Annotated in this window: 60 protein-coding genes and 1 pseudogene (2 of these 61 cut by a window edge); 46 read left to right on the top strand and 15 right to left on the bottom strand. The window is 38.6% G+C overall.

What is annotated here, in order from left to right; all coding sequences use genetic code 11:
* The 6 genes from AC2TFD_RS28065 to AC2TFD_RS28040 form a co-directional block, all read left to right on the top strand.
* On the top strand, positions 1–101 hold the 3' end of the coding sequence (locus AC2TFD_RS28065) for a histidinol phosphate phosphatase domain-containing protein (protein ID WP_484674437.1). The gene continues 898 nt to the left of window position 1, outside the view; the window shows 101 of its 999 coding nt (coding positions 899–999); the start codon falls outside the window, past its left edge; its stop codon occupies positions 99–101.
* A 146-nt stretch (positions 102–247) separates the two neighbouring features.
* Positions 248–682: an MgtC/SapB family protein gene (locus tag AC2TFD_RS28060; RefSeq protein WP_484676374.1), complete on the top strand. Its 435-nt coding sequence runs from the start codon at positions 248–250 to the stop codon at positions 680–682.
* A gap of 135 nt (positions 683–817) precedes the next feature.
* Entirely contained in the window at positions 818–2,203 is a 1,386-nt protein-coding gene (locus tag AC2TFD_RS28055; protein ID WP_484674436.1) for a leucyl aminopeptidase family protein, read from the top strand.
* Positions 2,204–2,319: 116 nt separating this feature from the next.
* The gene (locus AC2TFD_RS28050) at positions 2,320–3,777 is read left to right on the top strand and encodes a CehA/McbA family metallohydrolase (protein ID WP_484674435.1); all 1,458 of its coding nucleotides are present in this window, start codon (positions 2,320–2,322) and stop codon (positions 3,775–3,777) included.
* A gap of 28 nt (positions 3,778–3,805) precedes the next feature.
* Positions 3,806–4,492: an HAD family hydrolase gene (locus AC2TFD_RS28045; RefSeq protein ID WP_484674434.1), complete on the top strand. Its 687-nt coding sequence runs from the start codon at positions 3,806–3,808 to the stop codon at positions 4,490–4,492.
* A gap of 133 nt (positions 4,493–4,625) precedes the next feature.
* A complete protein-coding gene (locus tag AC2TFD_RS28040) occupies positions 4,626–4,985 on the top strand; it encodes a DMT family transporter (protein ID WP_484674433.1) in 360 nt (119 codons plus the stop codon).
* A gap of 151 nt (positions 4,986–5,136) precedes the next feature.
* Here AC2TFD_RS28040 and AC2TFD_RS28035 read toward each other — a convergent pair whose 3' ends face one another.
* Positions 5,137–5,919, bottom strand: a complete 783-nt coding sequence (locus AC2TFD_RS28035) for a histidinol-phosphatase HisJ family protein (RefSeq protein ID WP_484676373.1) — start codon at positions 5,917–5,919, stop codon at positions 5,137–5,139.
* Between the two features lie 631 nt (positions 5,920–6,550).
* Between AC2TFD_RS28035 and yidA the strand changes: the two genes are divergently transcribed.
* From yidA to AC2TFD_RS27995, 8 genes are all read left to right on the top strand, one after another.
* Positions 6,551–7,363 (top strand): sugar-phosphatase, encoded by an 813-nt coding sequence (yidA, locus tag AC2TFD_RS28030; RefSeq protein WP_335511988.1) that lies wholly within the window; start codon positions 6,551–6,553, stop codon positions 7,361–7,363.
* Positions 7,364–7,509: 146 nt separating this feature from the next.
* A complete protein-coding gene (locus tag AC2TFD_RS28025) occupies positions 7,510–7,881 on the top strand; it encodes an aminoacyl-tRNA hydrolase (RefSeq protein WP_484674432.1) in 372 nt (123 codons plus the stop codon).
* A gap of 103 nt (positions 7,882–7,984) precedes the next feature.
* Positions 7,985–9,196 carry an ATP-binding protein gene (locus AC2TFD_RS28020; RefSeq protein ID WP_484674431.1) on the top strand — a complete coding sequence of 404 codons (1,212 nt, stop codon included), beginning with the start codon at positions 7,985–7,987 and terminating at the stop codon, positions 9,194–9,196.
* A 277-nt stretch (positions 9,197–9,473) separates the two neighbouring features.
* Positions 9,474–10,487 carry a bifunctional metallophosphatase/5'-nucleotidase gene (locus AC2TFD_RS28015; protein ID WP_484674430.1) on the top strand — a complete coding sequence of 338 codons (1,014 nt, stop codon included), beginning with the start codon at positions 9,474–9,476 and terminating at the stop codon, positions 10,485–10,487.
* A 326-nt stretch (positions 10,488–10,813) separates the two neighbouring features.
* A complete protein-coding gene (locus AC2TFD_RS28010) occupies positions 10,814–11,395 on the top strand; it encodes a hypothetical protein (protein WP_484674429.1) in 582 nt (193 codons plus the stop codon).
* Positions 11,396–11,660: 265 nt separating this feature from the next.
* Positions 11,661–11,795: a hypothetical protein gene (locus AC2TFD_RS28005; RefSeq protein ID WP_484674428.1), complete on the top strand. Its 135-nt coding sequence runs from the start codon at positions 11,661–11,663 to the stop codon at positions 11,793–11,795.
* Between the two features lie 12 nt (positions 11,796–11,807).
* The gene (locus AC2TFD_RS28000) at positions 11,808–12,071 is read left to right on the top strand and encodes a hypothetical protein (protein ID WP_484674427.1); all 264 of its coding nucleotides are present in this window, start codon (positions 11,808–11,810) and stop codon (positions 12,069–12,071) included.
* 292 nt (positions 12,072–12,363) lie between these two features.
* Positions 12,364–13,008 carry a hypothetical protein gene (locus AC2TFD_RS27995; RefSeq protein WP_484674426.1) on the top strand — a complete coding sequence of 215 codons (645 nt, stop codon included), beginning with the start codon at positions 12,364–12,366 and terminating at the stop codon, positions 13,006–13,008.
* Positions 13,009–13,263: 255 nt separating this feature from the next.
* Here the strand turns inward: AC2TFD_RS27995 and AC2TFD_RS27990 are convergent, their stop codons facing one another.
* The 3 genes from AC2TFD_RS27990 to AC2TFD_RS27980 form a co-directional block, all read right to left on the bottom strand.
* Positions 13,264–13,674 carry a spore coat protein gene (locus tag AC2TFD_RS27990; RefSeq protein ID WP_484674425.1) on the bottom strand — a complete coding sequence of 137 codons (411 nt, stop codon included), beginning with the start codon at positions 13,672–13,674 and terminating at the stop codon, positions 13,264–13,266.
* A gap of 691 nt (positions 13,675–14,365) precedes the next feature.
* Positions 14,366–15,646, bottom strand: coding sequence for a LysM peptidoglycan-binding domain-containing protein (locus AC2TFD_RS27985; protein ID WP_484674424.1), 1,281 nt, complete (start codon positions 15,644–15,646; stop codon positions 14,366–14,368).
* 286 nt (positions 15,647–15,932) lie between these two features.
* A complete protein-coding gene (locus AC2TFD_RS27980; RefSeq protein WP_484674423.1) occupies positions 15,933–17,306 on the bottom strand; it encodes a sigma-54 interaction domain-containing protein in 1,374 nt (457 codons plus the stop codon).
* A gap of 231 nt (positions 17,307–17,537) precedes the next feature.
* On the opposite strand from AC2TFD_RS27980, the gene AC2TFD_RS27975 reads away from it, so the two are divergent.
* The 9 genes from AC2TFD_RS27975 (at position 17,538) to AC2TFD_RS27935 (ending at position 28,220) form a co-directional block, all read left to right on the top strand.
* A complete protein-coding gene (locus AC2TFD_RS27975; protein ID WP_484674422.1) occupies positions 17,538–18,578 on the top strand; it encodes an NAD(P)/FAD-dependent oxidoreductase in 1,041 nt (346 codons plus the stop codon).
* Positions 18,579–18,631: 53 nt separating this feature from the next.
* Positions 18,632–19,717: an aromatic ring-hydroxylating oxygenase subunit alpha gene (locus AC2TFD_RS27970; protein ID WP_484674421.1), complete on the top strand. Its 1,086-nt coding sequence runs from the start codon at positions 18,632–18,634 to the stop codon at positions 19,715–19,717.
* Complete coding sequence (locus AC2TFD_RS27965; RefSeq protein ID WP_484674420.1) at positions 19,710–21,161, top strand: aldehyde dehydrogenase family protein; 1,452 nt, start codon at positions 19,710–19,712, stop codon at positions 21,159–21,161. The genes AC2TFD_RS27970 and AC2TFD_RS27965 overlap by 8 nt, the downstream gene beginning before the upstream one ends.
* Positions 21,162–21,182: 21 nt before the next feature.
* The gene (locus tag AC2TFD_RS27960; RefSeq protein ID WP_484674419.1) at positions 21,183–22,265 is read left to right on the top strand and encodes a tartrate dehydrogenase; all 1,083 of its coding nucleotides are present in this window, start codon (positions 21,183–21,185) and stop codon (positions 22,263–22,265) included.
* Between the two features lie 185 nt (positions 22,266–22,450).
* Positions 22,451–23,989 carry a BCCT family transporter gene (locus tag AC2TFD_RS27955; protein ID WP_484674418.1) on the top strand — a complete coding sequence of 513 codons (1,539 nt, stop codon included), beginning with the start codon at positions 22,451–22,453 and terminating at the stop codon, positions 23,987–23,989.
* Positions 23,990–24,281: 292 nt separating this feature from the next.
* Complete coding sequence (locus AC2TFD_RS27950) at positions 24,282–24,719, top strand: CBS domain-containing protein (RefSeq protein WP_484674417.1); 438 nt, start codon at positions 24,282–24,284, stop codon at positions 24,717–24,719.
* A 61-nt stretch (positions 24,720–24,780) separates the two neighbouring features.
* Positions 24,781–25,080, top strand: a complete 300-nt coding sequence (locus AC2TFD_RS27945) for an MTH1187 family thiamine-binding protein (RefSeq protein ID WP_484674416.1) — start codon at positions 24,781–24,783, stop codon at positions 25,078–25,080.
* A gap of 39 nt (positions 25,081–25,119) precedes the next feature.
* Positions 25,120–25,635: a type 1 glutamine amidotransferase domain-containing protein gene (locus AC2TFD_RS27940; protein WP_484674415.1), complete on the top strand. Its 516-nt coding sequence runs from the start codon at positions 25,120–25,122 to the stop codon at positions 25,633–25,635.
* A gap of 440 nt (positions 25,636–26,075) precedes the next feature.
* The gene (locus AC2TFD_RS27935; protein WP_484674414.1) at positions 26,076–28,220 is read left to right on the top strand and encodes a sensor domain-containing protein; all 2,145 of its coding nucleotides are present in this window, start codon (positions 26,076–26,078) and stop codon (positions 28,218–28,220) included.
* Between the two features lie 424 nt (positions 28,221–28,644).
* Here AC2TFD_RS27935 and AC2TFD_RS27930 read toward each other — a convergent pair whose 3' ends face one another.
* The 5 genes from AC2TFD_RS27930 to AC2TFD_RS27910 form a co-directional block, all read right to left on the bottom strand.
* A complete protein-coding gene (locus AC2TFD_RS27930) occupies positions 28,645–29,112 on the bottom strand; it encodes a VOC family protein (RefSeq protein WP_484674413.1) in 468 nt (155 codons plus the stop codon).
* Between the two features lie 874 nt (positions 29,113–29,986).
* Positions 29,987–31,450, bottom strand: a complete 1,464-nt coding sequence (locus AC2TFD_RS27925; protein WP_335512049.1) for a S8 family serine peptidase — start codon at positions 31,448–31,450, stop codon at positions 29,987–29,989.
* Between the two features lie 537 nt (positions 31,451–31,987).
* Entirely contained in the window at positions 31,988–32,863 is an 876-nt protein-coding gene (locus AC2TFD_RS27920; RefSeq protein WP_335512051.1) for a sulfite exporter TauE/SafE family protein, read from the bottom strand.
* Between the two features lie 242 nt (positions 32,864–33,105).
* Positions 33,106–33,447, bottom strand: a complete 342-nt coding sequence (locus AC2TFD_RS27915; protein ID WP_484676372.1) for a GNAT family N-acetyltransferase — start codon at positions 33,445–33,447, stop codon at positions 33,106–33,108.
* Between the two features lie 212 nt (positions 33,448–33,659).
* Positions 33,660–33,845, bottom strand: a complete 186-nt coding sequence (locus AC2TFD_RS27910) for a hypothetical protein (RefSeq protein WP_484674412.1) — start codon at positions 33,843–33,845, stop codon at positions 33,660–33,662.
* 434 nt (positions 33,846–34,279) lie between these two features.
* Between AC2TFD_RS27910 and AC2TFD_RS27905 the strand changes: the two genes are divergently transcribed.
* The 7 genes from AC2TFD_RS27905 (at position 34,280) to AC2TFD_RS27875 (ending at position 40,077) form a co-directional block, all read left to right on the top strand.
* Entirely contained in the window at positions 34,280–35,347 is a 1,068-nt protein-coding gene (locus AC2TFD_RS27905) for a hypothetical protein (RefSeq protein WP_484674411.1), read from the top strand.
* Positions 35,334–36,080 (top strand): hypothetical protein, encoded by a 747-nt coding sequence (locus AC2TFD_RS27900; protein ID WP_484674410.1) that lies wholly within the window; start codon positions 35,334–35,336, stop codon positions 36,078–36,080. Before AC2TFD_RS27905 ends, AC2TFD_RS27900 begins: the two co-directional genes overlap by 14 nt.
* Positions 36,081–36,271: 191 nt before the next feature.
* The gene (locus tag AC2TFD_RS27895; RefSeq protein ID WP_335514109.1) at positions 36,272–36,865 is read left to right on the top strand and encodes a DedA family protein; all 594 of its coding nucleotides are present in this window, start codon (positions 36,272–36,274) and stop codon (positions 36,863–36,865) included.
* Between the two features lie 284 nt (positions 36,866–37,149).
* Positions 37,150–37,530, top strand: coding sequence for an IS607 family transposase (locus tag AC2TFD_RS27890; protein WP_484676371.1), 381 nt, complete (start codon positions 37,150–37,152; stop codon positions 37,528–37,530).
* 191 nt (positions 37,531–37,721) lie between these two features.
* On the top strand, positions 37,722–38,888 hold the full coding sequence (locus AC2TFD_RS27885; protein WP_484674409.1) for an RNA-guided endonuclease InsQ/TnpB family protein: 1,167 nt from the start codon (positions 37,722–37,724) through the stop codon (positions 38,886–38,888).
* A gap of 180 nt (positions 38,889–39,068) precedes the next feature.
* Complete coding sequence (locus AC2TFD_RS27880; RefSeq protein WP_335514107.1) at positions 39,069–39,551, top strand: LURP-one-related/scramblase family protein; 483 nt, start codon at positions 39,069–39,071, stop codon at positions 39,549–39,551.
* Positions 39,552–39,828: 277 nt separating this feature from the next.
* Positions 39,829–40,077: a YjcZ family sporulation protein gene (locus tag AC2TFD_RS27875; RefSeq protein WP_335514105.1), complete on the top strand. Its 249-nt coding sequence runs from the start codon at positions 39,829–39,831 to the stop codon at positions 40,075–40,077.
* 160 nt (positions 40,078–40,237) lie between these two features.
* Here AC2TFD_RS27875 and AC2TFD_RS27870 read toward each other — a convergent pair whose 3' ends face one another.
* On the bottom strand, positions 40,238–40,513 hold the full coding sequence (locus tag AC2TFD_RS27870; protein WP_335514104.1) for a hypothetical protein: 276 nt from the start codon (positions 40,511–40,513) through the stop codon (positions 40,238–40,240).
* A 262-nt stretch (positions 40,514–40,775) separates the two neighbouring features.
* Here AC2TFD_RS27870 and AC2TFD_RS27865 point away from each other — a divergent pair.
* The 11 genes and pseudogenes from AC2TFD_RS27865 (at position 40,776) to AC2TFD_RS27815 (ending at position 51,702) form a co-directional block, all read left to right on the top strand.
* A pseudogene (locus tag AC2TFD_RS27865) lies at positions 40,776–41,257 on the top strand (DUF2975 domain-containing protein).
* Between the two features lie 9 nt (positions 41,258–41,266).
* A complete protein-coding gene (locus tag AC2TFD_RS27860) occupies positions 41,267–41,479 on the top strand; it encodes a helix-turn-helix domain-containing protein (protein WP_484674408.1) in 213 nt (70 codons plus the stop codon).
* Positions 41,480–41,519: 40 nt separating this feature from the next.
* Positions 41,520–42,452 carry an ABC transporter ATP-binding protein gene (locus tag AC2TFD_RS27855; protein WP_484674407.1) on the top strand — a complete coding sequence of 311 codons (933 nt, stop codon included), beginning with the start codon at positions 41,520–41,522 and terminating at the stop codon, positions 42,450–42,452.
* On the top strand, positions 42,445–43,389 hold the full coding sequence (locus AC2TFD_RS27850; protein WP_484674406.1) for an ABC transporter permease: 945 nt from the start codon (positions 42,445–42,447) through the stop codon (positions 43,387–43,389). The genes AC2TFD_RS27855 and AC2TFD_RS27850 overlap by 8 nt, the downstream gene beginning before the upstream one ends.
* 610 nt (positions 43,390–43,999) lie before the next feature.
* On the top strand, positions 44,000–44,194 hold the full coding sequence (locus AC2TFD_RS27845) for a hypothetical protein (RefSeq protein ID WP_335569194.1): 195 nt from the start codon (positions 44,000–44,002) through the stop codon (positions 44,192–44,194).
* 32 nt (positions 44,195–44,226) lie between these two features.
* A complete protein-coding gene (locus tag AC2TFD_RS27840) occupies positions 44,227–45,051 on the top strand; it encodes an aldo/keto reductase (RefSeq protein ID WP_484674405.1) in 825 nt (274 codons plus the stop codon).
* Between the two features lie 259 nt (positions 45,052–45,310).
* Complete coding sequence (gene nagA / locus AC2TFD_RS27835) at positions 45,311–46,486, top strand: N-acetylglucosamine-6-phosphate deacetylase (protein ID WP_484674404.1); 1,176 nt, start codon at positions 45,311–45,313, stop codon at positions 46,484–46,486.
* A 422-nt stretch (positions 46,487–46,908) separates the two neighbouring features.
* Positions 46,909–47,871, top strand: a complete 963-nt coding sequence (locus AC2TFD_RS27830) for an XdhC family protein (protein WP_484674403.1) — start codon at positions 46,909–46,911, stop codon at positions 47,869–47,871.
* Between the two features lie 188 nt (positions 47,872–48,059).
* Entirely contained in the window at positions 48,060–50,378 is a 2,319-nt protein-coding gene (locus AC2TFD_RS27825; RefSeq protein ID WP_484674402.1) for a xanthine dehydrogenase family protein molybdopterin-binding subunit, read from the top strand.
* Positions 50,378–51,214 carry an FAD binding domain-containing protein gene (locus AC2TFD_RS27820; protein WP_484674401.1) on the top strand — a complete coding sequence of 279 codons (837 nt, stop codon included), beginning with the start codon at positions 50,378–50,380 and terminating at the stop codon, positions 51,212–51,214. The genes AC2TFD_RS27825 and AC2TFD_RS27820 overlap by 1 nt, the downstream gene beginning before the upstream one ends.
* On the top strand, positions 51,214–51,702 hold the full coding sequence (locus AC2TFD_RS27815; RefSeq protein ID WP_335509664.1) for a (2Fe-2S)-binding protein: 489 nt from the start codon (positions 51,214–51,216) through the stop codon (positions 51,700–51,702). Before AC2TFD_RS27820 ends, AC2TFD_RS27815 begins: the two co-directional genes overlap by 1 nt.
* 146 nt (positions 51,703–51,848) lie before the next feature.
* On the opposite strand, the gene AC2TFD_RS27810 is transcribed toward AC2TFD_RS27815, so the two are convergent.
* A complete protein-coding gene (locus AC2TFD_RS27810; RefSeq protein WP_335509666.1) occupies positions 51,849–52,292 on the bottom strand; it encodes a hypothetical protein in 444 nt (147 codons plus the stop codon).
* 302 nt (positions 52,293–52,594) lie between these two features.
* On the opposite strand from AC2TFD_RS27810, the gene AC2TFD_RS27805 reads away from it, so the two are divergent.
* Genes AC2TFD_RS27805 through AC2TFD_RS27795 form a run of 3 tightly spaced genes read left to right on the top strand, consistent with a single transcriptional unit; the run spans position 52,595 to position 53,567 of the window.
* Positions 52,595–52,849 (top strand): spore germination protein, encoded by a 255-nt coding sequence (locus AC2TFD_RS27805; protein WP_335509668.1) that lies wholly within the window; start codon positions 52,595–52,597, stop codon positions 52,847–52,849.
* A gap of 22 nt (positions 52,850–52,871) precedes the next feature.
* Positions 52,872–53,114 (top strand): spore germination protein, encoded by a 243-nt coding sequence (locus AC2TFD_RS27800; RefSeq protein WP_335509670.1) that lies wholly within the window; start codon positions 52,872–52,874, stop codon positions 53,112–53,114.
* A gap of 21 nt (positions 53,115–53,135) precedes the next feature.
* Positions 53,136–53,567, top strand: coding sequence for an Hsp20/alpha crystallin family protein (locus tag AC2TFD_RS27795; RefSeq protein ID WP_335509672.1), 432 nt, complete (start codon positions 53,136–53,138; stop codon positions 53,565–53,567).
* Between the two features lie 94 nt (positions 53,568–53,661).
* Here the strand turns inward: AC2TFD_RS27795 and AC2TFD_RS27790 are convergent, their stop codons facing one another.
* The 3 genes from AC2TFD_RS27790 to AC2TFD_RS27780 all read right to left on the bottom strand — a co-directional run bounded on the left by AC2TFD_RS27790 (position 53,662) and on the right by AC2TFD_RS27780 (position 55,687).
* Positions 53,662–53,916: a hypothetical protein gene (locus AC2TFD_RS27790; protein ID WP_484674400.1), complete on the bottom strand. Its 255-nt coding sequence runs from the start codon at positions 53,914–53,916 to the stop codon at positions 53,662–53,664.
* 444 nt (positions 53,917–54,360) lie between these two features.
* Complete coding sequence (locus AC2TFD_RS27785; protein WP_484674399.1) at positions 54,361–54,858, bottom strand: hypothetical protein; 498 nt, start codon at positions 54,856–54,858, stop codon at positions 54,361–54,363.
* 244 nt (positions 54,859–55,102) lie between these two features.
* The gene (locus tag AC2TFD_RS27780) at positions 55,103–55,687 is read right to left on the bottom strand and encodes an undecaprenyl-diphosphatase (protein ID WP_484674398.1); all 585 of its coding nucleotides are present in this window, start codon (positions 55,685–55,687) and stop codon (positions 55,103–55,105) included.
* Between the two features lie 351 nt (positions 55,688–56,038).
* Between AC2TFD_RS27780 and AC2TFD_RS27775 the strand changes: the two genes are divergently transcribed.
* Together AC2TFD_RS27775 and AC2TFD_RS27770 are read left to right on the top strand one after the other, a co-directional pair.
* Positions 56,039–56,443 (top strand): CBO0543 family protein, encoded by a 405-nt coding sequence (locus AC2TFD_RS27775; protein WP_484674397.1) that lies wholly within the window; start codon positions 56,039–56,041, stop codon positions 56,441–56,443.
* A 167-nt stretch (positions 56,444–56,610) separates the two neighbouring features.
* Positions 56,611–57,294, top strand: coding sequence for a hypothetical protein (locus tag AC2TFD_RS27770; protein ID WP_484674396.1), 684 nt, complete (start codon positions 56,611–56,613; stop codon positions 57,292–57,294).
* Positions 57,295–57,385: 91 nt separating this feature from the next.
* Here AC2TFD_RS27770 and AC2TFD_RS27765 read toward each other — a convergent pair whose 3' ends face one another.
* Positions 57,386–57,671, bottom strand: the 3' portion of a protein-coding gene (locus tag AC2TFD_RS27765; protein WP_484674395.1) for a hypothetical protein. Its footprint extends 206 nt past the window's final position; 286 of the gene's 492 nt are visible here — the last part of the coding sequence; the start codon falls outside the window, past its right edge; it ends in the stop codon at positions 57,386–57,388.

Raw genomic sequence — 57,671 nt, 5'->3', positions numbered from 1 at the left:
GGGCATATGTCGACCTCAACACAGAAACCCTCTTAGCAAAAGGAGCGGTCAAAGTCGCAACCTATGAAAAGCGGCAGCGGATTTTGAAACCTTTGGGATGATGGGTGACAGGCACCACTAGGATACATGGAAAAGCAATTTTATTAAAGGGGGTACAGAAGTGGATTACTTTGGAATCTTTTATGAAGAACATTTACTAAAAAATATTGAGATCTATTTGCGGCTTGTCATTAGTGCCCTTCTTGGCATGTTTATCGGCTGGGATCGCAGTGCAAAGAATAAACCGGCGGGGCTGAAAACTTTCACCTACGTCTCTGTATCCTGTACTTTAATAACGATTATTTCTATTTATAGTGCCGAGGCCTTTGGCGGTTCCAATGTTAATAATCGAATGGATCCAATGCGTCTTACGGCTCAAATCGTTTCGGGACTGGGCTTTTTAGGTGCAGGACTTATCTTAAAGGATGGTTTACGAGTTAAAGGACTAACCTCTGCGGCCATGGTGTTTTTTGCGGGTGGTGTAGGAATCGGCATCGGGTCCGGCTTCTACGGTATTGTTTTTGCAGCCGTATTCATTACCTTCGTATTTACCAAAATCAGTCAAGTGATAGAAGACAAGCATAGTAAAGAAGATAAGTACGATAAAGAAGTCATAAGTACGAAAAAGAAACAGCATGGGTGACCATGGGGACGGTTCTGGTGGTTTTTGATTATGGGCGAAAAAGGTTGACCTTGTGAGATTCGGGAATAATCAAGTAAGGATTTTGTCTTCGAATAGCGGATATCATGATGATCGTTAGTAAGGGGGGAAAAATAAATGTCAATTCAAGCTACAATTAATTTTTCAAATGATTCACGAATTCAAACTAGTAAACATGTGAAACAATTTATTGAAAATAGTCCAGCTGGATTTCAATTATTGATGCTTGATGGTGAGCTAATTGTTGCCGTAAAGGAAATGAAGGAAGAGCAGCAGACGTATGAAGAACTTCGTATGATCGCTGGAGCAATTGCCCGTGAATTGAGTGGTCGTAAAGTGGAGAAAGCTGTTATCCATCATGACGTCTTTAAAAAGGAGCTGCGAAAATTACAAACAGGAGCAGCCATTACGGCCTTTGTCGAAGGCTGGCAACTAGGATCATATAAGTTTGATACATATCAATCAAAGAAAAATTCTTTTAAAACGATATTGCAAGTGGATGGCGGAGCTGAAGTCAGTCCATTTATTGAATTGGGTAAAATTCGTGCAGAAGCGACAGCATATTCTCGTGATTTAATGAATGAACTCCCGAATGTCCTGAATCCGGAAACATTCCCCATGATGATAAAAGAGGAATTTACTAATTCAAATGTTAAGGTGAATGTTTTTAATAAAGAAATGCTAGAAAAAATGGAAATGAATGGCGTGTTAACGGTCGGCCGCGGCAGTAAATATAAGCCTTCCTTTGTTGAACTTGAGTACCATGGCGATGATTCAAAACCTCTTATTGCTCTCGTTGGAAAAGGTGTAACCTTTGATACGGGGGGGATTAGTTTGAAAATCGTGAAGGATTTAAGTAATATGCGTATGGATATGGGTGGAGCAGCAGCTGTTGTTGGGGCCATAAAGCTTTTAGATTCCTTAAAAGCGAAAGTAAATGTAGTTGGTTTGATTCCAATCGTTGAAAACACACCTGATAATACATCTGTCATACCGGGTGAAATTATCCGTTACAAAAATGGTTCTACGGTTCAAGTCGGTAACACAGATGCGGAGGGTCGATTAATATTGGCGGATGGTCTGATTCGCGCCGGTGAATGGAATGCCGAATACGTCGTGAATATTGCGACATTAACAGGGTCAATCGGCATTGCACTTGGTTCAAAAATGGCCGGCGTTTTCGGTGATGAGCAACTTTCTTTTAAAATGAAGGAGATCGGTCAAGAAAATGGCGACTTCATTTGGCCTATGCCATTAGTGGATGCATATGAAAGCTATTTAAAAAGTGATTATGCAGACTTTTGCAATATTAGTACGAAAACAGAGGCAGGGTCGATAACAGCAGGTTTATTCCTTCGCCGCTTTGTACCAAAATATTGTCGCTGGTTGCATGTTGACATGGCAGGTGTTACGGAGAGTGAAGAAACAGGCTATTACCCAAAATCGGCAACTGGCTTTGGTGTTCGACTGTTAGCTGATTTCGTTACCCAAGTGTCCGAGTAGTGCCAAGGGGACGGTTCTTATGGCTTTGTTATTGACCATTGAACCAATTATTAATAATGTGGGGTCATCCCCGCTTACAAAGGTCAAAGGATAGAACTTATAGGGGAGTGGGGATGTTGTCTAAACAAATTGAAAAGTCAACGATTGAGTTAGTTGTGATACATGATGAAAATAATTTTTTACTAAACAAAGGCATGACGTTTAACGTACCAAAGGATGTCACTTCTATTTCCATTGAAGTTAATATCGATCAGCCGATGTGGTTTTCTTATATGGTCTATGATGGGCAAAAGGAATTAAGAGCACAGTTTTTAAAGGGGAATGCTCCACAGCCGGTTGTGATTCATAAAGAAAGGGGAAAAACTTCGCCGTATACGATCTCTGGTCCCATCCTTCCAAGGGAGTGGACATTAGATGTATCGATTGAAAAAATTGAGGGGCGAGTATACCGCAGTGATTTGTGCACATGTATAATATCCTTTAATGAAGAAACGAATAATGTGTCAGACTCCCTTTCTTGGCAGGACCCTCGATCAGCGGCATTTTATTTAAAGAACTTTCAAGCTGACAAAGTGTTTAATGAAAGTAAAAGATGGTATAAAGGTGATTTTCATACCCATTGCATCTATTCAGATGGGAAAATGACAAGAGAAGAGAATATGGTTAGTGCAGCAAATCAGAAATTAGATTTTTACGTTGCAACCGATCATAATGTCCTGCCAACTTCCTGGTTTGACGAGACAGATATATTAGTCATTCCTGGGGTTGAAGTGTCTGCACTATTAGGCCATTGTAATCTTATTTCAGTGAACAAGTCCCCTTATAGTAATCAAAGATTAAGAGATATGTATACAGAAGAAGGAATGAATCGGATATTAGAAGATAACTATGGTCATTCCATTGTTTCTATTAATCATCCATTTTTAACGGAATGGAAATGGAAGTTCACTGAAACGCCTTTAGAGATCATTGATACGCTGGAGATTTGTAATGATCCTACGTATTCTTACAATGAAAACGCAACGGAATGGGCATTGATTGCCTGGAACCATTTATTAAACGATGGTTATCAAATAACGGGTATCGGCGGTTCAGACTCTCATATGAAACCAACGGAAACCTACGAAGACAGCAAGGAGCCATCATTAATTGGCGACCCGGGCACGTTTGTTTATTGTGATGGGTTATCAGCTAATCAAGTTGTAAATGGGTTAAAAAAGGGAAATGTTACAGTGTCAAGAGGAGAACGAATTCAGTTCCAAATCGATGATCTCATTTCTGGCGATTATTGTGGTTTAGTTGAAGGAATGGCAAAAGCCTCTGTAAGTACGGATGAAGCCATCTACTTTGAATGGGTAGTAGATGGAGAAGTAGTGACACGAGAAAAAGGAAATACGTCGGAGTATACGTTCCGTTATCAGGATGATACCTACCATTGGATACGGGTAGATGTGCGATATGAAGATGGCCGTTTTTATGGTTTTGCAAATCCGATTTTCTTCGGTAGGAAGGAGCCATCCTTAACTAAATGGGGCCAGGTATTAGATTTAATGAAGGAGATTGTCAATGATTAAAGGGATTTTATTCGATTAAGATGGTACCTTGATAGAATTTAATTCTTTTTGGGTCGAGTCTGCGTATGCGATGATTGATTCTATTGTCAATGAATATTCAAAAGATAATCGAATCGAAAAAAGCCTGGAAATTGCTCACTTAATCGGACTTGATGGGAATGATGTGAAAGAAGATGCCCTGCTGGCTGCCTATACATCTGAAGATTTAGCTAACGTCATTTCCCATTCGTTGCAAGTAGAGAAACATTTGATTCACAAAAGGATTAATGATTTTTTTTATGAAGAAGTTGTTAACAGAAGTGATCAAATGAAGGCTGTCGGTAACTTAGTTCTTTTATTTAAGAAATTAAAGGGACTCCATTTTAGAATTGGAGTTGTCACAGCTGACAATTTGAATGTTACCCAATCCACCTTAAAGAAATTAGGGATTAACGAATATGTAGATTTTATCGCAACCGCCGATACCTATAAGAAAAAGCCAAATGTCGAAGCGATGCAGATATTCTGTGATAAATACAATCTTCAAAGGAATGAAGTAATTCATATTGGTGATACCATGGTGGATATGGAATTCGCTAAACATGGATTACTTGGAGTTGGTGTGCTCTCGGGAGTAAGTTCAGAGGCGACACTAAGAAAATTCACACCTTATGTTATTGAGACCGTTGAACATTTATTTGACCGTGAAGGAAGATTTCTTTTTGAAGGAAAATAGTTTTGACTAATCATATCGAATAGGGTGTTGTTATAAAACTGTTTGTTCTATTTTTTGGAACAAGCAGTTTTTGACTTTTAGTATTATAATTGTTTGGTATGAATCTGGCAGGAATACAGGAGGCACGTAAATAATGGCTTATCTATTTTTATCCCTTGCAATCATTTTCGAGCTGATTGGCACCTCGATGCTTAAAGCTTCTGAGGGATTTTCTAAGATCCTCCCAAGTCTTGGGGTTATTTTAGGTTTTGGCTTTGCTTTTTTCTTTTTGTCTTTATCACTGAAGGTTATTCCTTTAAATATGGCTTATGCTATCTGGTCTGGGGTAGGTACTGTAGCAACTGTGATGATATCGGTATTGATTTGGAAAGAAAAGGTCTCTTTTGGCAGCCTTGTCGGAATTATATTGATTGTCGTGGGTGTGGTTATATTGCATCTCTTTAGCCCTGGTCATAGTGAAACTGCTAAACAGGTTTATGAGGAGACCATGTGATTCCTTCGTCCATCTTTGCCCTTTTGCCCTCGCTATAACAAAAGGGCAGCTATTTTTGCAGAAAAACCGTCTTATGTTTTGAAAACTTCGTACCGCCCTGCTTTCAACCTAAACTAGTGAAAATATGGGATTGATTATATAGATTGTTCCATTAGAAAACTTTTACCGCTATCGGATTTCTTTTCTCAAACTTATAAATATAGTTAAATCCACACGCTTTGGCAAGAGCGTAGGCGTCCGCAAGATTTGCTCCTACATCCTTAGCGGTGTGAGAGTCCGAACCAACCGTTAAAATTTCTCCGCCTAACTCTTTATACAGCTGGAGGATTTCAATTGAGGGTAACGTCTGTTTTAATCCTGTTCGAAGTCCGGATGTATTAATCTCCATTCCTATATTTCTATCAATAGCTTTTTTTACAATTTGCTCGATGATTTCTTGATGTTCTTGAAAATTATATAGACCGTATTCTTTATAGGCATAGCGTTTCATCAAATCGAAATGCGCGATGATATCTATATCTGCTGTCGAGACCATATGATATAGTTCAGTAAAATACCGTTCGTAGGCGGTTGCGTGATCTTCTTTGAGGGCCAGACGAAGCTTTTGATTCTTCAGATTATGCACGGAACCTAAGATGAAGTCCAAATCTAGTGGCTGAATTGTTTCGTCATATTGCTCTTTTAAAAGGTGCGGCTCACACAGTTCAATTCCAGCCTTTATGGTTAATTGAGTATGAAATTGTTCCTGACAGTACCGAATTTCTTGTAGGTAGCTTTCAAAAACCATGTGGCCGTAAGTCGGAGCCAGCGGATTAACGGAGAAATGCTCGGTAAAACAAATTTCCTGAATCTCGTTCTCTATCGCCTTTTTACATACCTCCACCATGCTAGCTGTGGAATCAAAGGAGTGATTGGTGTGATGATGGTAATCCATTGCATACAATGTTTTTTCACCGGCCTTTTTTAAGACAACTATAGTAAAAATTATCAACATTGTCTATTAATAAAGTAATTCTAATCGCGAGATGGGAACCCATATTGTCAGATTGCTTTTTTTTCGGTTGCCTATTTAGATTCAAAACCCCTAACCTGCCTAAATGGGTGCTCTATCTGCTAATTTTGTCTGCATACCTGCATAAATTCCATTTTACCTGCCTATTTCCTTTGTTTATCTGCCTAACAAATTCGTGCACCCCAACTAGTTGCTAAAAAGCCAGGATGTGGCCTGGCTCGGGTATTATATTTTCCTATAAATGGGTATTTTGTTCGGGATTTATCGTAGATTCTGGATTTTGGTGCAGCTTTTTAAGTTACCTTTACTATAAAAAATCCTCTACCTGCCAAAATGTGTTCCTCACCTGCGAATTATATTCGCATACCTGCATAAATTCCATTTTACCTGCCTATTTCCTTTGTTTATCTGCCTAACAAATTTAGTAACTCCCTAACTAGCCAAATGTGCACTAGCATTTGAATAGTCTAGATGTCTGGATTAATAATTGTCCTTCTTGTAGTATGGTAATATGATTTAATCACATACATCCAAGAATTAGGGGGACCAACATTTGTATAAATTAGTTGCAATAGATATTGATGGAACGCTGATGAATGATCGAAAAGAAATAACAAAAGAAGTAAATGACGCCATTCAGGCTGCTAAAGCGAAAGGTGTGAAGGTGGTAATCTGTACGGGGAGACCAATCGTTGGTGTCCAATCGATTATTGAGGAATTGAAATTAAATGATGAAGATGACTTTGTGATCACCTTTAATGGTGCGCTTGTGCAAAATACGTACTCACACGAAGTAGAATCCCAAATTACCTTATCCTATGAAGACTTAAAAGAAATACACGAGTTAAGCAAGAAAATCGATTCACCGCTCCATTACTTTGATACAGAACATCTTTATACACCTCATCGAGAGATAAGCACATACACCATTCATGAAGCTCATATTAATAAAATGCCTCTCAACTATTTGCCAGTTGAAGAAGTGCCAAAGGACATGCTTATCCCGAAGGTAATGTTTATTGATGAACCGGAGCGTTTAGATACGAATATTGGAAAAATACCTGAATCATTCTGGGAGAAATATACGTTTGTTAAAAGTACCCCGTTCTTTTTAGAAATCCTTGACCCGCGTGTCAGCAAAGGAAATGCCGTGAGACTGCTTGCTGAAAAACTTGGCATTAAACAGGAAGAAGTCATTTGCATCGGTGATGGAGAAAATGATCTAAGCATGATTCAGTATGCAGGCATGGGAGTGGCAATGGCCAATGCGGAATCTGTTGTAAAAGAAGCGGCTCAGTTCCATACATTATCTAATAATGAACATGGAGTAGCCTACGCAATTGAAAAATTAATACTTAACAATTAACATAAATGTGGTGGAACTGTGGGGAGACCCCAATTCCACCGCATTTTATTTTTACCGGGTTTGGCAGGAGAAATCAAAGGGGAGTATCAGCTGTCCTTTTAGGAAAGATAAAGCTTTTTTATTGAATATTTAATGAAGGACTGATAATGAAGATGGATAAACGAGATCTTGTTCAATATTTCATTGTAAATTCAGATTTAATAATGTCAAAGGGTAAAACGGCAGCACAAGTGGCGCATGCGGCAACTCTAAGTACGATTAACCTGATGTCTTCACAATCATCTTTTCATGAAATGCATGATGATTTTGTAGAATGGATACAGACTGGAATGAAAAAAATTATTTTAAAGGGAAAACAAACCGAGCTGGAAAAGTTAGAAAAAAGGGGATTTTTCAGTATTCATGATAGTGGTTTAACCGAGATTAAATCGGGTTCTTTGACCGTTATTGCACTGCCGCCGATGGAAAAATCTGTAGCGAAAGAAATCGTTGGTCATTTAACTCTCTTAAAAAACTAAAGGGTGTCAGACCCCCACTAACGTCCCTCGGGCACTACCCTAGTATACCTATAAATGGTATATTTTAGAGAGTGCATTTAAGATTCTGATAAAAGAGGTTTGTATGACTACGAATAAATTAAATAAAAAAATATATTATATTTTGGTGTGGATCGTAATCGCCATTATGATTTCAGGTTTGTTAATTGATAACCCACGTTTAGGTGAATTCGGTGTTATTTACACATCCCATAGCATACTGGTGTTCATTCTGTCTGTGTGTTTACTGATTTATCCTAAGAATGGTACTGCTATTCTAAGATTGACCATCATCATCGTCGCATCCGTTTATTTTTACGTCCTTTTCCTTTTTTATCCTGAGACGTGGTCTACGTTTATTTTCCTATGTTTTATTCCAGCACTTTCAATCTTATTTTTTGATTCAAAGCTTTTTTATTTTTCTCTGATATTAAATGGTATAGCTATCACGATTTTATTTGTATATATCGTGTTGATTGATCGAGGGCTGCAATATCCCTATATAGAGTCGGATCCATTAGGAAACTTCTTTAACTTTATTGCGAGTCAGGCTATTATTTATTTTATTTTTTATTTAACGAATGGAAGAATTAAAAAACAACAAATCTATTACGAACAAATACAACATTCTGAGCGTTTGAAGACAACCGGCCAGCTTGCAGCGGCTGTTGCCCATGAAATTAGAAATCCTCTGACCGTTGTTAAAGGTTTTTTGCAGCTATTTGAGCAAGACGCTTCCTTTAGTGATGAGCGGAAGGGACATTTTACTTTAATGATCGATGAATTAAATACGGCTGAACAGGTTATTTCACAATTCTTATCGATTGCGAAACCAGATAAAGAGAATGAAACTGAAAATGTCGATGTAAATGTTGTTCTTCAGAGTGTTACAGATTTGCTTCATTCATATGGACTTTTACACGATAATCGGATTGAGTTAAACGTAACCGGAGATTGTATGATCTCAGCTAACATCATAGAGTTTAAACAATTATTTATAAATATTATAAAAAATGCCATTGAGGCTTCCAATATTGGTGACCAAGTTCATGTGACCACCGAAAGGGAAAAGGCGTTTGTCGTCATTAAAGTAATTGATCATGGACAAGGAATGTCAGAAGCACAAATTGCCTCCTTAGGTACTCCTTTTTATTCTTTAAAAAGTAAAGGAACAGGATTAGGGATGATGATTTGCTTTAACATTGTGGAAAAATATAAAGGCACGATTAAGTTCCATTCCTCTATAGGTCATGGAACTACAGTCACGATACGGTTTCCATCTTCTAAACCTTCATAGTATTCATTTTGCGAATATTTTACAACAATAGTTTATAAGGAAAGGCCTTCTCTAATTTAGATAGAGAAGGCTTCTTTATTAATCTTCGTTAAGAGGTTTAAATCTATATCATTTAAGAACAATTAAATGTTTTCAAGACATGAAAATGCAGAATGTTCCATAGGAGAAGGAAAGTGGATAGGAATTGTCCATCTTATCGTGATTTTAATCCCAAATTAATCATAACTTTACAATCCTGTTTTACTATTTAATAGAGTAAAGAATAGGAGGAGAGTGTATGAATATGATGAGGAAAAATTTATTGATGGGCTGTTTTTCACTGGCGATGGCTGCTGCTTTGGTGGCAAATCCATTTACGGCAGAGGCTGAGGGGAAGCTTAAGGAGGGAGAACAGTTTGAACTCACCATTCTCCAAACGAATGACTTACATGGTCATTTAGATGATATTCTTACGCTGGATGATGGAACGGTTCATCACAATTCAATTGCGAAATATGCTACCATCATTGAAAATGTTCGCAATGAAGAGGAGAATGTGATGCTCGTCGATGGCGGGGACGTCTTCCTGCGCGGCGAATTTCAGGCGGGTCAAGGGGAGTTGGAAACGTCAATTTTGAAAGCAATGGACTATGATGCGATGGTTCTCGGAAACAATGACTTTCGCGTTTTCCCGGCAGGAGAGGGTACGCCGTACAGCCGTTATGAACAGTTAAAAGATTACCAACGCAATGTGAATTTCCCAATCCTCACTGGTAATGTCATTGACAAGGAAACAGGAAAGTACATACAGAATGTTAAGCCTTGGAAGGGGTTTACTTTCGGTGGTATTAAAATCGGTTTGATTGGCCTTACTTCGATGAAACCGGAAATTCGCGGATGGAATGATGTTGGAGACCTCGATTTTATTGAACCGGTTGATGCCTTGAAAGCATTACTTCCTGAAGTAAGTGAAAAGTCGGACATTAACATTGTCCTTTCGCATGCTGGAAATCCGGAAGACCACAACTTGGCTCAGGTTCCTGGAGTTTCTGCGGTACTCGGTGCAGATACACACAAGGTCATCAAAACGCCTGAATACGAATTCAACGGAGAGGTAATGGTGCCGATCACTCAAGCTGGCGGCGAACAAGAGAATTATTTGGGTCGCCTGGATTTGACTTTTGAAGTCGTTGACGGTCGAATGAAGTTGGTAGAATCTGATGGATTCCTTTACGATGTTACCAATGTTTCTGCAGATCTGGAGATACAAGCGATTATAGATAAATATCGTGCAGAGATGAGTGCACAATAATATAGTTGAAGTAGAAATGGGGCTTGACCAGAAAGTCGGTGAAAACCAACTGACTGGCAGCCCTTTTGTTTTTCTTCTGTTACCTCCCTCTACATGGAGGGGTGTTTCATAAAAGAACTCGCGTATATCCTCGTCAATCCTAGCACTTAATAAATCAAAAGAATCCGTAATCTTATATTTGAAGAACGACCTAATTTTGTTAAAGGGTTTGGTGTCTCCTTTTATATGTAAAAATATGGATTAAATTTAGTTTTTCATTGCCAAATTTGGGTAGTTGCTTCACAATGGTATGGACAAAGTAAGACGACTAGCGGGAGGATTTAACGGTGCATTTATTAGTAGAAAACAAGGAACAAAGAGAAGAATTTATGAATCTATGGAGTCAAATTGCCAGTGAGAGAAAATATCAAGTATCAACGCTTACGGATAGCTCAGAGGCTTTTATTTTAAAGGATAAAACTGCAACGAGTGTTGGAACAATCGAATTTGTACCATGCGATGCCAATCTTTTGGAGAATAACGATTTAGTGGATATATCAAATGAAACTCGCATCCTGCAAAATCTAAAGCATTCTTACCAGGTTCGAAAAATGGGAGTGAAAAAAGAGTTTGCCTCGAAAGCTATTCTTTTGGATCTGCTTAAGCTGGCAGCTATGCATGCCAAGAATAAACAGGTTCGCTTTTACGTTAGCTATTTAGAGCCTAGACATTATGAAAAATTAACGGAAACTTTTAAATTTAGAATTGAAAAAGTTGGCGAGGAAGTCATGTTTGGAAAGAAGAAATTCGTCCCAGCTTTCATTGATGTTGAAGATGCTATTCAGAACACTCAAGGTTATCCAATCTATATTAAATCCATTGCTTACTTAGTAAAGGGATCCCAAAAAGTAAAAGCATTTTTTGCATAAGTTATTCTTGGAGAAGGAATAGCTAATATTGCTTTTTTTGCCAAAATTAGTATAATAAGGGATAGTAACACCCTAACAACTAAATCAAACAATAACTCATTGAACATTTGATAAATATGACAGCTAGAACGGTAAGAAATGCAAGGAACCTGGATTAGGGGCGAAGTGTGCCTATTCATCTGGTTTTGTTTGCTCTCTGCCTTTCTATGCTGTCCTTTTTTATTTTGTCTAATCATGGGTAATTGGCGGAAAGGAGGGATGGGAGGTGCCGTTAGAGTACATTTCACTTTCATGGGATTCACCTATTGGGGAATTTGAATTGGAAATAGGTTTTGGCAAAGAAGATTGTGACAGTCTGGAAGACTTCATTGATGAATGCCTTGCAGAAGAAGGGTTATAGGAGGGAAACAGGTTGACGAAGGTTAATGGCATGAAGAGATATGAGTTTCAAGTTGATCCAAAGGAGTTTACGATAACGCCTGAGTTGGAGGAGGATTTTAAGCAGTTCCCAAAGGGGAAACCGACCTTTGGCGCATCGCTAGAAGAATATGCGGAAGTACTTCCGAAACGGATTATGGAACAATTCCCTGACCAGAAGGGGTATGTCGTGATTCACTTTGAGACAGGATTGGTGATAGTGGATATCTTTGAAAAGGAAGAAGCCAAACAGGGGTAAGAAATTGGTAAACAAATGTGCTAGAGCATATAAGGTAAAGGGTTCCGTTTTCGGATGCTTTCTTAGTAAATGACACAAGGCTTCTGCGAAATTTATTTAACTTTGACATAGCAATTGACATCATTTTTATGGATGGACATTAAGTGTTGACACTTAAAAAAAGACAGCCAAAACCGTTGTCAATTTCAGTGCAGTTTTAAGTATTAACATTATTGATCCTTCTTCAACGTTACGATACTTTAATAGGTATTTTAGTTTTTTCGGTAAAATGTTAAATGATGGAGGAGATGTTTTGAATAAATTTCTAAAAATCACACTTGGTGTTTTGGGTGTCATCTTATTAGGAATTGGACTACTTGTAGTTGCCTTTGTATTAGAAATGAAGCCTGATAAAGATGAAGAGGAAAAGATAAAGATTCAAGCGGAGCAATATTTAGAAGATAAATTTAATGATAACTTCGAGGTATATGACACTCTGTATGATAATATGGGAAACTTTGGATTTGAATATGCTGCTAAGGTAAGGGATAAGAAGGATAATACAGAATTTTTCGTCTATTATGACAATGAAGCAAACCAAATAGTTGACACATATATTGCTGATAAATGGGAGGATGATTTAGAAACTGAAATACGTCCTTTTATTATAGAGAATTTTGGAAAAACAGCAGATCTCCATGTTTTCATTATCAATGATAAAATTGGGCAAGAATTGGGTATTGATCCTGTTAATTCTAAAAGTTATAAAGAATTTGACGTTGCGCCTACCATCCGTATTACTGTTCATCGAAAAAGGAGCGACGGGGACGAAAAAATTCTCAATGAGTTCATATCTTTTCTAAAAAGGGAAGATAAATTGCAACATGGTTCAGTTATTTTGGAGTACATCGCTGAAAATGGTGTAATTTTAGAAGATGAATGGGGTAAAGAATTTTAATTAGATATTTTCTTCAATTAACGGGTTGCGTTCGTTGAACCTGACTTTTTACCTGAAAGGAAACAAGAAAGCAGTGAAGAATCCCATCTCCGAAGTGTTCAAGAAGAAGAGATACATAACGACGTCTATGATCTACCGAAACATTATAGTTTGCAAATGATTAAAAGGAAAGGTGAATAATAATTATGACAACACTTGAACTGAAGTAATGACATAATTATCATCTCCTTTCCTCTAAAATATTAAGGTGTAAATTTAACCAACTTTCAAAGCTATCTCAGCTAACAAATTAATAGCAGCTTGTACGACTGCAGTAATTTGTAGCTCAGTTTGAGTAACAGTAATGGCGGAAGAAGTGTCGATTAAGATTGATTGAGATTCTGATTGGGACGCTGATAGACGCTGGGAAATCGCTTGAAGAGTTTTAACATCTTTATTGCTTCTACCTAGCGCTGTAATAGCTGCTTCGATGGCAGCCTGTAAAGCTGCTTGTACGACAACTAATGCCTGAGCTTCAGTTTGAACAACATTAATGTTATTAGAATTTCGAACGACTAAAGACTGGAGTTGTCTTTGTGAAGTGGTTAATGATTGCTGAATCGATTGGTCACCACTAACAGAATCATCGTTTCTGAAACTGACCCACTTATATTCACGTGAACGCATATTTTTCACCTCCTTAATAACAGATTACAAAATTAATATATTCGAAAATAGTGAGATGAATTGGACAAACAGACTGAAGAAAATGTGGAAATTTTAAATAAGTGGATTATACAAGAACAAACTTCCTTTTGTGACTTTATAGGGTTTCCATTAGTATCGAAATAATAAAATAGAAAAACAAGTCCAAGTAACCCAATTAACGGAAAAGTTTAAATTTAGAATTGAAAAAGTTGGCGAGGAAGTCATTCTTGGGAAGAGGAAATTCGTGCCAGCGTTTATTGATGTTGAAGACGCTATTCATAACACCCAAGGATATCCAATTTATATTAAATCTATTGCCTACTTAGTAAAAGGCTCTCAAAAAGTAAAAGCGTTTTTTGCATAACCGAATTGCTGAGGTATAGTTTGATGAACCTTATTCTAGCCATCCCTGTTGGGGTGGTTTTCTTCTGTTTTAGTTCAATTTGAAAAAGGAGAATCAGAGATATCGGTTGGTTTGCTGGAAAAAGTTCATTTTTAGAGGAGATTGTGGGACTTTTATTCATTTGTTTGATTAGAGCACAATGGTTAATGGTGACGGGGAACTAAGAAGAGCGGATACGTTTTTTTTCTGCCATAATCCAAGACAATAAAAGAGCCATTCCTGCTCATTTTCGTAGCGGGAATGGCTCTAGATTCGTTTGCATGATTCCTATTGAATAGAAAGGAGGATCATTTTCTTGCCTCTTTTTGCTTCGAGTGTTAGGGTTACTTTTTCTCCTCGATGGTCGAATAGTTCGTTTATCATGTTGCCTTTTGCCTTTGCGGTGTATGTGCTTCCATTGGACGTGATAAATCGGAAGGTTCCATTCGGTTGGACACCCCCAATGGAAGCTGTCACCATTATCTGATTCGCAGTAGTGACTGTTGCTGCAGGGACTTTGATTTTTTGTCCAATTTGCAGCCGGGTTGGTTCCAAGGCTGGATTGAGTGCTTGTATGGTTGAGGCAGGGACCCCTAAGGCTTTGCCGATTTTTGTAAAGGTATCCCCGCTTTTAATCACATACACAGCTGGATTAACTGTTGAGCTGCTGTTGTTACTAGACTCATTTGGTGCAGGAGCTGGCTGTTTTTTCGTTAAAAAGGTTTCACTCACATACGCTGTTTTGCCGTGGAATTGAATCTTGGCCCACCCTTTTGAACTGGAGATTACAGTTACACGATCATCTAATTGAAACGAACCTAGTACAGCACTGCTGGTAGTAGCAGCTGCACGAACTCTTAAGGATGAGGCCGTTACATACATGGTTTTCGTTTGAGCTTCGACTGTAGGTGTGCCTGCTTGTGCAGGTGCTTTTGTGAGGTAATCAGCGCTGACGAAACAAACCCGCCCTTTGATCAAAATGCCAGCCCAACCATCTTCAATAAATGCCACCTTCACGACATTTCCTTTTTTATAGGTTCCAATTATACTGCTTTCCGTTGTTGGCTGTGAGCGGATATTTAGTGTGGTAGCGGTCACCGTTCTGTCTTCTACTTTTGGTAAAAGAATTTTTTTGCCGTCAATGGAAGTCAGTCCATTAGCCTCTAATATTTCTTGGGCGGTGACACCATGCTTCGTCGCAATGGTTTCAATTTTTTCGCCGCTTTTTACCTGATAGGTGTATTCTTGAATATGGATGGCTGCATTTGCTGTGCTGGTGTACAAGCCAAGGACAACCATAAAAATGCCGGTCACTACCAGTTTTTTTACAACATTTTTTTGAATCCATTCGTGAACCTGTGATACATATGTATTCCAATTAGTACGGATATCCTTTAAAAACCCTTGGACGTCTAGTACATTTCGAATATCAAAATGGATACTCTTATAATATTCGCGTTTTTCCATTCTTGTGGTAAAAACAGGTACACTTTTTGCTAGCTTACCTTTTCCGTAGGTTTCTTTCCTGCTAAGTGTCCATTCACCATTTCCAACTAATTGCGTAGTCAAAATTACAATTCCCCTATTCTCTCTTTAAATTATCTCTTACTCTATAATATTCGTAATACTTCCCCATTTTTCTGTCCCAAAACTGTCATAATTAGTCGAAATATGATTATTTTGGGGATATTTCCACCTTTTGTATGCGCGACTATACCGAAATGAAATGCATTGGCTTAACTTTTTCCAGCATTTCTAAAAATAGTTTCAAGACCAAAGGGACGGTTCTCCCGGCTTTTCTAACTCAACAATTGAGCAGAAAAAAACCGTCAGAACCGTCCCCTTGGCTAAAGCCTTATCCATTTGTTAAATCAGAGCAATATTTTCTAATCAGGTTTGCTGCTTTGGTTTGGCTGATGCCGAGGTCATTTGCCACCTTTCTAGAAGATTTGTACGTTTGAAAGGATCTTCTGATAAAGGTTCTCTTCGTATCATCAAGAGCTTGATCCAATGAGTCTGGAAGGGCAAGTTGTGTAACCTGTCCAACATTTTCATTGATAAGTTCCGGTATATCGGCCAGTTGAATAATTGAATTGCTTACAATTACTAAACGTTCCATTAAATTTTCAAGCTGGCGAATATTACCTGGCCAGGAATAGTGAATAAGAATATTCAGGCATTCATCGGATATCACTTTATTTTCATTATATTTTTGATTAAATTTATTTAAAAAGTTGTAAATGAGCGGAACAATATCCTCCTTTCTTTCAGATAATGGCGGTAAAAGAATATCAATCACATTCAAACGGTAAAATAAATCTTCGCGAAATGCTTTGTCTTTAACCATATCCGCTAAGTTTTTATTTGTTGCGGCCATGACACGAATGTCCACTTTTTTAATTTTATTACTTCCGATAGGGATAAACTGTTTTTCCTGAATTACCTGCAGAAGTTTTGCTTGCACAGAAAGAGGCATTTCCCCAATCTCGTCTAAAAATAAAGTACCGCCATTTGCAGCCTCCATTAGTCCTTCTTTGCCCAATTTACTAGCACCGGTAAAGGCACCTTTCGAATAGCCAAAAAGCTCTGATTCTAATAACTCCTCAGGAATGGCCGCGCAGTTAATGGCTAGAAATGGTCCATTTTTCCGTCTGCTTAATTTATGGATATATTGAGCCAGCACGCTTTTTCCTGTTCCAGACTCTCCTAGAATAAGAATATTTGAATCTGTCGGAGCTACTTTTTTGCAAAACTCTAAGATACTTTTAATCTTACTGCTATTTGTTATAATATGGGCTTCATTTGTAATCTCTTGAGTTGATTTTGACTCATCTTTCTCTTCTTTCGCCTTCATCATTTTAATGGTTTGAACCTGAGTTGATGTAATAACGACGAGGTCAATTTCCCCTTTTTCGTTCAAAATAGGCACTGCGGAGGTCATTAACTCCGCCCCAATATTGGTGACCTGCCTTATATAGCAAGGTTCTTTTCTTCTATAAACCTCGGGAACAATAGAAGGCTTCCAATACCCTTTTTCATAGAGTTCGACATTAAATTTTCCAATGACATCTGTTGGTTTAAGCCCATAGTGCTTTTCGCAAACTTGATTGACATAAAGAATTCGCTTTTCGCCATCAAGGACGAAGATTTCGTCAGAGGAGTGATCAAGAATTTTTAATAGAGTTTGAACAGTCATTTCTACATGGCCTGTGTGATTAGATATTTTCATATGAGAACCCCTTCATTTAAAAGTGAGTTATTTTTGCTTCAAAGTAAGGAACAATGAGTTAATTTTAACTCATTTATTCGTAATATTCAGCAAATTTTTATTGGTAATGCGCATATTTCTTGGTTTAACAACATTGGCACAGTACTTGCATTAGTAAAGGTGTGAGTCATTTATTATTTTGTTTCGTTGGTGAACGGTCCAAGTTTACCATAAAACAATAGGAGGGAATTTATGGGAGAGCAGCTAGAAACATTTGATATTACCATTATCGGCGGAGGGCCAGTTGGTTTATTTACTGCGTTCTATGCGGGAATGCGCCAAGCCTCGGTAAAAGTAATTGAAAGTCTTCCTCAATTAGGTGGACAATTGTCGGCGTTGTACCCCGAAAAATATATTTATGATATTGCTGGGTTTCCAAAGGTGAGAGCAGGCGAACTCATAGATAATTTACTCACGCAAATGAATCAGTTTGAATCAACTATTTGCTTAGAGGAATCAGTTGAAAGTATCACCCGTCGTGCGGATCAGTCCTTTGCGATCATAACGAACAAAGGAACTCATTATACGAAAGCAGTTATTATTACCGCTGGAAATGGTGCATTCCAACCACGGAAGCTGAAATTGCCGGGCGAAGAAAAATTTAAAAGCGCTAATATCCATTATTTCGTTCAAGATTTAAGTCGATTTTCCGGACGAAAGGTTGCTGTGTTTGGCGGTGGTGATTCTGCAGTTGATTGGGCATTAATGCTTGAACCCATAGCAGAAAAAGTATCACTCATTCACAGAAGAGATAAGTTCCGTGCGCATGAACACAGTGTTGAATTATTGAAAGAATCAGAAGTAGAGGTTTTAACGCCGTACGTTCCGGTAGAACTAATAGGGAAAAACAAGGTAGAAAAGGTAGTTTTGACAGAAGCGAACAATGGCGAGTTAATGGAAATCGAAGTGGATGATGTCCTTGTCAATTACGGATTTGTCTCCTCACTCGGCCCGATAAAAGACTGGGGTTTAGACATCGAAGGGAATTCGATTGTTGTCAATTCCAAAATGGAAACAAATATAAATGGGATTTATGCCGCTGGGGATATTTGTACGTATAAAGGAAAAGTAAAGCTGATTGCCAGTGGGTTTGGAGAAGCACCGACAGCTGTAAGTAATGCTAAGGTCTACCTTGATCCCAATTCGAAAGTACAGCCGCTTCACAGTACGAGCATGATGGAGAAAAAAGAAAAAAGCAGTGAAGCCACTAATGAACAAATGGTAAGAGTTTAAAAGTTTACTAGCATTGCAATAAAAAAATAAATCTATTTATGGGGGAAAAAATGATGGCCTATAACAAAGTGCAAAATGCAACGAACCGTACATTTGAAAGAACGTTACCATATAACAAATATACAGACCCTAAAGTGTTAGAAAAAGAAATGGATCTGGTTTTCTCAAAATCATGGCAGCTTGTTGGCCATGTCAGTCAAGTCGAAAAGCCAGGGGACTTTTTTACAGTTGATGTAGCCGGCGAGCCCATTCTTGTAAATCGCGGAAAAGATGAAGTGATACGCGCATTTTACAATGTTTGTCCGCATCGTGCGACAAAGCTTGAAAGAACAGAGGCTGGAAATAAGAAAATCCTGCAATGCGGTTATCATGGATGGACCTTCAAGCTTGATGGCCAGTTGAATAAAGCTCCGAACTTTCGAGGGGAAGAGGATGCGGCATGTGTGAAAGATGCTTGTTTACGATCTGTCTCCATCGGTATTATGGAATCATTAATTTTTGTAAATCTTGATGATAACGCAAAGCCGTTAAGCGAGTCATTTGGCGATTTCTTTGAAAAATTGAGCAAGTTCCCATTCTTAAGTGAGTTAAGAAGAACTCACCAAAGAACACGTGTGGTAAAAGCAAATTGGAAGGCATATATCGACAACTATTTAGAGTGTGACCATTGCCATGTTGCCCATCCAAGTTTCGTTGCAGCCCTGGATATGAATGATTACCAAATCATTACATGTGACAATTATTCGATCCAAGGTACAATTGTAAAACCAGATAAAAAATATGGGACGGTTAATCTTGATGAAGCCGAAATGCAAGGCGGATCTTTTTACTGGTTGTGGCCGAATTTGATGGTGACTATTTATCCGGGTCCTGGTAATATGGCTACCATTCAAATGGTACCGATTGATCACGAAACATCTTTGGCTGTCTATACCTATTATTTCCGTGATGAAAACTTGACCCAAGAAGAAAAGGACTTAGTAACATTTGCGGAACAAGTTCGCCAGGAAGATATTGAGCTTGTAGAGCTGGAGCAAATTGGCTTCCGTTCTCGTGCATTTAATAAAGGCAGATATTCATCCTCAGAAAAAGCAATATTACAATTTCATGAAATGGTATTGGAGGCCCTCAATGAGTAAACATGTGAGTGAATTAACGTCGACGAAACAGTTCCTAATGATCAATGGCGAAAAAGTAGAAACAGCGAACTATGCACCACTTCGCTCCCCGTATTCTGGAGAGGAAATAGCCCAAATTGCGATGGCAGATAAAGCGCTTACGAAAAAAGCAATCGAGGCTGCCTACAACGCACGTGGAGTAATGGCGAAAATGCCGGCCTATCAGCGGGCAGAGATTTTGGAAAATGTTGTGACTCTCTTAAAAGAAAGAGCAGATGAAGCGGCTGAAGTCATTACACGTGAATCCGCAAAACCAATTATGTTCTCCAAGGCAGAAGTGGCAAGAACAATTGAAACGTATAAATTTGCAGCTGAAGAAGCAAAAAGAATTCATGGCGAAACAATCCCTTTTGATGCAGCAGCAGGCGGTGTTGGCCGATTCGGATATACGGTAAGAGAACCGATTGGAGTAATTGGAGCCATTACACCCTTTAACTTTCCGATGAACCTTGTCGCACATAAAGTTGGACCAGCGATTGCAGCAGGAAACACGATTATCTTAAAGCCTGCTTCACAGACGCCGCTTTCTGCGCTCTTTATTGCTGAGCTCTTTCTAGAGGCAGGTCTTCCAGCCGGCGCATTAAATGTTGTGACTGGCCCTGGTGGTACAGTAGGAGAAGCCATTGTGGAAGATGATCGAGTGAACATGGTAACATTTACGGGGAGCCCAAGTGTAGGGATTGGTATCCGTAGTAAAGCTGGATTAAAAAAGACGACATTGGAGCTTGGTTCCAATTCAGCATTAATTATTGATAAAGACATTGACATTGATCAAATTATCGATCGTTGTATTCTGGGAGCATTCTCTAACCAAGGACAGGTATGTATTTCCTTACAGCGTGTTTATGCCCATGAAGAGGTGTATGAAGAATTTGTAACGAAATTCACGGCAGCGACGAAGCAATTGAAAATTGGTGACCCATTTGATCCGGAAACCTATATTTCAGCTTTAATTTCAAAAGGGGAAGCTGAAAGAGTATTAGGCTGGATTGACGAAACAGAGGGCAGCACTGCAAACATCGCTACAGGAGGAAAGCTGAAGGACGGTATTCTTGAGCCAACGATTATTACCGATGCGGACCACGATTTAAAGGTATCTTGTCAAGAAGCTTTTGCACCGGTTGTCGTTGTGAACAAAGTACGTTCAGTAGAGGAAGCGATTAAAGAAGTAAATAACTCCCGCTTTGGACTTCAGGCTGGTATTTATACAAATAGTGTAAAAAATGCTCTTTTTGCCTCACAGGAATTGCATGTAGGCGGTGTTATTATTAATGACGTACCAACATTCCGTGTTGATCAAATGCCCTACGGGGGCGTAAAAGAAAGTGGTACAGGCCGTGAAGGTATTAAGTATGCAGTGGAAGAAATGACCGAAATGAAATTGATTGTTTGGAATCATAGCTGATAATAAAGGGGGTTAACTATTGTGCAAACACTTAAAATTGCGATAATTGCGGGTGATGGTGTTGGGCCGGAAGTTATTAACGAGGGGATTAAAGTTTTAAATAAAGTGGCCAGCATCGATTCATCCTTCGAATTTGACTTCACCTATTTTCCATGGGGCTGTGAATTTTATTCGAAACATGGAAAAATGATGGATGAGGATGGAATGGAGCAGCTAAAAGAGTTTGATGCGATATACTTGGGGGCAGTAGGTTTCCCAGGCGTCCCTGACCACATATCCTTGTGGGATTTATTGCTGAAAATCCGAAAAGGCTTTGATCAATATGTGAATATACGTCCCGTAACTTTATTAAAAGGGGCAAAAACCGCCTTAAGCGATGTGAAACGGGAAGATATCAATATGCTGTTCATCCGTGAAAACAGTGAGGGTGAATATTCCGGTGCAGGAGATTGGCTGTTTAAAGGACAAGATCACGAAGTGGTTTTACAAAACAGTGTATTTTCCAGAAAGGGAACAGAGCGGATTATCCGTTATGCATTTGAAACGGCCAAAAAGGAAGGACGGTCCCTGACAAGTATTTCGAAGGCTAACGCATTGAATTATTCAATGGTCTTTTGGGATCAGGTTTTTGAAGAAGTGAGTGCTGAGTATCCTGATGTGGAAACCGCATCTTACCTTGTGGACGCAGCGGCAATGCTGATGATTAAGGATCCAAAGCGATTTGAAGTGGTCGTCACATCCAATTTGTTTGGTGATATTTTGACCGATTTAGGTGCAGCCATTGCCGGAGGAATTGGGCTTGCTGCAGGGGCAAATATTAATCCCGAAAGAGACTATCCATCCATGTTCGAGCCTATTCATGGTTCTGCACCTGACATAGCAGGACGAGGTATCGCAAATCCGTTAGCAACGATCTGGTCAGCCAGTCAGATGCTCGACTTTTTCGGCTATGAAGCATATGGAAAATTGGTGCTTGAAGCCATTGAACAGCTTTTGGTGGAAGGGAAAGTCTTAACACCAGATATGGGTGGAACGGCTTCGACGCCTGAAGTAGCTGATAAGATTATTGAAATCATTGAATCTACTGTTTCATCAAAAAAGTGAACCATGTAAAATGTGTGATATCATATGAAGAAGCTTTCTTCATGTGATGTCATTCCGTTTTAAATATTCATAATATTCTTATGATTATTGTGGTAGAAACCACCTTTATATATGTTCTTGTACAATTTTTGGAAATCGCTTTCATTTGGGAGATCCCCTTAATCTAGTATAAAAGGAGTGTTTATATGAACGGAAAGAAAACCGTATTCCACTTCTCGTTGGCTATTAGCTTAGCCTTAATAAGTGTCGGTATCTTTGCACCAAAACAGTTGGAGAATTTCTCTAATTCTTCTTTGGGTTTTATCTATAATAATTTAGGCTGGTTTATTCTCGGCAGTGTTTTTATCTTTTTTGCCTTTTGTATGTACATTGGTATGTCGAAGTTTGGACATATTCGGTTAGGTGATGATGCCGATCGCCCAGAATTTAAAACAAGTACGTGGATTGCAATGCTTTTTAGTGCTTCTATCGGCATTAGTCTTGTGTTTTGGGGAGTTGCTGAACCTGTATCTTACTATATTGATCCTCCGTTCGGAAAGGCATCCTCCGAAGAATCAGCAAAGCTCGCGATGCAGTTTGTCTATCTGCACTGGGGTGTTTCCGCCTGGGCATGTTATGGGGTTGTAGGAGTTTCTTTAGCATTCTTCCAATTTAGGAAAAAACTCCCATCCTCTTTAAGTTCAACCTTTTACCCGTTAGTAGGAGACAAAATTAAAGGTAGGTTCGGCAAGTTTATTGATATCATTGTTACCCTTTCTATCGTGATTGGAATTGCTACGTCCCTTGGTTTTGGAACATTGCAGGTGAATAGTGGGATGAATTATCTATGGGGTATTCCGGTAGGATTTCTCACTCAGGTTATCATCATTGTTGTCGTAACCGCACTTTATCTTGGGTCAAGTGTTTCAGGTCTGCAAAGCGGAATGAAACATTTATCCAACTTAAATATGACTCTAGCGTTTCTTTTATTAGCTTTTATGCTGGTACTTGGACCTACTCAATCGATCTTAAAAATCTTTTTCCAAGGGGTTGGGGATTATGCCCAAAACTTTATCGGTATGTCCTTCAGAACCGAGCCCTATAATGATGGATCATGGATCGGAAGCTGGACATTGTTCTATTTTGGCTGGTGGATTGCTTGGGCACCGCTTGTCGGAAGTTTTGTGGCGAGGATTTCGAAGGGACGAACTATTAAAGAATTTATGATGGGAGCAATCTTTATCCCTGTTCTTGGTTCCTTTTTGTGGTTTGCTGTTATGGGAGGATCAGCCATTGATTTAATCCAAAATCAAGGCAAAACAGCCATCGCAAATGCTGTATCATCAGATGTAACGTCTGCTCTATTTAAATTCTTTGAATACTTCCCGATGAGTACATTCTTAAGTATATTAGCGATGGTTCTTGTGCTAATTTTCTTTATTACATCTGCAGATTCAGCTATTTTTGTACTTGGGATGATTAGTGAAAACGGTAATCCGAATCCTACTCAGGCTACTAAAATCATTTGGGGTGTCATCATCGCAGCTGTTTCCGCTGTATTAATTATGACAGGCGGTTTGTCGGGCCTACAATCGGCCCTCGTGGCAACGTCAATCCCACTAGCCGTTTTAATGTTATTTATGTGTTATTCCACCTATAAAGGGCTGACAAACGAACTGAAAATCATGTCAGTGAAGAATGAACAATCAGCCACTGTAAAGAAAATTATCTCAAAAAATGCATAGGAATCCACTGTGAAGCCCAACATGGAGGATTGAGTGAACAGTGCCTGTCACTGCATCATTGGATAGGTATAAAGAAACATTACCTTATACGTTTCATAAGGAATAAAATTTTTTTAGGAGAAGTCAAATGACTTCTCTTTTTGTGTGACGGGCAGTCGCACCGTTGCTGGAAATTTCCAATGGGGATATGATGTAGTAATTTTGTCGTAACAGGATGAATTTCAGAAAACACGTTTAGAATATGATGTGGCGGGTAGTACATAAAATGAGAGATCATAAAGGAGGAATGAACATGAACGTAGCTGAAGTAATGACTGCCAATGTTGATTGCTGTAAGCCTGAAAGTACTTTTAAAGAAGTAGCTTTAAAAATGAAGGAACTTGATGTAGGGGTCATTCCAATTTGTGATAATGAAAAATTAGTAGGAATCGTAACCGACCGAGATTTAGTCATTAACGGATTGGCCAAGGATTTATCGGCTGAATCCAAGATTTCTGCATTAGTAACCGATGATGTTGTAAAAGGTAGCAAAGAAATGTCAGTGGAAGAAGCTGCTAAAGTTATGTCGCAGCACCAAATTCGTCGTCTTCCCATTGTAGAAGAGGACAAATTGGTTGGAATCGTCTCCCTTGGTGATTTAGCTGTAAATAATCAATCGAGTGACGAAGCAGGACAAGCCCTTAAAGATATTTCGAATCCTGCCAAACCTAAGAATTCGCAAGCTGATTAGAAAGTCCGGTGTTTTCCGATATCTAATGCTTTTTAAAAAAATGACAAAGGGGTGCAAAGAAATGCCATTATTAGAGATTAGTATAGTTCCAGTTGGTACAGATTCCACAAGTATTAGTTCACAAGTGACCGATGCAGTACAGATCATTGAGGAAAAAGATTTAAAGTATGAGGTGACACCTACTGCAACTGTTTTAGAAGGCGATATCGACGATTTGTGGGAAGTGGCCAAAGAAATGCACCAAACTGCACTCGATGTGGGTCCGGAACGAATCGTTACCACTATTACTATCGACCATCGTACAGATAAACAAATGGATATGGAGCAGCAAATTGACAAGGTTGAAGATCAAATGGATTAGATGAAGAGAACGGTACGTTATAGATAAGGAGTTGTCATAATGAGTAAAAAAATTGCTGTTTTAGTAACGAATGATTTTGAGGATTCCGAATATGCCGAGCCTGTACAGGCCTTTAAGGAAAAGGGGCATGAGGTAATCGCAATCGAAATGGAAAAGGGAAAAACCGTGAAAGGAAAGCAGGGAAAGAGCCAAGTCGTTATTGATGAAAGCATTGATGATGTCTCCCCTGAGGAATTTGATGCACTCTTTATTCCAGGCGGATTTTCACCGGACATTCTTCGGGCGGACGAGCGTTTTGTCACTTTCGCAAAAGCATTTATGGATGCAAAAAAACCAGTATTAGCCATTTGTCACGGACCTCAGCTGCTGATTACAGCTAAAACACTTGAAGGGCGTGATGTAACAGGCTATAAATCCATTCATGTAGATTTAGAAAATGCTGGCGCTAATTTACACGACAAGGAAGTGGTCGTTTGTCAGAACCAACTTGTCACAAGCAGACAGCCGGATGACCTACCTGCCTTTGTGCAAGAATCCCTGCGAATAGTAGGATAACAGGTAGGGATGGATGGGAATTAAAAGGGGTGGCTCAGTTCCATAGATTATCCAAAAATGAAAATGGAGTAGCTATGCGATTGAAAAATTAATACTAGAGTCAGACCCCCACTAAACTAAAGCTAACACCTTTAAAGCCCAGCAACATCCAGGAAAAAGTCGATAATTTAAAAAAGTATCGGCTTTTTCCAATTTAGAAGTAGATTTTTGATCTTGATACTTTCTTTTACGGTAACAAAAACAATCATTCAGGTCCTTTCAAAACAGGCCAGATGTAAAGTGAAATTGGTGAAACTTAAAAAACTGGTAAAAAATAATTGGGAATCAAATCACAGAAGTATAGGGAGTTCGTGCTATAGTGGTATGTGGAATTAAATTCAAAATTAGAAAAAATCACTTTTATCGGTTAATCGTATCAAATGATATAAAGGGGTAGGATGATGGTTAACACTTCAATTGAAGATTCGCTAAATGTTTGCTCTAACAAGAATGAAATAGTAGATTCTGATCTGTTTTATCGTTCACTATTTAAGTATAACCCTGATATGGTCTTCTTTTTAGATATTTATGGAATCATTGCAAAAGCGAATGGGGCATTTTCAGAAACCCTTGGATATACACACGAGGAAATCCAATTAAGCCCATTAGAACAATTACTACCATCAAATGAAACTTCAATTTATAAAGAACTTTTAAAAAAGGTCGTTGCCGGAGAAACACAATATACATACACAACCTTCTTACATAAAAATGGAAGTGCCATTGATATTAGTCTAAATATGATGCCTGCCATATCCGAAAACAAAGTGATCGGCATTTTTGTCATTGCAAAGGATATTACAACTATTAAGAAGTCTGCAATCCAGTTGGCTGAGTCTGAATTGAAATTTACTAGTATTGTAGAAGAAGCTCTTTTTGGCGTTTATATCGTACAAGAGGATGGGAAAGTCTCATATGGAAATAAGAAATTTTATGAAATAGTAGGAATAACGGATAGTAGAACGGAAGTGAATTTTCGGGATTATGTTCATCCAGAAGATTTACCTAATGTTGATTCACTCGGTGAAGTGCTAATGAATAGCAGCAATGGTATTACCCATGCATACAGAATGATTAAAAAAGATGACAGTGTCTTGCATATTGAGTCGCATGCAGCAAAGATTTATCTCGAAAATAAGCCATATATAGTAGGGTCACTTCAAGATGTAACAGAACGTAAAGAGGCGGAAGATTTAAATGAATATTTAGCCTATCACGATTTTTTAACCGAACTCCCCAACCAAAGGTTATTGAATAAAAAATTGGAACAAGCGTTAATCACAAGTAAAAGATTGCAACAAAAGTTATCCGTTATGTTTTTAGACTTGGATCGTTTCAAGTATGTGAATGATACATTAGGTCATTCCATAGGGGATAAATTACTCAAAGAGGTTTCGGAAAGATTAAAAATGTGTCTTAGAGATGATGATGTTCTAGCACGGTTAGGCGGCGATGAATTTGTTGTTTTATTACCAAACACAGGAAATACAAACGAGGTTGTCGAGTATGCCAAAACCATCATTGAATCATTAGAAGAACCCTTTCATATTGAGGAATATGAACTGTTCATTACGGCAAGCATTGGAATCAGTACCTTCCCTGATGATGGAGAAGACGCTGAAACTCTTATTAAACATGCCGATTCGGCTCTTTATAAAGCGAAAGCCAAAGGGAAGAATACGTATCACATCTTTACCTCTTCCATGAATAAAGAGGCTTATAAATTATTTGCATTGGAGTCCGACCTCAGGAAAGCATTGGATTTGAATCAATTGGAGTTATATTATCAGCCCCAAATTTCTGCGGTCACGCATGAGATTATTGGTGCAGAGGCTCTTATTCGTTGGAATCACCCGGAATGGGGAATTGTCTCCCCTGGTGAATTTATTCCGATAGCAGAAGAAACAGGAATGGTCATTGAAATAGGGAAATGGGTGAAGGAAACAGCATGCACCCAAAATAAGGCATGGCAGGATGCCGGTTTACCGGCCATTCCTATATCCATCAATCTCTCGGCTCATCGTTTCTTACAGAGGGATTTACTCGAAAATATAAGAGATATATTAGCAAAAACGAAACTTGATCCCAAGTATCTTCAAGTAGAAATCGTGGAAACATCTCTTCTAGAAAATGAGAAGGTGGTTTTCTCGATTTTAGATGAATTAAGGAAGATCGGAATTAAAATTTTCATGGATGATTTTGGTACAGGCTATTCATCCCTTTCCTCCCTTAAAAGATTTAAAGGGAAGATTGATACCTTAAAAATCGATCAGTCCTTTATTAACGAGTTAAGCCGAACCAACGAGGATGGCTCTAACTTTTTTACAAAAACGATTATCGAATTAGCACAACATCTAGAAATGGATGTGGTTGCTGAAGGTGTAGAGACAATTGAACAACTAGAAATATTAAAAGAGTATAACTGCAACAATATACAAGGATATTTAATTTCCAAACCAGTCCCAGCAGATGAGCTCGCTGTGCTCTTAAAAGATGGAAAAATAGAACCACCTAATACGAAAAAAGCGGATCTTATGGCTTTTTAATTGGTGGTATTAGAAACTTAAACGTAGGGATGGACATCTACGTTTAGTGTATAATGATTTAAAAAAAACAGGTGCCGAGCAATATATATTGCCCGGCACCTGTTTTTTTTAGAGAAGAGATTGAGTAACTTTCATCCTCCAATCTATTGATTTACAAGGAAATTGGGATTGGGAGGAATAATCTCACTCTTAAGAAGCTTAATGAATTTATCGACAATAAAGATAGACTAGAAGATTTGATTGAGAGAAAGAAAGGATAATTGGGGATACAAATCATGTAGGATTTGTATCTCTTTTTTTTTTTTGACCATGGGGGGGCGGGTTCTTTTAAAAAGGCACAACTAGGGATCTCTACTAGTTATGCCTTTTCTTCCGCTTATTTAATTTGAAAAATACAATCATAGCTATGGAAAACCATGTCCTATTAATTCTGCATTCGTTTAACTAAATTCTCCCACTCTTCAAATGATAACTTTTCGGTAATATGTTTTAGTTCATTTGGAACATCGACATAACACATCAACTCTAAACTATTCCCATCAGGGTCCTCAAAGTATACCGATGCATTGCCTTGATTGGGTCTTACGAAAGGTTCAACCGATGTTCTTTTTCCAAAGGGAACGGCTTCAACTTGGATGGACTCAAGCCATTTTAAAGATTCTTTTAAATCCGGATATGTAACTCGAAAAGCTATATGCCTTAAAGAAGGGTGGTAGGGTGTTTGGAACGTATCGCCTTCCCACAATCCTAACCAACTTGTACCTTCTTCTATCCAAAAGAAGGCGGTGTCTTCATCACGCCAAGCTGCCTTCAAACCTAATTTTTTGTAAAATCCAATCGATGTTTCTAAATTTTTCACAGGTAAGTGTGCTTCATACAGGCCCTTAATCATAAACAAAACCTCCTTGCATTAATCATACCAACACTATTTCTTAATTAATTCATAAAATAGCTGTAAATTCTCTACTACTTTAGATGTAGAACCTAGCATATTGGGTTCACCAAAACGACCATCACGTGATGAAGTTCAAATCTTAATGTAGAAAACGGAAGTTATCCTGTCATTTTTTACTTTGCCAAAAGAAAAAAATTTGGTGATGAATTTGCGGTAAGATGATAAAATGTTGTCAAGAACTGTGTGTCTATTCAAAATTTGGGGATATTTCGAAAAAATAAGTTAATGATAGCGTTTGCATAAATATTTAGTATATTGAATATTTATTCATGACGTGCTACTATAATATCAAGTTTAAATTCTTCTGAGTTTAGACCTCCTAAAACGGACTTAGCCTAGACCACTAAGTTCATCTTTGGCCTTTGATCGTATCGATCAAAGGTCCTTTTTGTAGTAGTGGAAAAAAGCCTCCAAAAGAATCAATAGAAAATAAATTACCACATTTTTGAAACAAATCTATAGTCAAGGTCGTCTAAATATTTGCTCCCTTTAGAATAAATTGTTCTATGACCCAGCACCTTGCTGGGTTGAAATCTTTTTAACTTTGGGGAGTAAGAATATCCTGCTTGTTACAGCAACAACAAGATTGTGATGATCGGAAAGCCATAGGGACGGTTCTGGTGGCTTTTTGATCCACCAGAACCGTCCCCATGGTCCTTCCCATGGTCCTTAAAACTTTGTAAGTGGGAATCGAAAGAAAAGATGAGTGTCACTCCCTGAATATTCTTGTTTCATAAAGGTATCACCCAAGAAACGCATTCCTTTTTAATTCTAAAAGAACCACTGAGATTAAACTCAGTGGTTCTACTAATTACTTCTTATCCTTTGACAAGAAGTTAAAAATATTCGCTTCTCCTGACCCATAAAGTGGATCTACACCAACTTTGCCAAAATCAATGGCACTTTGTCTGATGGCTGCTGCTACTTGTGCAGGGTTATACTCAGGATGAGCGGCTTTAATGACTCCAGCTACTCCAGCTACTTTCGGTGCTGCCATGGATGTACCATGCAAATAAGAGTACCCATGCCATTTTCCATCGCTAAATTGCGTTGTAGCATTATTACCCCCACCTACTTCATAAGTAGGATAAGTAGATAATGTGCGATACGTAAAATCACGTTTATTTAAAAAGTCCCCTGCCGGATCTTGACGGTAAAGACTATCGTATAATGGACCATTATCACCGCCAGGACCAGCAACATCAATGGCATTACCGTAATTTGAGTAGAAGGCAATATTTCCAGTTGACCATTGATTTGATGAAGAAACCGTAATTACCCCAGGAATTTGTGCTGGAACCACACGAGATGGACCCTTAATGTCCAAGCCGTAGGTAGTCTTCCAATAAGCTTGCATATCATGTAAATTGTTTAGATCTCTTGAGTCGTTACCAGAAGATACGACTACTGTTACCCCTTTTTGAATCGCATATTGAACTGCACGGTGATAGGCAACCATAGAAGCGGAATCACCTTTCTCTTCTAGGTTATGAGCCATCCAGCGCCAGCCGCCAATGGACATATTAATAACTTCCACGCCATCGTTTGCTGCTGCTACAATGGCATCGGTAATCCATGATTGCTGTGCTCCTCCGGTTGCTCCAAAAACACGATAAGCTCTGACAGTTAAATCTGGACCAACACCCTTTACTTTGCCGTTAGCAGCAATCGAACCAGCTACATGTGTACCGTGGCCATTTTTGTCCCAAGCATCAGTAGTTCCTGGAACAAATGTTTTTGATCCAGCCTCATCTGCATTTGCCTTTAAATCCGGATGGCTAAAGTCAATACCTGTATCGATTACTGCAACTACAGTATCTTTATTTCCATCATTTAGATCATAAGATTTCCCATCGTTAGTAAGACGGTGCATGTCCCATTGTTTATCCCAATAGCTGTCTGCGTTTGCATCTAAAGTAACTTTTTGTCCATTAGGAGTTCCTGGGGTGAAATTGACTTTGGTATCTGGGTCTGTTTCTAAATATGCTTCAAGTTCTCTACCTGCCGTTTGTATGTTTGAATCTTTTTTTACATTGGTAAGGAAAGTAGGATCAGCGGATGCAACTTCAACAATGCCAACTTCCTCTATGATTCGTTCTACTTTCCCTCCTGATTTTTCAATTCTCTCAGAGAAATTGGATGGCAGTTTCCCCTTATACGCTACAACATAATGTTCTAGCTCCGGTGCAGCCTTTGCTTTGTACGGTTGTACCCCGACTAGTAGTGAAAATGATAGTGCAGAACAAATAGATAGTGCAGCTAGTTTCTTCTTCATTTAAATCCTCCCTTTATATGTAATTGTATGTGATACACGTAGAATTACATTCTATTACAAGCTCTTAAATATATTTGTCGAAATACAAACCTAAAAAATGGGAATGTTCCGACAAAATGCAATACAAATGCCTGTACTTCCGGCTAATGAGCTATCTTTATTTCGAAATAGATGGATCTCCTCTTGCACTACATTTAATAAATCGATTAGTTGAGAAAGAAAAGCATAGAATTTTGACGAAGATCATCTATTTATTAATTGTTAGCAGGCTGGTAGAGATTAGTAGCTTTAATAAACGGGAGAAATGGAATATGGGTAAAACAAGAAGGAATTAGTAAATGGAATTAATTTGTTGCTCCTACTGATTGTATGCATCAGTGAGATTACACTCGCATATTTCTTTCGGAAGAGTATTTTAGAAAACAAGAAAACCACCCTTGCCGTTGTAAGCCAAAAGGTGGTTCTAACAAATAATATACATTGACAACCATCATACAAACCGTTCAATTTTACCTGATTAATAGGATCCGCTGCTGCTTAATGATTAACTGCCACAAACCGTTTCCGATTCTTCACTTGATAGAAAATTGCCACAAACCATAATACAATTATGAGAGCATAAGCTATTGTTGCAAAAGAAACGGGTAATTCGACGGTTTTTATAATCGTCATGGAATTGGTGAGAATAATAAATCCACCCACTAATACTCCTAACATATAGGAAGGAACGATTCTTACCAGCCAAGCCGCAATCGGTGCAGCAATCACTCCGCCGATCATAAAAGCGATGACCAGCTGCCAGTGGAACTGGTCCAGCCCAAGAAACAAGATGAATCCTAACGTTGCCGATACCGCAATTGCAAATTCACTTGTATCTACCGTTCCAATCACTTTTCTTGGGGAAATTCCTCTTCTTGCAATCAAGACGGGGGCGGTTATTGGACCCCATCCGCCGCCTCCAACGGCATCAAAGAAGCCGCCGACAATCCCGAGGGGAGTTAAGAACTTTTTTGAAAGGGGTGACCCTTCATTCTTAGATGACGCATGGTTGAAAAATAGGAATCGGATGAGAATGTAAGCCCCTAAAGCTATTAAAAAGATCGAGATAAATGGTTTGATGATTTCACCGGGCAAACTGCTTAGAAATGCTGCCCCTATAAACGCACTGATCGCACCAGGAATCGTTAATTTTAACAAAATTCCCTTATCTACATTTTTAAACCATAGATGTGAGGCCCCAGACGCTGCCGTTGTCACAATTTCCGCCATATGAATCGAGGCCGAGGCAGCTGCGGGGGCTATCCCAAACATTAATAGTAATGAGGAAGATGTTGCTCCAAATCCCATTCCCAAAGAACCATCGACGAGTTGAGCTAAAAATCCAATTATTGAAAAAACCATTAACTTTTTCATATTACACCGTCCTCAATACCAAGTAATCTTATATGGATTATATGGTATTTGAAAGGTTTTTGTAAATACTTATTTTTCAGAACTTTTAACTCATCTATTACAATGTTTTTAGTAAGAAGAAGGGATTAGTAATTTGGGAAATTGGAAGAAGCAAATAATTTTAGTTAAAGGGCATTTCATAGGACAGAGCACAAAGATAACCACCCGTTAGTAAGAGTGGTTATTTGAAGGGGGATATAGAATCAAGAAATATAACTGTTACAATTCATAGAATAGATTAACTCATCTTCACCAGCCTTTATGACTCTGCCAGTATCTTTAAAACCTATAGATAAATATAGTTGTTTTGCTATTTCATTATCGGGAACAAAGGTAATATATATTTCTTCACATTTAAATTGATTCATCATTTCCTTAATAACTAAGTTTAATGCTTGCTTCCCATACCCATTCCCTTGGTATTTGTAATCAATCATGATTCTGCAAATTTCATAGCCAGAAAGTTCCTCTGAATATCCATACATGGTAAAACCGACTGGAGTCTCATCTTGATAAATAGCTTTTACTGTCCAATTTTCTTCAATACTGGCTTGGGCTTAGGATAAACTGTTTGAGGCAATTGTTTTCTCGAATATTTTGTTTCTTTGATCTTCCGCACTACTAAGTCGTACAATGTCTAACCAACTTTGTTTATTTATTTCTTTTAATGTAATCATGTAATTTCCCTCTAATCATGTTTTTACTATCCTTAAATAAATTCTCCTTTTGATGAAAATAACCTTTCTTATCATCCTCACTACCCGACATAATTTGAATTGTGCTCAAACTTATTAAAGAATGGCGGGTGGCAAGAAATACTGGCGGATGGCGAGAAATACTGGCGGATGGCAAGAAATACTGGCGGATGACGAGAAATACTGGCGGATGGCAAGAAATACTGGCGGATGGAGGAATATACTCTCGGATAGCGGGGTGCCGTCATCGGAAATCAACTCCTAACAATTACATATATTAACAAAATGGTAATTGTAGATAAATAGGGATTAATGTCTAATGTTATAATAGATGGTAATATTAGGAAATTGCGGGCAACCTGGGGTTTCTGATTCTTGGATCAAGAGGACATGTGAATTTTTAAAATTAGAAAACATTTTTTCATAGACAGGGTTTTATTTCTAAAAATTTTTGTAAATTAATAGGATTCTAGACTGGGGAAGGTGCAGCCATTTGATAGGCAGGAAATATGTGGTGAATTGTCGAAGTCTGACTGGTATTATAGTAAAATGGAAGAATATAGTCCCATGGGGTGAAGTAGATGGTAAATGGAAGTTATGATTTTTCAACAGGGAATCTTAATAACAGAATGAGCGTGATGGCAGGGGAGTTCCGGACACTTGACTTGAAGGTGAAGAGTACATGATTGCCGATTTGCTTACTAGATTGGAAGAAGAGAAGGACCAATGGATGTATGAAGCGATTGCTCGGTTCCATGAAACTGTTCTGCTGGTTGATGGTCAAAAATATACGTTCACCACGGGGGAGACACCTGAAAATCAACTGATTCAGATTCGAAATCTCGAGCATAGCTTATGGAAGCAGAAAAGTCTGGACCTCGAACAGATGGAGAAGGAGATGCTATCAATCAAGGAAAGTATCGATAAGGATCAGCGGGACCTTGAGAATTTAGCGTCAACTCTTGATGATTTAGATAACGAACTTGCTGTTTATGAGGAGAAACAGAAGGGCTTGGAAGGGATTCAATTAGAGAAATTTACGTGTTATTTGCATCACGAATTCAACTTTGATAAAAAAGATCAAGTGGTCTTCAAGGAACGGAAAATATCCAGGTTGATGGAAAGCTATCAAAATGTTGAGATGGATATACTTGATTTTTACCAAAGGCAGTTATCCAGCATCTGGCTGGTATTGACACGCAGCATGGAAAATCTTCCATCTACTGCGAAGTTTGATTTTAACACCCAGCCGCCACGCACGGTTCTATCTTTGAAACATGGCCGTGGACTTGATCAATATATAAAACCAGGTAATTTTGAAGAGGATTATAAAATTGTGCTGGATACCTTAGAACGAAATAACGCAATGGTGTATGACTATTATGAAAGCCAGGTGAATCAGTTTGTGCAGGATAGCACAGACGAAATCACCCGCCTTCGAACTCTTGCGAATGAGCAACAACGGTCAGCAAATGAAAACATATCAGAGCTGCAGGAAAAGAAGAGGAAAAAGGAAGCTCGGATGATCGAGCTTCAAGATAAATTGAGTAATGCAAAGCAGGAATGGGAACAAGATTCGATGCGGCCCCAACTGCTGGATGATCTTTTAAAAGAAGAGTTTGTGAAGGCTGTGTCTGGCTGGCAGGAGAAGCTGTTCGCGGAGAATGCCTCGGATGAGGAACGTTGGGTGTATCACCATTATTGTCAAATAATTCTAAAGCAAGCGGAGAGGATTTTTGAAAATGAATAGTTCTACAATGGATGAGAAATATACTGAGGCGATTCAATCACTTAAGAAAATAAATAATGAACTTTTCTATGATGAACTAAAGCAGCTGATAAAGGACAGGGAAGAAAATATTGCAGAATTGAATGATGAAGTCCATGAAACGATTGAACACCTGCAAAAAAGGATGGAGCAATTCCCTATACAAGTCAGCGAGCACCTAAAAGAAGGTGTCTTGAACCAGCAGATTGAGTTATTTGACAACCGGATGGAACGCTTTGATGAGAATAACCTCGTACTGGAAAAGAGAATTTCCTTTTGGCACCAGCAATATCAGGAGTCTCTAGAGAAGACTGAAAAGCTTTTAGCCGAGGCCAAAGGATTGCAGCCGGATGACCAAGCCTTTATCGCAGGGGAATCAGAAAGGTTGATGACGGGTGTAAGGCAGCTAACGGAAGCGATGAGCGAGCAGGCTTCCGCCTTGAATGTGAAATATGAAGTGGTGAGTGAACGGTTAGATATGATTTTAAAAGAGATTGCAGCTGTCGAAAGTAGAAACAGGGAAGAAATCGATCAGTTGACGCAGCAGGTGCTGAAAGGCAAAAAAGACATCCAGGACAAATGGGAAGAACAGTGGAAGCTAAATGTAAAAAGTGGAGAACGGAAAGATAAGATGTTTAAAAAGTGGCTGATTGGGCTGGCACTTGGACAGGGAGTATCCGTTTTACTGATGGTACTGTATTTTATAATGAAGTAAATGGGAGGGCAGGGATGCCTTCTTTTTTTCATTGTTTAGACCATGGGGACGGTTCTGGTGGTCGGAACTGACCAATTAAAAACCGTGAGAACCGTCCCACTGGTACTTGTATGGTATAATTTTTTATTGTGGGTTATTTATGTATAGTTTATTGCCTGATGTTAAAATGAAAAAATGGTGGAGGTACTTGGATGGAAGCTCTAATCATGCAAATGGTGGAATCTTTTAAAGAACTATCTTATTTTGGGATTATGCTAGCATTAACATTTGAATTTGTACCAGCGGAGCTTGTATTGCCATTGGCTGGTTATTGGGTATATCAAGGAGAAATGAATTTAGTTGGAGCGATTTTGGCGGGTTCCATTGGCGGGGTGTTGGGTCCGCTGACATTATACGCTTTGGGTCGTTATGGAGGCAGGATCGCCATACTAAAGTTCGGAAAGTATTTTTTTATAAAAGAAGAGCATATGGACAAATCGGATCAATTTTTTGAAAAACACGGCGGAGCTGTTGCCTTTTTAGGGAGATTTATTCCTGGAGTCCGGACGGCTATCTCGATTCCCTGTGGAATTGCAAAAATGAGTGTTTGGAAATTTATCATTTACACGTACCTAGCCATGCTGCCAGTTACGGCTGTCTATGTCTATTTAGGATATGCGCTTGGTCCTCAATGGGAAAAAGCGGGTGAAATTTTCGGCAAGTATGCAAACTTTTTGTTAATTCCTATCGCTCTGTTTATTATCTGGTTGATTGTAAAAAGACGGAAAATAAGCGTACAGAGCTAATTATTGCTTAAAAACAGATGACTGCTGATTATCTTTCTATAAGAGTTCAAGTTATTTTTGAGTTGAATACATTTGAAAGGCAGGCAGACTTCTCAGTCTGCCTGTTTTTATCGTTAACTTTTGATATGGTTAAGGTGAACAGGAATATAAATTTTATTATTAAGCTTTATCAAAGGAGGAATTTACTGTAAATAAAAAGGTGTATATACGTGAAGGGAAGTGTTGATATATGGCCTCTATATGAGATAATAAAAATATGGAAAAACATTACAATATTAACTCAGATGTCTAGTCTATTGAATGTCACAGTAAAAACCTTACAGCGCTGGGAGCGAGATGGGATTTTAATCGCAAATAGGAGCCCGACCAATAGAAGGTTTTATACACATGAACAATATTTAAAGGCTTCTGGTAAATGGCCTAACACCAAACTAAAAGAAAGGAAAACCGTTATATATGCTCGTGTATCTAACAGAAATCATAAGGACGATTTGTCAAATCATGAATTCTTAAAACAATTTGCAAATGCAAATGGGGTTATCGTAGATGAAACCATTGAAGACATTGGCAGCGGATTGAACTATAAAAGAAAAAAGTGGAACCTTTTATTAAATGAAGTGATGGAAAACAAAATAGAAACCATTTTCATTGCACATAAAGATTGATTTGTACGATTTGGATTTGATTGGTTTCAACAATTATGCGAAAAGTTTGGAACAAAAATGATCATTGTTAAAAATAAAACATTATCACCCGAAGAAGAACTTGTGCAGGATTTAATTGCCATTACTCATGTTTTCAGCTGTAGGATTTACGGTCTTCGAAAATATAAGAATCGTTTAAAGGGTGAGAAGAAATGTTTGCCTACAAAGTTGAAATAGAACCGGTAAAAAAACAAAAAGTAAAAATCCATCAAGGTATAGGAGTTTGTAGATTTTTATATAACGCCTATATTAAGCACAATGAGGAGGTATACGAAAGAGAAGGAAAATTTGTCTCGCATATGGAATTTGCTAAATATGTGAATCACACGTTGAGAGCGGATAAGCCTTGGATTAATACCTGTCATAGTAAAGCAAGAAAGAAAGCATTAGCCAATGCGGAAACGGCCTTTCTAAAATTCTTTAAGGGAAAAGCGAAGTATCCAAAATTAAAGAAAAAAGGGAAACAAGACGTAAAAATTTATCTTCCGAAGAACAATGAAAAGGACTTTGTCATTGAACGGCATAGAGCTAAGATTCCCTTTCTTGGATGGGTCCGTTTAAAAGAAAAAGGATATGTACCCCAAGGCACTGATATTTCCAGTTGTACCATCAGTCAAAAAGGGGATCGATATTTTATAAGCTTTTTAGTCAAATCGGATAGGAAAGAAACCAAACAAACGCTAAGTAAAAAAGGGATAGGCATTGATGTAGGTCTAAAAAATTTCGCAACCACTAGTGATGGAAATGTGTTCGGTAATATCAATAAAAGTAGAAAGGTTAGACGATTAGAGGTAACCATAAAACGAGCCCAAAGAAGCTTGTCTCGAAAATTAGAATCGAATAAAGTACGGAAAAAACAAAATAATATCCATCCTAGTGAATACGGAGCTAACATTAAAAAAGCGATTGTAAGAATTCAAAATCTTCATAGAAGGCTAGCAAATATTCGTTGGTCCTATACTAAAAGTGTGGTCAATGAAGTGGTAAAAACCAAGCCGCTTTATATTACCATAGAGGACTTAAATGTTCGCGGAATGATGCAAAATAAACATTTAAGTCGAGTGATTGCTAGTCAGAACTTTTATCGTTTTAGAGTATGGCTAGAGCAGGCATGTAGAAAAGGTAAGATAGAATTGCGAATGGTAGATCGATTCTATCCTAGTAGTAAATTATGTTCAAATTGCGGAACCAAAAAGACAAACCTTTCTTTGTCGGAGCGCACATTTGTATGCGAACACTGCGGAACGAACCTGGATCGGGATTACAATGCTAGTCTAAACTTAGAAAACGCAATACAATATAAAGTTTTAGTTGGATAATCTTCACCACTCGAAGGTTACCAATAGACACCGGCGGCTCGCCGGGGTGAGTTTGCGGAGCACGGAATCAACCTTAGTAGAGAGCTATTGTCGAGGAGGCGTGCATTGAAGCAAAAAGGGGTCTTTGCCCCATCATTTAAGATGTGCACATTTGAACACTTAAAAAGGAGCAGGCGGCACATGAAGCAACTTTACATAAAGCAGAAGGTATTTAGTTTAAGTGGCAAATTCACGGTAAAGGACCGGCAGGAGAATGATGTTTATTACGTGGAGGGCAGTTTTCTGCGGGTTCCAAAGACTTTCTCCATTATGAATCCAAAAAGAGATGAAGTGGCACTTATTACGAAAAAGCCGTTCAGCTTTTTACCTCAGTTTCATGTGGAGGTAAATGGCCGAGAAGCAGCAACGATTAAGAAGGAGTTTTCTTTCTTAAAAGCGCGTTATACGATTGATGCAGCGGGCATTGAAGTCCAAGGTAATTGGTGGGATATGAATTTTCAAGTTTTGCAGCATGGGAAAGTCGTCGGTACAGTGAGCAAGGAGTGGTTCACTTGGGGCGACAGCTACCAGGTTGAAATCATGAATGATGAGATGGAAACCGTGATGATTGCACTTGTTGTCGCCATTGATTGTGTGAAGGCGGACCAGAATGCTGGGTCCTGAGTAGCGACGGCTTAATGTGTTTACTTTTGGCAAAATGATTGAAATTGATTGACCTATCAAAGAACGATTTTAGGTGTGGATTCTGCCCGAACTCATGGAAGATTGAGAGATGTGGTAAGAATCAGGTGTGGTTTCTACCCCGAAATAGGAAAGAACCCTCCAGTGTGCTGTGGACAATAAATTTATTTTTTTTATTCTAGACGGGCTCGAGTTTCCTTCGCATGTATATTATGTATTGACATACTGTTTCTCCATGCGAATGAAAGGGAGTGTTACGATGGATAACATGATTCCATCAAATACAATGGGGGCTAATTTTCTTCCCCAGCCACAAATGCAATACGGATATGCTACTCCGTGTATGCAGCCACAAATGCAATACGAATATGCTATTCCATGTGAGCCACAAATGCCGTACGGATTTGCTGCCCCATGTGTACAACCACGTGGTTGCAATAGTTTTATTATTATAATTGTGTTGTTTATTTTATTAATTATTATTGGTACGTTTGCTTTCTGTGATTAATAGGATCGACCTATCACGGTCTTCTTAAATGAAAAAAGAGGGAGACGGGTGAATCTTAACGGGTTCTCTTTTGGGAGGAAAAGTTAATTTAATAATAAAATAAGAAACAGAATTGTACAGTAAAAATAAAGAACCACTTGGAATCAATTTCCAAGTGGTTTTACTTAATCAAAGAAATTAAATAAGTTCTTTCTTGTTCATCATTTATTATTTTTTCAACAATTTTGTCTTGACATAAGTATTCTCGGAATTTTTGATTTTGATATATCTTCTCATAATATCTACCGTTATCAGCAAGTTCTCTGAACCAACTCTCTCTTTTTAACTTCCTGATATTTCTGCTGAACCTAATATCGTCCATATCAAGACCGCCCATAAATAACAACCCTAAAATTACACTACCAATAAAACCAACTATCAACTTAATAAATTTCATAACTATCACCTCTTTAAGATTATAGTATACTTCTTCATTCTATCAATAAAATAACCCCCCATAGTCTAACCCTAGGTTTGGCGTTCGCCAGGCTTTTTCGTGTTTGTGAGCAGTTCTTTGTAATGCGGTATGATTGTTGAGATGACTAATAAAATTCACATAGTAACAATAAAAATGATTCAAAACTAAATAAATTTTTATTGCAAGACGATAAATTATGTGATAAATTTCAAAAAGACAATAAATTAATGAGGTGTATTCGATGAAACAAGGATCAACGCTCTTTTTAAGAATAGTCGTTTTTCTTATTGGCATTCCGTTTCTGTCCGTTTGTATTTTGGAGTTGTCCAGATTGTCACCCAATTCTCCCTATTGGCAGCTTCCAGAACTACCGAAATTGCAATATCCCATATTAGTTGGAATGTATGCCGCATGATTCCTTTTTTCTTTGCTTTGTATCAAACTTTAAAACTATTAGGCAATATTGATAGGAATGAAGCATTCTCTGAGTTGTCTGTAACGGCGCTAAAGAAAATTAAATACTGTGCGATGATCATCAGCAGCTTGTATGTTTTAGAGATGCCATTTTTATATATTCTTACAAAGGTAGAAGATGCACCTGGTATCGTAATCGGGGTGATCGTTATTTTTGCTTCAACGATCATTGCCGTCATTGCTGCAGTTCTCCAAAGGCTTTTAAAAGAGGCGATTGACATAAAATCGGAAAGTGACTTAATTGTTTGAGGTGAAAAAATGGCAATCATCATCAATATTGATGTCATGCTGGCGAGAAGGAAAATGAGTGTTACAGAACTTTCAGACAGGGTTGGAATCACCATGGCGAACCTTTCTATCTTGAAAAATGGGAAGGCAAAAGCCGTTAGGCTATCAACCTTAGAGGCAATCTGTAAGGCATTAGAATGCCAGCCTGGCGATATTTTAGAATACAAAAATGACGAAGGCTAAATGTGCAAAAAGGACAAATCTAACATTTTAGGAGGACATTATGAGCAACGAACCTATTATCAGCTTGAGGAATGTGACCAAAAAGATTGGCCGGACCACCATCATCGACGATCTTACCTTTGACGTACCACGAGGGGAGATTTTCGGCTTCCTTGGTCCAAATGGGGCCGGTAAAACAACCACCATCCGCATGATCGTTGGGTTGATGTCGATTACGAAGGGCCAGATCCTGATTAAGGGAAAAAATATCAAAACTGAGTTCGAGCAGGCGATTCGCCACGTCGGCGCCATCGTTGAAAGTCCGGAAATGTACAAGTATCTGAGCGGCTACCAAAACCTAATTCATTACGCCCGCATGGTGCCGGGGGTAACCAAGGAACGGATTGACGAAGTGGTTGCGCTGGTCAAGCTAGAAGAACGCATTCATGACAAAGTTAAAAAGTACTCGCTCGGCATGCGCCAGCGACTGGGAGTGGCCCAGGCCCTGCTGCATCGGCCGTCATTGTTGATTCTTGATGAACCTACGAATGGTCTTGACCCGGCGGGGATTCGCGAGCTGCGCGATTATTTGCGGCATTTGACGCATACGGAAGGAATCACCGTGGTCGTCTCCAGCCATCTGTTGTCTGAAATGGAGCTCATGTGCGACCGGGTCGCGATCATTCAGCGCGGCAAGCTGGTCGATATCATGCCAGTACAGCAATTTACCGGTAGAAACGATCAAGCCCAAAAGTATTTAATTCAAGCGAAGCCGCCGGAACGGGCGTTGGAGGTATTAAGTGAAATGGAAAGGGTTCACGGGGTCAAACTGAATCAGGAAGGGCTCATCGAGGTCAGCGCTGAACAGGAACGTGTCCCGGACCTTCTCGTTGGACTGATGCTAAACAATATTCGCATTTATGGCGTCCAGATGGTTTCTCAATCTCTGGAAGAACGATTCTTGGAAATAACGGGGGGTAAGCAAATTGTTTAATCTCGTACGCAATGAAAATATGAAGATTTACCGGCGGGTGAGAACCTGGGTCCTGATCGGACTCATGGCTGGGCTCGTGCTTTATATCAACTTTATTGAATGGCATTCTAGTGGAAAAAAGGCGGAAGGAGAAGGCTGGCGGACCGAACTGCAGCAGGAGAATCAACAATGGAGTGAAATGTTGAAGATGCCCGAGTTGAGCGAAGAGAATCGAACGTTCTACCAGGAGCAGATTTCAATTAACAACTATCACTTAGAAGAGAATATTCGCTCGACGGACGGCACGATGTGGAATGGCGTGAACGGTTCGGCCAATCTGGTCATCTTAATTACCCTTTTCACCATCATCATTGCGGGAGACAGTGTGGCGGCTGAATTTTCGACGGGTACAATTAAGCTATTACTCATAAGGCCGGCTAACCGTGTCAAGATTCTCCTCTCCAAGTACATCTCGTTTCTGTTGTTCGGCATCCTGTTATTACTCATTTTGTTTGTACTATCCATTGTCATGAATGGAATTTTATACGGCTTTGGATATATGGATCTGCCGTTGGTTCAAATGACGGCGGATGGGCAAATCGTCGAAACGAATATGGTTCTCAATCTGTGGAAAACGTATCTGCTTAACAGTGTATCTACGGTCATGTACGTAACAATGGCCTTTATGATCTCGTCTGCCTTCCGAAGCAGCACAATGGCCATCGGGTTTTCCATCGGCGCTTTCTTTGCGGGTAATATTATTCTCGAACTCCTGCAGCGGTACGATTGGAGCAAGTACTTGTTGTTCGCTAACACCGAACTCACCCAGTACTTGAGCGGACATCCTTTCCAAGAGGGAATGACCATGTCTTTTTCTATCGGTGTGCTCGTTGTCTATTTTATCGTGTTCAATTTGCTATCATGGCTTTTGTTTACACGGAGAGATGTGGCGGCTTAGTTTTATTTGTCCCAAATCTTACAAAAATCGTAATGAGTCTATTTTTAATAGGTGCATTACGATTTTTTTTATGCATAAAAAGTTGATGAAGGACAAAATAGAAGGTTCCATGAGAAGTTCGTACGGCTTCGGTAACGACCTTGCATTTTTGACTCTTCCTTGTCCGAAGGTGGCACGACTTCGGACACACTCTTGCTTTTTTGCCCTTCCTTGTCCGAAGGTGGCACGACTTCAGACACGCCCGTGCCTTTTTGACCCATCTTTGTCCGAAGTTGAAACGGCTTCGGACATGACCTTGTTTTTTTAACTCTTCCTTTAGATTTGTCCTTCATAAAGATTTTTAAACCACCCCATAACGCTTGCAAATTGCCTTCTATATCGTTATTTGATAGGATAATTTGGAAAAAGTATTCGTATTTGCTACGCCGATATTCAATCAGTTTTTTGTTTTCTTGTTTGAACGAACGCAGGTTGGGTAAATTTATATGGGGGTGTAAAAATGAAGGTACATATTACGAAAGATGCGAGTGAACAGCTTATCAAAGTACTGGGGGCAGAACCAATTGTTAGGATTAATGAAATTCGAACAACTGGTTGAGGCGCTACCTATGTGTACGAACTTGCTCAGGCTGAGCAGATGGAAAATGATGAGGTATTTAAGGTCGCGGAAATTTCAGTTTTAATTGACCCGGTGGTAATTAGCCATCTAGATGGGGATATCGTAATCGACCATAAAACGAATTATGGTTTTATTTTAAAAAATAGTTTTGAGGTTTTAACCTTTGGGATGAAGCTAGTACAGTAAATACATATTGATTGTAAAAGGAGAATGCTCCCATGAATTTTGTAACCCTGAATAATGGTTTGAAAATGCCGCAGCTAGGATTTGGTGTGTGGCAAGTAGAGAGTGATCAGGCAGCAGAGGCAGTTGCTGTCGCGCTAAAGGTTGGTTATACCTCGATTGATACGGCGATGATCTATAAAAATGAAAAGGGCGTTGGGAAGGCGATTGTTGAATCATCGATTCCTCGTGAAGAATTATTTATTACAACCAAGGTGTGGAATAGTGATCAGGGCTTTGACAATACGCTGCGTGCCTTTGACGCAAGCTTGGAAAGATTAGGTCTTGATTATGTTGATTTATATTTGATACATTGGCCAACTCCTGATTTTGACGAGTATGTGGATACTTATAAAGCGCTGGAAAAGCTTTACCATAATGGCCGAGTGAAGGCAATTGGGGTTTGTAACTTTGAAATTGAACACTTAGAGCGCATTTTAAAAGAATGTGAAGTCGTGCCGGTCTTGAATCAGATTGAGTGTCATCCATATCTGACTCAAACTGAGATAAAAGAATTTTGTGCCAAGCATAATATTTTTGTTGAAGCATGGAGTCCTCTTGAGCAAGGTGGAGAGGTGCTGAAGGATGAAGTGGTCACCAGTATTGCCGAGGCACATGGGAAATCGCCGGCACAAGTGGTGCTGCGCTGGCATTTACAAAATAACACCATCGCCATTCCGAAATCGGTTACGCCATCAAGAATCGAAGAAAACTTTAACGTATTTGATTTTGAACTCACTTCCACTGAAATGAACCAAATTAGTGAACTGAATCGCGACCGACGCAGAGGATCCCATCCGAACAAAATGCATGCGCGGTAGGGTGCCTGTCACCCTCACCACGGCGGGGCTAAAGTATACATTTTGGTTTATCATTAAAATAGATAAAAACGGGCGAAACTTTTGCCCGTTTTTTTCTTTTTCAACCTTTGTAAAGACAAATGGTGATTTTTTTGAGAAAATCCTTATGAAGGACAAAAATCATTGAAGAAACCCCGGACTTGTCCTGCAACCATTTAAGCCGCTGTTCTGATAATAAACAATGAATTTTAACACAGTCTATAAAATAAGGAGTGATTATATGAAAACAATTGTCCTAACTCATGCCCGTATTGCTGCTGAAACGAATGTAATTGAAAATGGGTATATCGTGATTAAAGGTACTAGCATCGAGGCTATTGGTGAGATGGAGAGCTGTCCATCTGTCGAACATGCTGATCGGGTCATTAATTGTGAACAAGCTGAATGGGTGATTCCAGGAATGATTGATGTACATATTCATGGGGCTGGTGGAAGTGATGTAATGGATGGAACACCAAACGCCCTTGAAACCATGGCAAGACTGCTGCCTGCTGAAGGAACCACTTCATTTTTGGCCACTACAACCACGAGCCCGAAAGATAGTATTGAAAATGCATTAACGAATGCTGGTGAGTTTATTCGTTCTGAAAACAACCCAGGTCGGGCTGAGGTCATCGGTGTCCATTTAGAAGGACCTTTTATTAATAAAGAAAAAAAGGGTGCCCAAAATGAGGAATATATCCTTGAACCGAATGTAGAATTATTTAAAAAATGGCAGAGCCTATCAAACAACAACATTAAACTAGTGACATTGGCACCGGAACTGGATGATGATCTAGCGCTTACTCGCCATTTGGTTGAAACCGATGTTATTGCTTCCATGGGTCATACGAGTGCAAGCTTTGAACAAGTGAAGGAAGCGGTTGAAAAGGGCGTATCGCATGTTACCCATTTATATAACGGAATGAATCCTCTTCATCATCGTGAGCCAGGTGCTTTAGGCGGGGCACTTCTACACAATGAATTAACGGTTGAATTGATTGCCGATGGGATTCATAGCCGCCCTGAAATGCTGCAATTAGCTTTTCAGGTAAAGGGCCCTGAAAAGGTCGTATTAATTACGGACTCCATGAGAGCGAAATGCTTGAAAAATGGGGTGTATGATTTAGGTGGACAGGATGTCATTGTGGAAGGCGGGCGTGCTGTTCTTCGAAGCGGGTCATTAGCGGGAAGTGTTTTAAAGCTATCTGAGGGACGACGCAATATGCTAAATTGGACGAATGCCACGATTCAAGAAACGATTCAAATGACATCGATCAACCCAGCAAAAGAATTAGGCGTATTCGATCGGAAAGGTTCTATTAAAGAAGGAAAAGACGCGGATATTTTTCTCGTTGATCGTCAAGGGGAGGTACTGTTAACTCTCTGCCGTGGTGAAATTGCTTTTGAAAAATAAACATAAGTTTTATCAGTAAAAGGATTAAATAAGTTAATTAAAATTTGGACGGATTTCTATATAGCGTTACCAAAGCCAGGCTGTTGCCTGGCTATTTTTGGTTTTTTAAAAGTGACCTCTATCGACAATTTACTTACAAAAAAATTGGGTATACTCGCATTCTGTAAGGGTCTAGCCACGATTTAATCAATTGATTGATTAGTTGGAATCTGTATTAACTAAACGTTTAATTAGATTCGCTTTCATGCCTGCCACGAACGTTTTTTTTCCGCCTTTGTTGCGAGGGGATTGTCGAAATGAGGATCTAAAAACTTAAATTGTCACCCCTAAAAATTTCATCACTAATTATTGCATTTTTTCCATTATATATTCATAAATTCTAAATCGAAGAGTTAAAGAATATAGTAGGAGATGGAATGTGTATGCCAACCTTATTTCGGATTTTAGATGCCCTTCAACTTTCACCAATAAAAAGCATATTGGCAACCATCATTCGTATCGATGGCTCAGCTTACTTAAAAGAAGGGACATCCATGCTTATGATGGAAAATGGTGAAAGGATAGGAATGATCTCTCCAGGCTGCCTTGAAGAAGATCTTTTTTTGCGGAGTAAGGAGTTATTCCAATCACCCTATCCACAAGTTGTCACGTATGATTTAAGCAGTGTAGATGACTACGGCTGGGGACAAGGAATGGGGTGTAATGGAGTCATTAAAATCCTGTTGGAACCTATAACAGAAAAATTAAGAACAGATTTGCTTTTTCTAAAGAAGTCTTTAGAAAAAGGATTATCCGTCCTTCATGAAAAGGTATTTTCAGATGACTATACTTTAAACAAATCTACATTTCAAATCGTTCCTAAAAAAGACATAAAGAATCATAAATATGAATTTCAGCCAATTAACGAGGGTTATAAATACACCTATCTTTTTAAACCAGCTCCGCGGATACTCCTATTCGGTGCTGGTGAAGATGCAAAACCATTCGTTTCATTAGCATCAAAAATAGGGTTTACTATAACACTTTGTGATTGGAGACCTGGACTTTGCCACGAATCTCATTTTCCTTCCGCCAATCAATTTATCAAAGGATCCCCACTACATATCATCCATTCAATCCACTTTTCAAAAAATGACTACATCGTTATCATGAGCCATAATTTTTTAAAAGACCAAGAATTCCTTGCAGGTTTAAAAAATTTCGAAGTAAATTACATCGGTATATTAGGTTCAAAGGAAAGAACCACACGTCTGCTAGGCGGGGGAGAATATCCCAAAAATCTATATTTCCCGGTCGGGCTGCCAATTGGGGCACAAGGTCCCGAAGAAATTGCTGTCAGTATAATGGCTCAAATCATCCAATTATATAGAAATGCGTCGAAGTAAAATGATGATGAAGCAAAATAAAATAGTCGGAATCTATCTTGCAGCCGGCATAACCCATCCATTAAAGGAAAAATCATTCATTATGAATCCGAGGACCCATTTATAGATATTGATACGACCGAAGAATACGAGAAAGTTGTACTCAACTTCAATCTCTATTTATGAGAGAAGAAAGGGGATAAAAGTTCATGTATATTATTGGGAAAGGAATACCCCGGAAAGATTCTCATGAAAAAGTCACAGGGCATGCCAAGTATACAGCTGATTTTCAGACAAACGAAATGCTGCATGCAAGATTAGTGACTAGCCCTTATGCACACGCCCTCATAAAAAGTATCGATAAAACCGAAGCACTAAAAATCCCAGGTGTTAGAGCCGTTATTACGGGAGAAAAATATCCCCTCACCGGAGAGGAGCTAGTAGACCGGCCCCCCATCGCGACCGAACGTGTCCGGTTTCATGGTGAGGTTGTTGCGATTGTCGTAGCGGATTTTCCAAATATAGCTGAGCAAGGCGTTCAAGCGGTGCAGGTTCAATACGAATTACTTCCTGTTGTCAATTCACCATCCGAAGCACTAAAACCAGATGCCCCCCTTCTACACCCTAATCTAGACAAGTATGAAAAAATCCAAGGAGTTTATCCCGAACCTGGAACCAATATTGCCACAAGAACAAAAATTCGGAAAGGTGATTGGGAAAAGGGCTGGGCAGAAAGTGAGGTAATCGTCGAGGAGCTCTTTGCCTTTCGCCCCTCCGATCATGCGGCATTGGAAACAAGAAGTTCGTTTGCCCAAATCCATCCTGATGGAATGATTGAAATTACTTCTTCCTCCCAGGCGCCATTTATGATTAAAAGATTAATAGGTCAGTATTTTGGAATTAGCAACGGGAAAATTAGAGTACATACTCCATTAGTAGGTGGAGCATATGGCGGAAAGGCCTCCACCCAGCTAGAGATATTGGCGTATATTGCTACAAAGGAAGTAAATGGTCGTTTGGTAAAAATCATCAATACCCGTGAAGACGATATGCTGACATCTCCGGGTCATATCGGGTTAGAGGCGAAGGTAAAGCTAGGAAGTACAAAGGATGGAATTCTTAAGGTTGCTGAACTTCTCTATCTTTGGGATGGTGGTGCCTACTCAGATAAATCGATTGATTTAAGCCGCGCGGGAGCTGTCGATTGTACAGGTCCTTATCATATTGAAAATATTTGGTGCGATTCATTATGCATGTACACGAACCATCCATATGCCGCTCCCTTTAGGGGGTTCAGTCATTCAGAGGTTCACTTTGTCTTTGAACGGACCATGGATGTTCTGGCGGAAAAATTAAACATCGACCCACTTGAATTAAGGAATAAGAATGCAATTTTACCAGGCCATACCACTCCAACCCAAGTACTTTTAAATTCTAGTACAGTTGGAAATTTACCAAAATGCATAAGTAAATTAAAAGAATTAATCAATTGGCAGGAAGGTCAGATTAAGAATCTTGGAAATCATCTTGTTCGTGCAAAGGGAATTAGTTGCCTTTGGAAGACTTCTACAATTGACCCAAATGCAAGTTCGGGGGCTATATTAATTTTTAATCCTGATGGGAGTATTAACCTTATTGCGGGAGTGGTAGAAATCGGAACAGGTACCAAAACGATACTTGCGCAAATTTTAGCAGAACGATTAAAAATGGATGTGAATGACATTCATGTTCAACTAGAAATCGACACATTAAATACGCCGGAGCATTGGAAGACGGTTGCAAGCAGAGGTACGTATATGGGAGGAAGAGCGGTATTAGCAGCTGCAGAGGATGTTATTCGTCAACTAAAAAATATTGCCTCCTTTGTTTTAAGGGCACGGGAAGATGATTTGGAAGTCGGTTATGGAAAAGTTTATGTACGTGATGACCCAAAAACCAGTATCCCCATTAAAGATATTGCCTATGGATATACCTTTCCTAATGGCAATACGATTGGGGGACAAATTATTGGGAGAGGCCACTTTGTGATAAGAGGAATGACGTATTTAGACAAAGAGACTGGGGCAGGAAGACCAGGACCAGAATGGACCGTAGGAGCAGAGGGAGTTGAAATCGAACTCGATTTAAGAACCTACAGGTATAGAATTATTAAAGCAGTGGCTGTCATTGATATTGGAAAAGTGCTGAACGAAAAAACAGCCACCGGTCAGGTAAAAGGTGCCATGAGTATGGGCCTTTCCTTTGCCGCTAGAGAAACGTTTTGGTTTGATGATCATGGCAGAATTCTAAACCCACAATTACGAACATATCGCCCAATTCGATTTGGTGAACATCCAAAGTATGAGGTCGCGTTTGTGGAGACACCGCAGCTGGATGCCCCATATGGAGGAAGAGGTGTTGGGGAGCATGGTTTAATCGGGATGCCAGCAGCACTGGCAAATAGCCTCTCCACTGCTTTATCAGTCGACATCAACTATTTACCTCTTATTCCTGAATTACTTTGGAAAATAAAGGAGGGTGAAAAATAGTGCTAGCCGCCAATATTGAATATCATAGACCCACTACGATTAATGAAGCTGTGGAACAATTTTTTATGTTAAAAAAAGAAAACAAATATCCAATGTATTATAGTGGAGGGACCGAAATATTAACACTCGGCCGTCTCAATTTTATTCAGACTGGAGCGGTTATTGATATAAAAGCTATAAAAGAAACCCTTTCCCACGAGTTTGATCAAGATCATTTTATTTTTGGAGCTTCTCTTCCGCTTACTTATATTGAAGAAAGTAATATCTTCCCTTTGCTAACACAAACATCAGTAGGAATTGCTGACCATACGGCAAGGAATAAGATAACACTCGGTGGAAATTTATGTGGAGTTATTTTTTATCGTGAGGCCATTCTGCCATTCCTCCTTTGCGATTGCCAAGTGGTTGTAGCAGGAAAAGATGGCCTAAAAACGCTTCCCATCCAGCAAATTTTTAATAAAACCTTTCAATTGGAAGAAGGCCAGTTTCTCGTTCAGCTCTTCGTAGAAAAAAAGTATCTTTCTTTACCATTTGTCACAATAAAAAAACGCCAGCAATGGGATACTGGTTATCCCTTATTAACAGTAGCTTGTATTGAAGTTGATCATCAGATTCGGTTTGCTTTTAGCGGGCTCTACCCATATCCCTTCCGCTCGCAAAGGGTAGAGACCGAATTGAACAAAACTAATTTACCTGTAGAAAAACGAATCGATAACGCAATAGCGCAGCTCCCAACCCCTATACTACATGATTTGGAAGGTTCGAAAGAGTTCCGATTATTTGTATTACGGAACACATTAACAGACATGATCTTGGAAATGGAGGGAAGAAAATAATGCCCAATCCCCCTGTTAAAAAAATAAGTGTTTCACTTGAGGTCAATGGCGAAACGCGTCAGGTTGATATACGACCTATCGACACTCTTCTATATGTTCTTCGTAATCAACTATCACTTACAGGAGCAAAACCCGGATGTTTAAATGGGGATTGCGGTGCTTGTTCTGTGATGGTCAATGATAATGTTTATAAATCATGCATCATGCTCGCCATCGAGACTGTTGGGTCAAGAATTACAACGATTGAAGGTTTGAAGGATTCTCCAATTCAACATGCATTCATCAAGCATTTTGCCTTTCAGTGCGGTTATTGTACACCGGGATTTATCATGAATTGCCAAGCACTCCTTTTAAAACATTCACGCCCAACCTATGAGGTAATGAAAGAATGGTTAGCTTCTAATATTTGTCGTTGCACCTGCTATGAAGAAATAGAAGAAGCCATGTTTTCAGTAATAAAAGGTAATGCCGATGGCAATGCTGAATAACCTATCATCCTATTTGGCTTGAATCACTTTCTTTTCGTTCGGTAAAAAAGAAAATAAAAATCCCCACCACTAATGCCAAAAGAAAAATCTGAGAATCAGAAGGTTTAATTGTTGGTAAATCGGTTAATGACATGTTCACCATTCCCTTATTTACGATTAAATACAAGAGGGTCAATATCAAAATGCTTCGAAACTATTTTTCTATAAAAACGATAATTCCTTTTTAGGGACGGAAGTGTTGGCTGATAGAGCGGCGCTCCAAAAATAGGGCCGCTAACATTAATTGAAAATCTGCTTGGACCTAGTACAGAGCTTATCACGCGGATTTCATCGACGATTAAAAGAATGGCAATGATGATATCAAGAACATCAATCAATCCAGTAGCAACAATATTTCCATTTTTACCGTGCAAGCGGGCTCTACCGAATAAAGGACCGCTTAAGGAAAGACTAAATTCAGGTGGCGTTATAAAAACTCCAATGATTGTGATCTGCCCTGTTAACAATAATCCAGCTGTAACTAAATTTAATTCTCTTTGAAGAACAGCAATAATCCTAAGCTCTTCTTGAATTTGACAATCATTTTGCATGTGATATCAACCCCTACGCCCATTTTATTCTGTGGCAGATGGAGTGTGAATAAACTTTACTTAAACTTCAATGGACCGGATCATCTTGCCCGGTCCTTTTTCTCATTCCTACACATACTGAATAACATCTGAACGATTTGTATTGGAAGAGCTTGGAGCCAGTGCAATCGGAGTGTTGGCAGCATTGGCCTGTTTGGAGTAGATAGCCAGTATTTTCGGGACTTCCCAAAAACTCTGGTGTCATTTAGGCGGGTATACGCATACGCTATTCTAAAATTGCTACCTAGAATGAGGGAGAAGTTATGCCATCTATCGTAATCAATTTATATAATCTCAAAATAAATAGCATTTCTGGAAATGGCTCAGTAACTATTGGTGAAGCTTCACATAATAGTCATACTGCAAAAAGCAAGATACAGGGAGTTAACTCATCTTATGGTGACCTGTCCCCAACCGAAGCTAATTTGCAAAATATACTGATTGATCCAGATGTAAATGATATGACGGATATTGGGAATTCTGATAGTACCAATATAGGAAGAGTCCCGGGTTTCTAAATTAGAGGAGGGAGAGGAAATCATGCCTTATCAGATTAATATCTTCAATATAAAAGTCAATGGAGCAACCCAGAATGGAAATATTGATATTGGACCAACTGTTCATAATAGCCACACTTCGAATACTAAATTAATCGGTGCAAATTTTTCCCAAGGGGATTTTTCACCAACCTTTTCACAAATGAACTCAGGAATGTTTGATACGGACGTAAGTGACCAAGATCAAATTGCCAATCCATCCATGCCAATTTCGAACCTAATATAAAATGAACGGGGAGGGGATATAATGGACATTGAAAAAATAAGAAAATGGATGGAAATCACAAATGAATATAGACAAAGTGATTTTTGGAGCAGTGTTTTAAATCAGCAGCCCCCAAAAGAGTTTTTTGCCAGAACATTTGATATGGATGTACCCAAACACGATATCTATCAAAATGATACAACCATCTGTATTCTTGTAGAATTACCTGGTATTCAAGTGAACAATCTATTATTTAATTTAATATCAAAAAGCCGGATTTCAATAAAAACGACTGCAGTCCCGCCTATTTCAAACGAACTGGCAATAAAGCAGGGAAGATATTACGGGGACATAAATTTTGAAATTGATTTACCAGAACCAACTGAGGCACATTTATTAACCGTTCAGTATCAAGATGGACTCCTTTACATCAGTTATCCAAGACAGATAGAAAGTATAAAGGTCAATATCTAATATTAAAAAATAGCCAGAGTACACACTTCACACCATTTTCAAAAATCCCAAAGCAATTTCAATGACTCTTCCTCATCCAATTTTCTGCTATCTCTTATTCCTTTATTTTGTTACTAGCCTTGCCAACTAGTAAAATAGCTTGCTGATTACTTGTTGGTTCATCCGAATTACCGTCATAGAATGCATCTAATTCCCCGATAAAATAGGATTCCTCAACGGTTACAGAATAGCCTTGATTGCGAAGACGATGTAGTTCCGATTGAACAAGTGAAAATTTTTCTGCGTAGGACTTACTTAACCAAATTGAACTTGGTTTATTATGCTGGAATTCGGACTTGTTGCCCAGCATTCTATTGCTGCCTTGGTCTTTTCATTCACAATTCATATCACATAAATTAGATTTTTCTTTTAAATAGATTTGCTGCTTTTTCCGCATCTAATGCATTTACTCGTGTAATAGTTGTACTTGTGTCGTCTCCGAAAGAAACATAGGATGGATTTAAAATTCAAATCGAACAACTCCCTTTGAATGATTAAAACCTGTAGTTCAGCTACTTTATTGATTTTATTTTAGAACTGTGACCGTAAGTTCCTACTATAAATTGGTTGGACTTAAGTAAAATATAATATGGTTCTATAGTAACATTTATTTGATTATTCTGAAAGTTAAAATCGCTAAATGGGTAATTATTACCAGATATGTATTTATTCTATTAATGTGAAAAAAACTAACCCAAAATGGTCGCTCAACAACGATCTTCTGGGTTAGTCTCTTTTTTGATTGCTTTTCTTATCACTTTAATTTTTCTTCAATCACCATTGTTGGGATGTAGTCACCAAATTCATTTGTTTCCTTTTCATTACGATTCATACTGATTGTCCCAATAGAAGGATATACAATCGTTAAGATGTCCCAACCTTCATGGTTTAATAATTCATCTGATAATTGGCTGTATCGATTAACAGCCATATCCTTAGCAGGAACCATTTCATTCGAAGCTAAAGCAATCGTCGCTTTAATTTCACCATTTACAAAAGAAACATTAGATAATTGGTCACCCTCCCCAACGCCAATATAGTTGATAATTTCCTTCACCTGATCTGCTGTAATGGGTTGTGGTGTTTCTTGTGGTTGGCTTTCCTGAGATTGTTCATTTAACTTTTCTTCTGTCGTATCTTCAACTTCCTTCTTTACTGGTACATCTGTTGATTGGTTATTGTTTGGTTCTTCTGCATTACACGCTGTTAAAAGTAGTAAAGCAGTCAGTAAAATATAAAGTATGTTTTTCATGTTACAGCCTCCACCAGTTTTGGTTATACATGCTTATGATGACCAATATATCGAACAATTTACCTTAAAAATACTGTATTACTGACTATTACCAAGTTAATCCAGGCTTTTTAGAACTTTTTGGTTGTGGGGAATAAATTAGGCATGTAATCAAAGGAAATATGCAGGTAACGAATAAAATCTACAGGTAGAGGAACTATTTAGGCAGGTAGGAGGGTTGTTAGACAAAAAAGGGAATTCCTACTTAATGTGAGGATTTCCCTTGATGATTTTTCATTCTCGAGCAGTAATCATGATAAGCCTGTATTATCCGATTAATAATCGGATTCCATAACCATCCTGTCATCTTTACTACTATGCTGGTTATACTTCCTAGTAACGAACTACCTAAAATATCCAAAGGATAATGTTGTCCCATCCAAATGCGAGAGAGCCCTGTTAGGATAGCAAAAAGGTACATCACACTGCCTAAGAAACGCTTATAAAACATGACAGAAGTTGCTGCTGCAAATGCTAGAGCGGTATGTTTACTTGGAAATGAAGAGTTCTTTTTTGATGGAAATGGGGATAATAAATGGGTCCCAAGATTCAAGAAAGGGCGAGGTTTAAAATAAAACAATTTAATGATTTTATTTAAAACAATCGATACCCCCGCCGAAATAATTGCGTATAAAGTGATTTTCTTATGTGAGTTATCTCGAAACCATATGAAGATTAAAATAAATAGAAAAAAGTATCGAACCTTTTGAGAAAAGATAATCACCATCATATCTAAAAGCCGGTAACGACCAGCAAATTGGTTAATCGCTCTAAATATCCTGTAGTCCATATACATATCTCCTTTGACCCTAGTCTACTAACAAGTCTAGTTTTCCTGTTTTAAAAGTTAATATGTATGGAATAGGTGCCTGTTCACTCCTTTATTTGGTCAAAGATTGACTCGAAGCTCTAAAGACCACTAAAAAGGATTCGGCCGATTGCCGAATCCAAAAAATAGATACCTTTGAAACATTGTATGGGTAAGGAAGGATAAAAAAAGATCCGGAAACATTCCGAATCCAGGAACAAATATAACAAGGGGATTATGTATAAATGTTTTTATAAAAACCTTATCTGAATATTTTTTAAACTTTGGGCGAATAGTAATATCGATAATAATTGTTCATATAGGAGTTTTGATATGGCTTCTAACCGGAAAGAAAAAAACATTTTATTTTTTGCTTATATCGTAAGTGCGCTTTTATTGTTTAAATTTGTTCCGAAAGATAAAATTCGTCATGCATCAGTCATTTTTCTATTTAAACAGGTTATAACTTGGCTTTTTGGTTTACTTGTTGTCGAGAAGAATCTTATCGAATATCCATTCCGTCTTTATTTTAAAAAGGCATATAAAGGTAGCTTTTGTTTTGAATACTTTTTTTACCCTGTATATAGTGTTTTATTTAACCTTTATTATCCTGATAAAAGAAATGACATGAGGGACGGTTCTGGTGGCTTTTTTGAGCCACCAGAACCGTCCCTATGGTGTCCAGGTCCTATTAAAAAATTTTGCAAAACTAGTTTATTTACTTGTAGAAGAGGGTAAATAGAAGTAACTATTTTTTTAACTATCTAGTTTTTCATAGGTAGTAGAACGGAGCAATTCCATTTTTTTGAAAATTGTAACTAATGTCCTATTTTTAAAGGATTGGGGAACTTTTCCATCGTTAAAACGTCTTATACATATAGAGATAATTGGGAGGTAATAAAAAGATGAAGCAAGGTTTAATTTTGATCACTCTTTCGATGTTACTGGCAGCCTGTTCTTCTGAAGATGTTTCTCAGAGGAAGGTAGATACTAGCAATGAAATATCTCCACAAACTATCACTTTGGAACAAACCGAAACGATAGCTGACAGCAAAATCATAGAAGGTAATGAAAGTTTTAATCTTATAAATAATGAAAGTAAATCCAACGTTGAAGCGCAAAGTCCACTTTTCATTTCTTCTCAGACAAATGAGGGGAAGGAAAGTGAAACTCCAACTCTGGTACAGGAGCCTGTCGAACCGGAAGAAACATTTGTTGAAGATTCTATTATGATCGGAGATTCGAAATATATTAATCTCATGCAGGAAGAAAAGTTCCAAGATTGGATCAATGTTGCGGAGAAATACGGGGCAGGACTATATGCGATTCCGTATTCTGATGTTTTTGCCATTGTGAAAGAGGGGGAAGTGCTGGTCGGTATGAGTACTGGGGTTGCGAGTGCTGCACCAAACCACATCGATATTTTATGTGACTTGATGGTTGATAAAGGAGAGGCCGCAGAAGAAATTATCGAAGGTATCAAACACGTGGCGGAAACGGGAGAACATGTTCAATTGACAGGTCCGCAGGAATTTGGCGATGATTACACCATTGAAAAGCTGGACGAGTGGGTTGTTGTTTCTTGGTAATGAAAAGGCTGATTTCACTAATTCCTGTTATAAAACTAAATGAAGGAAGGCGAAAAGACCATTAAAATGTAATGGTCTTTTTATTATGCGACTAACACAAAACAATGATTTTATACGGTGTTGTTTTAGCTGGAATGCTGAATGTGGCAGGGCCATATACAACAAGCAGATTTCGGTTGGCAGGACTCAATGTGAAGGGCTGGCCGTTTTGTAAGAAAATCGGAGTATAACTAGAAATATTCAATTGTAACTGTCCATCACTACTCACGAGCTGGCTGTTAAAAAAGTCCACCTTAACATTTTGATAAGGGTTATTTTTTACGATAATGAGTGCCTGATATTGTGGCGGGTAAATAAGAATAACAGGTACATTGACA

It is taken from the genome of Neobacillus sp. plas4, from assembly GCF_057221695.1.
This window is presented reverse-complemented; position numbering and strand designations above follow the sequence as displayed.

Bases quoted from the DNA above. Each gene is read 5' to 3' on its own strand.
- AC2TFD_RS28060 (WP_484676374.1), top strand. From the start codon at position 248: ATGTTTATCGGCTGGGATCGCAGTGCAAAGAATAAACCGGCGGGGCTG.
- AC2TFD_RS28055 (WP_484674436.1), top strand. From the start codon at position 818: ATGTCAATTCAAGCTACAATTAATTTTTCAAATGATTCACGAATTCAA.
- AC2TFD_RS28040 (WP_484674433.1), top strand. From the start codon at position 4,626: ATGGCTTATCTATTTTTATCCCTTGCAATCATTTTCGAGCTGATTGGC.
- AC2TFD_RS28035 (WP_484676373.1), bottom strand. From the start codon at position 5,919: ATGGATTACCATCATCACACCAATCACTCCTTTGATTCCACAGCTAGC.
- AC2TFD_RS28025 (WP_484674432.1), top strand. From the start codon at position 7,510: ATGAAGATGGATAAACGAGATCTTGTTCAATATTTCATTGTAAATTCA.
- AC2TFD_RS28020 (WP_484674431.1), top strand. From the start codon at position 7,985: ATGACTACGAATAAATTAAATAAAAAAATATATTATATTTTGGTGTGG.
- AC2TFD_RS28015 (WP_484674430.1), top strand. From the start codon at position 9,474: ATGAATATGATGAGGAAAAATTTATTGATGGGCTGTTTTTCACTGGCG.
- AC2TFD_RS27990 (WP_484674425.1), bottom strand. From the start codon at position 13,674: ATGCGTTCACGTGAATATAAGTGGGTCAGTTTCAGAAACGATGATTCT.
- AC2TFD_RS27980 (WP_484674423.1), bottom strand. From the start codon at position 17,306: ATGAAAATATCTAATCACACAGGCCATGTAGAAATGACTGTTCAAACT.
- AC2TFD_RS27975 (WP_484674422.1), top strand. From the start codon at position 17,538: ATGGGAGAGCAGCTAGAAACATTTGATATTACCATTATCGGCGGAGGG.
- AC2TFD_RS27970 (WP_484674421.1), top strand. From the start codon at position 18,632: ATGGCCTATAACAAAGTGCAAAATGCAACGAACCGTACATTTGAAAGA.
- AC2TFD_RS27965 (WP_484674420.1), top strand. From the start codon at position 19,710: ATGAGTAAACATGTGAGTGAATTAACGTCGACGAAACAGTTCCTAATG.
- AC2TFD_RS27955 (WP_484674418.1), top strand. From the start codon at position 22,451: ATGAACGGAAAGAAAACCGTATTCCACTTCTCGTTGGCTATTAGCTTA.
- AC2TFD_RS27950 (WP_484674417.1), top strand. From the start codon at position 24,282: ATGAACGTAGCTGAAGTAATGACTGCCAATGTTGATTGCTGTAAGCCT.
- AC2TFD_RS27945 (WP_484674416.1), top strand. From the start codon at position 24,781: ATGCCATTATTAGAGATTAGTATAGTTCCAGTTGGTACAGATTCCACA.
- AC2TFD_RS27940 (WP_484674415.1), top strand. From the start codon at position 25,120: ATGAGTAAAAAAATTGCTGTTTTAGTAACGAATGATTTTGAGGATTCC.
- AC2TFD_RS27935 (WP_484674414.1), top strand. From the start codon at position 26,076: ATGGTTAACACTTCAATTGAAGATTCGCTAAATGTTTGCTCTAACAAG.
- AC2TFD_RS27930 (WP_484674413.1), bottom strand. From the start codon at position 29,112: ATGATTAAGGGCCTGTATGAAGCACACTTACCTGTGAAAAATTTAGAA.
- AC2TFD_RS27925 (WP_335512049.1), bottom strand. From the start codon at position 31,450: ATGAAGAAGAAACTAGCTGCACTATCTATTTGTTCTGCACTATCATTT.
- AC2TFD_RS27920 (WP_335512051.1), bottom strand. From the start codon at position 32,863: ATGAAAAAGTTAATGGTTTTTTCAATAATTGGATTTTTAGCTCAACTC.
- AC2TFD_RS27910 (WP_484674412.1), bottom strand. From the start codon at position 33,845: ATGACGGCACCCCGCTATCCGAGAGTATATTCCTCCATCCGCCAGTAT.
- AC2TFD_RS27905 (WP_484674411.1), top strand. From the start codon at position 34,280: ATGATTGCCGATTTGCTTACTAGATTGGAAGAAGAGAAGGACCAATGG.
- AC2TFD_RS27895 (WP_335514109.1), top strand. From the start codon at position 36,272: ATGGAAGCTCTAATCATGCAAATGGTGGAATCTTTTAAAGAACTATCT.
- AC2TFD_RS27890 (WP_484676371.1), top strand. From the start codon at position 37,150: ATGTCTAGTCTATTGAATGTCACAGTAAAAACCTTACAGCGCTGGGAG.
- AC2TFD_RS27885 (WP_484674409.1), top strand. From the start codon at position 37,722: ATGTTTGCCTACAAAGTTGAAATAGAACCGGTAAAAAAACAAAAAGTA.
- AC2TFD_RS27880 (WP_335514107.1), top strand. From the start codon at position 39,069: ATGAAGCAACTTTACATAAAGCAGAAGGTATTTAGTTTAAGTGGCAAA.
- AC2TFD_RS27875 (WP_335514105.1), top strand. From the start codon at position 39,829: ATGGATAACATGATTCCATCAAATACAATGGGGGCTAATTTTCTTCCC.
- AC2TFD_RS27870 (WP_335514104.1), bottom strand. From the start codon at position 40,513: ATGAAATTTATTAAGTTGATAGTTGGTTTTATTGGTAGTGTAATTTTA.
- AC2TFD_RS27860 (WP_484674408.1), top strand. From the start codon at position 41,267: ATGGCAATCATCATCAATATTGATGTCATGCTGGCGAGAAGGAAAATG.
- AC2TFD_RS27855 (WP_484674407.1), top strand. From the start codon at position 41,520: ATGAGCAACGAACCTATTATCAGCTTGAGGAATGTGACCAAAAAGATT.
- AC2TFD_RS27840 (WP_484674405.1), top strand. From the start codon at position 44,227: ATGAATTTTGTAACCCTGAATAATGGTTTGAAAATGCCGCAGCTAGGA.
- nagA (WP_484674404.1), top strand. From the start codon at position 45,311: ATGAAAACAATTGTCCTAACTCATGCCCGTATTGCTGCTGAAACGAAT.
- AC2TFD_RS27830 (WP_484674403.1), top strand. From the start codon at position 46,909: ATGCCAACCTTATTTCGGATTTTAGATGCCCTTCAACTTTCACCAATA.
- AC2TFD_RS27825 (WP_484674402.1), top strand. From the start codon at position 48,060: ATGTATATTATTGGGAAAGGAATACCCCGGAAAGATTCTCATGAAAAA.
- AC2TFD_RS27815 (WP_335509664.1), top strand. From the start codon at position 51,214: ATGCCCAATCCCCCTGTTAAAAAAATAAGTGTTTCACTTGAGGTCAAT.
- AC2TFD_RS27810 (WP_335509666.1), bottom strand. From the start codon at position 52,292: ATGCAAAATGATTGTCAAATTCAAGAAGAGCTTAGGATTATTGCTGTT.
- AC2TFD_RS27805 (WP_335509668.1), top strand. From the start codon at position 52,595: ATGCCATCTATCGTAATCAATTTATATAATCTCAAAATAAATAGCATT.
- AC2TFD_RS27800 (WP_335509670.1), top strand. From the start codon at position 52,872: ATGCCTTATCAGATTAATATCTTCAATATAAAAGTCAATGGAGCAACC.
- AC2TFD_RS27795 (WP_335509672.1), top strand. From the start codon at position 53,136: ATGGACATTGAAAAAATAAGAAAATGGATGGAAATCACAAATGAATAT.
- AC2TFD_RS27790 (WP_484674400.1), bottom strand. From the start codon at position 53,916: ATGCTGGGCAACAAGTCCGAATTCCAGCATAATAAACCAAGTTCAATT.
- AC2TFD_RS27785 (WP_484674399.1), bottom strand. From the start codon at position 54,858: ATGAAAAACATACTTTATATTTTACTGACTGCTTTACTACTTTTAACA.
- AC2TFD_RS27780 (WP_484674398.1), bottom strand. From the start codon at position 55,687: ATGGACTACAGGATATTTAGAGCGATTAACCAATTTGCTGGTCGTTAC.
- AC2TFD_RS27775 (WP_484674397.1), top strand. From the start codon at position 56,039: ATGGCTTCTAACCGGAAAGAAAAAAACATTTTATTTTTTGCTTATATC.
- AC2TFD_RS27770 (WP_484674396.1), top strand. From the start codon at position 56,611: ATGAAGCAAGGTTTAATTTTGATCACTCTTTCGATGTTACTGGCAGCC.